The 47,622-nt window shown below is 37.7% G+C and carries 39 protein-coding genes; 16 read left to right on the forward strand and 23 right to left on the reverse strand.

Going from position 1 to position 47,622, the window contains the following annotated elements; translation table 11 throughout:
* The coding region (locus tag DB42_RS07815; RefSeq protein ID WP_044882487.1) for a DUF294 nucleotidyltransferase-like domain-containing protein at nucleotides 1-2,273 on the reverse strand (2,273 nt) is incomplete at its 3' end.
* A gap of 561 nt (nucleotides 2,274-2,834) precedes the next feature.
* On the opposite strand from DB42_RS07815, the gene DB42_RS11310 reads away from it, so the two are divergent.
* The 4 genes from DB42_RS11310 (at nucleotide 2,835) to gatB (ending at nucleotide 6,651) form a co-directional block, all read left to right on the forward strand.
* Nucleotides 2,835-2,981: a hypothetical protein gene (locus DB42_RS11310; protein WP_155117477.1), complete on the forward strand. Its 147-nt coding sequence runs from the start codon at nucleotides 2,835-2,837 to the stop codon at nucleotides 2,979-2,981.
* Nucleotides 2,982-3,404: 423 nt separating this feature from the next.
* Nucleotides 3,405-3,704 carry an Asp-tRNA(Asn)/Glu-tRNA(Gln) amidotransferase subunit GatC gene (gatC, locus tag DB42_RS07825; protein ID WP_044882489.1) on the forward strand — a complete coding sequence of 100 codons (300 nt, stop codon included), beginning with the start codon at nucleotides 3,405-3,407 and terminating at the stop codon, nucleotides 3,702-3,704.
* A gap of 18 nt (nucleotides 3,705-3,722) precedes the next feature.
* Nucleotides 3,723-5,180, forward strand: a complete 1,458-nt coding sequence (gatA, locus tag DB42_RS07830) for an Asp-tRNA(Asn)/Glu-tRNA(Gln) amidotransferase subunit GatA (RefSeq protein ID WP_202965082.1) — start codon at nucleotides 3,723-3,725, stop codon at nucleotides 5,178-5,180.
* Between the two features lie 10 nt (nucleotides 5,181-5,190).
* Entirely contained in the window at nucleotides 5,191-6,651 is a 1,461-nt protein-coding gene (gatB, locus tag DB42_RS07835; RefSeq protein WP_044882490.1) for an Asp-tRNA(Asn)/Glu-tRNA(Gln) amidotransferase subunit GatB, read from the forward strand.
* Nucleotides 6,652-7,061: 410 nt separating this feature from the next.
* Here gatB and DB42_RS07840 read toward each other — a convergent pair whose 3' ends face one another.
* Complete coding sequence (locus DB42_RS07840) at nucleotides 7,062-7,466, reverse strand: hypothetical protein (protein ID WP_044882491.1); 405 nt, start codon at nucleotides 7,464-7,466, stop codon at nucleotides 7,062-7,064.
* A 120-nt stretch (nucleotides 7,467-7,586) separates the two neighbouring features.
* Here DB42_RS07840 and DB42_RS07845 point away from each other — a divergent pair, with 120 nt between their 5' ends.
* Entirely contained in the window at nucleotides 7,587-8,093 is a 507-nt protein-coding gene (locus DB42_RS07845; RefSeq protein ID WP_042243667.1) for a SycD/LcrH family type III secretion system chaperone, read from the forward strand.
* A gap of 41 nt (nucleotides 8,094-8,134) precedes the next feature.
* Here DB42_RS07845 and xerD read toward each other — a convergent pair whose 3' ends face one another.
* From xerD to DB42_RS07870, 5 genes are all read right to left on the reverse strand, one after another.
* Complete coding sequence (gene xerD / locus DB42_RS07850; RefSeq protein WP_044882492.1) at nucleotides 8,135-9,037, reverse strand: site-specific tyrosine recombinase XerD; 903 nt, start codon at nucleotides 9,035-9,037, stop codon at nucleotides 8,135-8,137.
* A 3-nt stretch (nucleotides 9,038-9,040) separates the two neighbouring features.
* Complete coding sequence (locus tag DB42_RS07855; protein ID WP_044882493.1) at nucleotides 9,041-9,547, reverse strand: hypothetical protein; 507 nt, start codon at nucleotides 9,545-9,547, stop codon at nucleotides 9,041-9,043.
* A gap of 18 nt (nucleotides 9,548-9,565) precedes the next feature.
* A complete protein-coding gene (locus tag DB42_RS07860; RefSeq protein WP_193365288.1) occupies nucleotides 9,566-11,179 on the reverse strand; it encodes a glucose-6-phosphate isomerase in 1,614 nt (537 codons plus the stop codon).
* 182 nt (nucleotides 11,180-11,361) lie between these two features.
* Complete coding sequence (locus DB42_RS07865) at nucleotides 11,362-12,408, reverse strand: hypothetical protein (protein WP_044882495.1); 1,047 nt, start codon at nucleotides 12,406-12,408, stop codon at nucleotides 11,362-11,364.
* On the reverse strand, nucleotides 12,405-13,082 hold the full coding sequence (locus tag DB42_RS07870; protein ID WP_042243653.1) for a tRNA (guanine(46)-N(7))-methyltransferase TrmB: 678 nt from the start codon (nucleotides 13,080-13,082) through the stop codon (nucleotides 12,405-12,407). The genes DB42_RS07865 and DB42_RS07870 overlap by 4 nt, the downstream gene beginning before the upstream one ends.
* A 228-nt stretch (nucleotides 13,083-13,310) precedes the next feature.
* On the opposite strand from DB42_RS07870, the gene DB42_RS07875 reads away from it, so the two are divergent.
* Nucleotides 13,311-14,201 (forward strand): methionyl aminopeptidase, encoded by an 891-nt coding sequence (locus tag DB42_RS07875; RefSeq protein ID WP_044882514.1) that lies wholly within the window; start codon nucleotides 13,311-13,313, stop codon nucleotides 14,199-14,201.
* A 125-nt stretch (nucleotides 14,202-14,326) separates the two neighbouring features.
* On the opposite strand, the gene DB42_RS07880 is transcribed toward DB42_RS07875, so the two are convergent.
* The 3 genes from DB42_RS07880 to DB42_RS07890 all read right to left on the reverse strand — a co-directional run bounded on the left by DB42_RS07880 (nucleotide 14,327) and on the right by DB42_RS07890 (nucleotide 17,684).
* Nucleotides 14,327-16,381: a hypothetical protein gene (locus tag DB42_RS07880; protein ID WP_044882496.1), complete on the reverse strand. Its 2,055-nt coding sequence runs from the start codon at nucleotides 16,379-16,381 to the stop codon at nucleotides 14,327-14,329.
* Nucleotides 16,382-16,873: 492 nt separating this feature from the next.
* Entirely contained in the window at nucleotides 16,874-17,077 is a 204-nt protein-coding gene (locus tag DB42_RS07885) for a hypothetical protein (RefSeq protein ID WP_039384164.1), read from the reverse strand.
* 364 nt (nucleotides 17,078-17,441) lie between these two features.
* A complete protein-coding gene (locus DB42_RS07890) occupies nucleotides 17,442-17,684 on the reverse strand; it encodes a hypothetical protein (protein WP_044882497.1) in 243 nt (80 codons plus the stop codon).
* Between the two features lie 306 nt (nucleotides 17,685-17,990).
* Here DB42_RS07890 and DB42_RS07895 point away from each other — a divergent pair, with 306 nt between their 5' ends.
* From DB42_RS07895 to dapA, 4 genes are all read left to right on the forward strand, one after another.
* Nucleotides 17,991-20,174, forward strand: a complete 2,184-nt coding sequence (locus DB42_RS07895) for an ATP-dependent RecD-like DNA helicase (RefSeq protein ID WP_044882515.1) — start codon at nucleotides 17,991-17,993, stop codon at nucleotides 20,172-20,174.
* On the forward strand, nucleotides 20,174-21,223 hold the full coding sequence (locus tag DB42_RS07900; RefSeq protein WP_052436075.1) for a phosphatidylserine/phosphatidylglycerophosphate/cardiolipin synthase family protein: 1,050 nt from the start codon (nucleotides 20,174-20,176) through the stop codon (nucleotides 21,221-21,223). The genes DB42_RS07895 and DB42_RS07900 overlap by 1 nt, the downstream gene beginning before the upstream one ends.
* 158 nt (nucleotides 21,224-21,381) lie before the next feature.
* Complete coding sequence (gene dapB / locus DB42_RS07905; RefSeq protein ID WP_044882498.1) at nucleotides 21,382-22,164, forward strand: 4-hydroxy-tetrahydrodipicolinate reductase; 783 nt, start codon at nucleotides 21,382-21,384, stop codon at nucleotides 22,162-22,164.
* Nucleotides 22,154-23,038: a 4-hydroxy-tetrahydrodipicolinate synthase gene (dapA, locus tag DB42_RS07910; protein ID WP_044882499.1), complete on the forward strand. Its 885-nt coding sequence runs from the start codon at nucleotides 22,154-22,156 to the stop codon at nucleotides 23,036-23,038. The genes dapB and dapA overlap by 11 nt, the downstream gene beginning before the upstream one ends.
* Before the next feature lie 108 nt (nucleotides 23,039-23,146).
* On the opposite strand, the gene DB42_RS10595 is transcribed toward dapA, so the two are convergent.
* Both DB42_RS10595 and DB42_RS07920 read right to left on the reverse strand, forming a co-directional pair.
* A complete protein-coding gene (locus DB42_RS10595; RefSeq protein WP_052436076.1) occupies nucleotides 23,147-25,900 on the reverse strand; it encodes a leucine-rich repeat domain-containing protein in 2,754 nt (917 codons plus the stop codon).
* 468 nt (nucleotides 25,901-26,368) lie between these two features.
* On the reverse strand, nucleotides 26,369-27,055 hold the full coding sequence (locus tag DB42_RS07920) for a uracil-DNA glycosylase (protein ID WP_238579014.1): 687 nt from the start codon (nucleotides 27,053-27,055) through the stop codon (nucleotides 26,369-26,371).
* Nucleotides 27,056-27,646: 591 nt separating this feature from the next.
* Here DB42_RS07920 and DB42_RS07925 point away from each other — a divergent pair.
* From DB42_RS07925 to DB42_RS11890, 5 genes are all read left to right on the forward strand, one after another.
* Nucleotides 27,647-28,300 carry a type IV toxin-antitoxin system AbiEi family antitoxin domain-containing protein gene (locus tag DB42_RS07925; protein WP_052436079.1) on the forward strand — a complete coding sequence of 218 codons (654 nt, stop codon included), beginning with the start codon at nucleotides 27,647-27,649 and terminating at the stop codon, nucleotides 28,298-28,300.
* Nucleotides 28,301-28,302: 2 nt separating this feature from the next.
* Complete coding sequence (locus DB42_RS07930; protein WP_044882501.1) at nucleotides 28,303-29,151, forward strand: nucleotidyl transferase AbiEii/AbiGii toxin family protein; 849 nt, start codon at nucleotides 28,303-28,305, stop codon at nucleotides 29,149-29,151.
* Nucleotides 29,152-29,863: 712 nt separating this feature from the next.
* Nucleotides 29,864-31,714 (forward strand): serine protease, encoded by a 1,851-nt coding sequence (locus DB42_RS07935; RefSeq protein WP_044882502.1) that lies wholly within the window; start codon nucleotides 29,864-29,866, stop codon nucleotides 31,712-31,714.
* A 383-nt stretch (nucleotides 31,715-32,097) separates the two neighbouring features.
* Nucleotides 32,098-32,355 (forward strand): type II toxin-antitoxin system Phd/YefM family antitoxin, encoded by a 258-nt coding sequence (locus tag DB42_RS07940; RefSeq protein WP_044882503.1) that lies wholly within the window; start codon nucleotides 32,098-32,100, stop codon nucleotides 32,353-32,355.
* A 95-nt stretch (nucleotides 32,356-32,450) separates the two neighbouring features.
* Nucleotides 32,451-32,612, forward strand: coding sequence for a type II toxin-antitoxin system RelE/ParE family toxin (locus tag DB42_RS11890; RefSeq protein WP_080502792.1), 162 nt, complete (start codon nucleotides 32,451-32,453; stop codon nucleotides 32,610-32,612).
* 95 nt (nucleotides 32,613-32,707) lie between these two features.
* Here DB42_RS11890 and DB42_RS07945 read toward each other — a convergent pair whose 3' ends face one another.
* From DB42_RS07945 to murG, 11 genes are all read right to left on the reverse strand, one after another.
* Nucleotides 32,708-33,130, reverse strand: a complete 423-nt coding sequence (locus DB42_RS07945) for a bis(5'-nucleosyl)-tetraphosphatase (protein ID WP_044882504.1) — start codon at nucleotides 33,128-33,130, stop codon at nucleotides 32,708-32,710.
* The gene (gene fabF, locus DB42_RS07950) at nucleotides 33,130-34,377 is read right to left on the reverse strand and encodes a beta-ketoacyl-ACP synthase II (protein ID WP_044882505.1); all 1,248 of its coding nucleotides are present in this window, start codon (nucleotides 34,375-34,377) and stop codon (nucleotides 33,130-33,132) included. The genes DB42_RS07945 and fabF overlap by 1 nt, the downstream gene beginning before the upstream one ends.
* A 17-nt stretch (nucleotides 34,378-34,394) precedes the next feature.
* Nucleotides 34,395-34,760, reverse strand: coding sequence for a ribosome silencing factor (gene rsfS / locus DB42_RS07955; protein ID WP_044882506.1), 366 nt, complete (start codon nucleotides 34,758-34,760; stop codon nucleotides 34,395-34,397).
* A 14-nt stretch (nucleotides 34,761-34,774) separates the two neighbouring features.
* Entirely contained in the window at nucleotides 34,775-35,410 is a 636-nt protein-coding gene (gene nadD, locus DB42_RS07960; protein ID WP_044882507.1) for a nicotinate-nucleotide adenylyltransferase, read from the reverse strand.
* Between the two features lie 573 nt (nucleotides 35,411-35,983).
* Entirely contained in the window at nucleotides 35,984-36,658 is a 675-nt protein-coding gene (locus tag DB42_RS07965; protein ID WP_052436077.1) for an HAD family phosphatase, read from the reverse strand.
* On the reverse strand, nucleotides 36,621-38,342 hold the full coding sequence (locus DB42_RS07970; protein WP_044882508.1) for a hypothetical protein: 1,722 nt from the start codon (nucleotides 38,340-38,342) through the stop codon (nucleotides 36,621-36,623). The genes DB42_RS07965 and DB42_RS07970 overlap by 38 nt, the downstream gene beginning before the upstream one ends.
* Nucleotides 38,343-38,437: 95 nt before the next feature.
* Nucleotides 38,438-39,469, reverse strand: coding sequence for a tRNA (adenosine(37)-N6)-dimethylallyltransferase MiaA (miaA, locus tag DB42_RS07975; protein ID WP_238579015.1), 1,032 nt, complete (start codon nucleotides 39,467-39,469; stop codon nucleotides 38,438-38,440).
* An 878-nt stretch (nucleotides 39,470-40,347) separates the two neighbouring features.
* Nucleotides 40,348-40,578 (reverse strand): KH domain-containing protein, encoded by a 231-nt coding sequence (locus tag DB42_RS07980; protein WP_039384138.1) that lies wholly within the window; start codon nucleotides 40,576-40,578, stop codon nucleotides 40,348-40,350.
* 264 nt (nucleotides 40,579-40,842) lie between these two features.
* Nucleotides 40,843-41,745, reverse strand: coding sequence for a cell division protein FtsQ/DivIB (locus DB42_RS07985; RefSeq protein WP_044882509.1), 903 nt, complete (start codon nucleotides 41,743-41,745; stop codon nucleotides 40,843-40,845).
* A gap of 202 nt (nucleotides 41,746-41,947) precedes the next feature.
* Nucleotides 41,948-44,374 carry a UDP-N-acetylmuramate--L-alanine ligase gene (gene murC, locus DB42_RS07990; RefSeq protein WP_044882510.1) on the reverse strand — a complete coding sequence of 809 codons (2,427 nt, stop codon included), beginning with the start codon at nucleotides 44,372-44,374 and terminating at the stop codon, nucleotides 41,948-41,950.
* Nucleotides 44,371-45,474, reverse strand: a complete 1,104-nt coding sequence (murG, locus tag DB42_RS07995; protein ID WP_044882511.1) for an undecaprenyldiphospho-muramoylpentapeptide beta-N-acetylglucosaminyltransferase — start codon at nucleotides 45,472-45,474, stop codon at nucleotides 44,371-44,373. The genes murC and murG overlap by 4 nt, the downstream gene beginning before the upstream one ends.
* A 476-nt stretch (nucleotides 45,475-45,950) precedes the next feature.
* Here murG and DB42_RS08000 point away from each other — a divergent pair.
* On the forward strand, nucleotides 45,951-47,622 hold a 1,672-nt coding region (locus tag DB42_RS08000), incomplete at its 3' end, for a DUF294 nucleotidyltransferase-like domain-containing protein (RefSeq protein ID WP_044882512.1).

The following is a 47,622-nucleotide window of genomic DNA, read 5'->3' on the forward strand; positions in this document are numbered from 1 at the left end:
TTATTTAAATTACCTTGATTTTTATAAATGATTCCAAGTAAATACAAGATTGCAGCGTCTTTCGGACTTTCTTTTTTGGCTAATTTATAATATTTTTTTGCCTCTTCTTGTTGATGAAGTCTCCAAGCTATATCACCTAGAATCTGTGGTGAGTTATCCTCCAAATCGGAAGATTTAAGACTATCTTTATGACCTTCTAAAAATTTTTGCAGAGCATTATAAAAAGGAATAAAAATACGGTAAATCTTTTTTATCTTTTCTAATAATTCAGGATCTACAGCAAACTGTTTTTTGATAAGTTCAGGATCATCAAATTCAAAGGGTTTAATCAGTGGATTCATCCTCTCTTGTTGCCCTTGATAATGAGAGTAGGTCTTAAGGCGCATAAATAGCACTATATTCATCCATTCTCTTAATTTTTCAGTAGCGCCATTCGTTATAACTCCTAGCTCTTTTAATTTATCAATCCTAATAAAAGTATTGGAAGCCGATACTTTTTTAAGAAGTGCCAGCCGATCCAATGCCAAGTGAAGAAAGCGATAAAAATCATTTTTAACTTGGAAAAGCATACCTTCTCTATCTGGATCGCCGATTCCTGGATAAAAAGCTTTCATATCAGCTAGCACTAGATGTTGCTTGGCTAAGTATTTCCGAAGGTTGAGTCCTTCTTGATAAAATGTATTGAGCTTTTCTTGAATTTTTCCATCATACGTTTTAGTTAATTCCACATTGCCTAGCAAATGAGTAAAATTTAGAAGCTCCATGGGAAGATGGGGTTCTTTTTCATGCCACCATTTTCCATGTTCATCTTCAGCAATATATTGCGCCATTTGTTCAGGAGTTTGGATAAGCTCGAATGTTGTACCATTGCCAAAAGGAGTTTTACAACCTTTTCCTTCTACTCCTGCTCCATCGAAGGCAAAGCCCCTTGGTGTAATGCCATCAAAAAAACTTATGGCTTTTAAACAAGGAATATTTAAAGCAGGAAGGATAGTTTCTCCTAAATTGATGACTTTTAAGTGAATTAAAGTGGTCAAGCGCTTAAAGTAGTCTCTATTTTCTGGATTATCCGTTTGCATGAGAATGCCAAATTCTAGATCAGAATAAAGAGTCATCTCTTGTCTAGCGAGGGAACCAAATCCTATCATAGCATATTCACAAGATGCAGGGCCTAGAGTTTCAATCGACTGCTCGACAAGAAGTCCAAAAAAAGCCTTTATACCTTGAGCAATCTTACCGTAAAGATTTCTCACTTGTTGGAAAGAAGGAGTTTTTTGCAGGCGTTGAATTTTCTCCTCTATTTCCTCTCTAAACTCTTTCAATGCTTTGCGATTATCCTCAAATTGTTTCTCTATCATCACAGCGTCTAAGGGTTTGCCCTTACAAGCTCTAACAAGTAAATTGTGGACTATGACAAGCCTATTCCTGATAATTTTTTGTTGCTCCCGAGAAGCGAGGTGTAAGGCATAGTTGTAAAGCCCAGCGGCCTGCAAAAGAGCTTCGAATGTTCCTTTAACCACATAAACATCACCTAATTTTTCTATGCAAAAGCTTTCTTGAATATGTTCATTCTTTTGAATAGCTAGCTTTAAAGCTAGCATGTAAGCTTCTTCCATTTCTTCTAGGCGAGTTTCGGGCAAAGGATTATTATTTTCATCAATAGAATGAATGATTTTTTCTAGATACCTGGCAATTTTATCAAGATATCCTGGCAATTTATGAGGATGATAATGTGTCAACAACTGCGCCTTAGTAGGTAGGTGCTGCTTAAACACACGGGCACAACTTCTTGCCTCAAGTATCTTTCTTAATTCATCATCATTTAAACTACTAAAAGAAAGAAAAATTCGTTGAAAAATTTCTAAGGGTAGAGTAGCTAAAGGATTAGATGGATCAAATATTGCTCGTGTAGCATCCTCATTCAAATCCTGTTTAATTATTGAAAATCTTTTATTTTTAGTTGTTTTAACTCCTATCCTACCTTGTATATGAGGATGAAAAGAATCATTTCCTTCTGAAACAACATAATGTGTTAACAGGTGCATCTTACTAGGCAGATGTGGCCCAATCGCACGGGCACAGCTTCTAGCCATTTCTGTTAACTTATCATCATTTGAACTCCTAGCAGTACCTATCTTTACTCGCACAGCTCCGGTAATAGTAGTGGCAGGATCGTGCCACAAAAATTCAAATGTTTGACATTGATTCCATTGACTTGGGGAATAACTTAAAGAATTAGCTTGCAGGCTCTCTTTAGGGAAGTTAATGTTCATTTTTTGGCTCTTTGGAGGGTTGTTTGCGGTGGATTCGGTTGTTTAGACATTTTTTTGCAAAATCAAGTAAAAACTCTACCTTTTTAAGGTCTATTCGGTATAACATTAATTATCTTTGTTCACAATTTAATTCAAATTCTAGGTAGCTTAGAGTTTCAACGGCCATATTGGCTTTACGCCAGGGGGTTCTGATGAAAATTATTTAACAAACGCCTTGCCTAGCAATCCTCTCAAATAATCAGGTGCATAAGTGGCACTTCGTCTAGACTGAGCAATCCCTCGTTGTGAATCAATAGTTCTTTTTATGTTAACGGCTACGCGTCTGATCTGTAATAGATAAGACCTAATCTGACATTTGTGATAAAAATAAAGAAAACACGATTTATAAGTCACGAAGCTTGAAGCCCTGTCGCTCATTAAAAGTGATAGCAGGAAAGTTGAAGTGAGCGACTTAAACCAATAAGGAGTGTCAAAATGTCAAATTTAGCAACTCATCAAAAAGCTATAAAAATAAACTTGGTGTTTTAAAGCTAGCTGAAACATTAGGAAATGTACCTTAAGATGAATGAGTATAATAACGAGAGAACACATACAGGAAAGTATTGTTTTGGCAATACGCCTTTACAAACATTCTTAGATGCTAAATATCTTGCGCAAGAAAAGATGTTAGATAAGTTACAACTGATAGAAATAGTACCTGCCAGTTAACTCATGTTTGTCAGGTCAAGTACTGTCTAGAGCAAACCAACTGACTAGTCGCTCAAAATCCATCCAAGCATCTTTATTCTGCTTAAAAAGCTAATTTTCTTCTTTTAATGCTTTAAAACCCTATCTTGAAGGCTGCATCCTGGTCTAAAACTCTTAATTTTTAGTCAATTTTCATTCTCACTAAAAAAATGCTTAGATTTTCATTTTTTTAGGCTAGCAATAAAAGAAAATTCAAAATTTTCCTTTCGAGAATGGAGGTAATGAAGAGATTTTTTAAGTTAATTCAGGTCCAATCAGATAGATAGGAAGACGGGATCATAATTTTCTCGAGATGATCACTACTCACCTGCAAATTTTTTAGCTTCTGTTGCATAATAAGCAGACTCTCATTATTATAAAGCGATTCATTTCAGGAGCTATAAAATGGCACATATTGACAAAGATACTATTCAGAACCTAATGGCTTTAAGTCGCATCGAGTGTACTGAAGAACAAAAAGAAGTGCTGCTTAACAATTTAAAAAAAATTATTGGCTATTTCGAGCAATTGAATGAAATCAATACCGATGATGTGCCACCTTGTGATCATGTTCTTGCCGATACGCATAATGTGATGAGAGAAGATGTGCCTGGACCTACCTTGCCTCGTGAAAAGTTCTTATCCAATGCTCCTGCGCACATTGGAGGAATGATAAAAGTTCCTACCATCATTAAGCAAAACTGATTATCTGAAGGAAGGACAATGATACACACACTGACCGCATGTGAAATTAAAGATAAGTTTTTAAAAGGAGATCTTACAGCGCTAGCTGTTACGGAAGCTTTTTTAAAGCGTATCGATCAATATGACAGCCAGATTGGAGCTTTTCTTACTGTATTTAAAGAGCGTGCGATTGAAAAAGCTAAGCAGCTAGATAAGAAGAAAGCTTTAGGGGAAAAATTAGGAAAGCTTGCGGCTGTTCCCATGGCTATCAAAGACAACATTCATATTAAAGAAGAAATTTCTACCTGCGCCTCTAAATTCCTCGTTAATTATCGTGCTCCCTTTGATGCTACTGTTGTTCGCCTTTTGGAAGAAGAAGATGCGATTCTTTTAGGCAAGACTAACATGGATGAATTTGCGATGGGCTCTTCTAATGAAAGCTCTGCTTTGCAAAAAACTTATAACCCCTGGAACTTAAAATGCACACCCGGTGGCTCTTCAGGTGGATCTGCTGCAGCTGTTGCTGGACGCTTATGTCCCCTTGCGCTAGGTAGCGATACAGGAGGATCTATCCGCTTGCCCGCCTCCTTTTGTGGAGTCGTGGGCTTTAAACCTACCTACGGAAGAGTTTCTCGTTATGGATTAGTCGCTTATGCTTCTTCCCTGGATCAAATAGGCCCTTTTGCTACCAACACGCGAGATGCCGCTTTAGTGATGGAAGTGATTGGAAAGCACTGTGAAAAAGATTCTACCAGCTTACCCGCTGGAGCGGACGATTACCTTACGAAGATGAATAGTGACATTAAAGGAAAAAAGATTGGAGTGCCTTGGCATTTTCTAGACACTCTTGCTGCCGAGCCTAAAAAAGTCTTTAACAGTTCTTTAGAAGTTCTAAAAAGCTTAGGGGCTGAAATAGTAGAAATAGATCTAAGTATTTTAAAGTATTCTTTACCTGTCTATTACATTCTGGCCACAGCCGAAGCTTCTACCAATTTAGCACGCTTTGATGGAGTGCGCTATGGCCACCGTTCTAGCCGCGCTCAAACCTTAGAGGAAATCTACGATTTTTCAAAAAGTGAGGGCTTTGGAGAAGAAGTGAAGCAAAGAATTCTTTTAGGCACCTTCGTACTTTCCTCTGGTTATCAACAGGCCTACTATAAAAAAGCACAAAAAATTCGCACATTAATTATACAAAGTTATCAAGAAGCTTTTAAAAGATGTGACTTGGTGGCTAGCCCCGTTAGCCCTTTTGCGGCATTTGAAATAGGATCGATTAAAGATCCTATACAAATGTATCTAGAAGACATCTACACCATAGGTATTAACTTAGCAGGCCTTCCTGCCATCAGCATTCCTGCCGGTTTTTCTACTGAGGGAAAACCTATGGGCTTGCAATTAATAGGCCCTCAAAAAGATGAGGTAGGTGTTTTCCAAGTCTCCCACGCCTTCGAAAAGGCTACCGCCTATCATATGCACATGCCTGAACTAGTGAAATAGGAGAAATTCAATGACGCAGCATACTAACTGGGAAGCCGTAATTGGTCTTGAAATACATGCCGAGCTTAACACCAAAACTAAACTGTTTAGCGTAGCTCCCAATCATTTTGGCGATGAACCTAACACAAACATTACAGAAGTCTGCACAGGCCAGCCAGGAGCTCTACCCGTACTTAATAAGGAGGCCGTTCGAAAAGCCGTGCAATTTGGATGTGCCATCAATTCTACTATCGCTAAATTTAGCAAATTTGATCGCAAATCCTACTTTTATCCTGATAGCCCTCGCAATTTTCAGATCACGCAATTTGAGCAGCCTATTGTATTGGGAGGAACCGTTATCGCCGAAGTTAACGGGATAGAAAAAACTTTTGCTGTCAACCGGGTACACTTAGAAGACGATGCAGGCATGCTTAAACATTTTACCAATTTCGCTGGTGTGGATTATAATCGCGCGGGTGTTCCTTTGATTGAAATTGTTTCTGAACCCTGCATTCATTCGGCCGATGAAGCTGTAGCTTATGCATCAGCTATAAAAGCCATTTTACAATATATTGATGTTTCGGATTGCAACATGGAAGAGGGCTCGTTACGCGTAGATGCAAATATTTCCGTACGCCTGAAAGGAGAAACGGAGCTTCGTAATAAGATTGAAATCAAAAACATGAATTCTTTCAGCAATATGCATGTAGCTATTGAATGCGAAATTAAACGCCAAATCTCTGCCTACATGAAGCACCCTAACACCCCTTACCACCAAATTATCCAACAGTCCACTTATCGATGGGATCCGGAAAAAAAAGAGACGGTCATTATGCGCCGCAAAGAGCGAGCCGATGACTATCGCTATTTTCCTGAACCTGATCTTGTGCCTATTGTTTTGACCGATAGCTATATCGAGGAAGTACGCCAGTCATTACCGGAATTGCCTTTACAAAGAGAAAGGCGCTATGTAGCTGAGCTGGGTCTTTCTCCTCATCACGCCTTTGTTTTAACGCAAGATAAGCCGATAGCTGATTACTTTGAGAAAGCTCTTAAAAATTGCTCAAATGCACGCAACCTTTGTAATTGGATCATTGTAGAATTTGCAGGAAGACTTAAAGATTCGGGTAAAAATCTTTTAACTCTTGGTATTCCTCCCATTCAGCTAGCCAAGTTAGTAAACATGATTGACAAAGGAACGATCACTGGAAGAATAGCTAAAACTGTGGCTGATCAAATGGTGGCTCAGCCCCAAATGGATTGTGAAAAAATCGTAGCTGATAATCCTGATTTTAAACCGGTGAGCGATCAAGGGGAAATTGCAGCTATTGTGGATAGAGTATTAGCGCAAAACCCCCAATCTATTGCTGATTTTAAAGCAGGTAGAGAAAAAGCATTTGCTTTTTTAGTGGGCCAAGTGATGAAAGAGACTAGAGGTAAAGCGGCACCCACGGTAGTAAACGAGATGCTCAAGCAGCGTATAAATTCCTAGATAATAAGCTAATAGGCTTGTCAAAACCTTCTATTTTCTGGCTTTATTCTTTTAAATTTATTTTTAAATGTTTAAGGGAGAAAAGCTTAAAAACTAGGCACTCTTCTTATAGAGCTTGTAGGTGAGAAAATTAAATAAAAACGCTCGAAAAATTATAAGCTCTACTTAAGATATAGGTATTCACTTAAAATCCATTCAAACAAACTCTTCCTTTTTCGTTGGAGTTCAAGCCCGCTAAGGAAATAAGTAATAGACAACCTCTTCGCTCGTTTTAATTATTTCCAGCATTAAAAAATTTGTGCAAAAATTTTTATCTTGTAGCAATCTTTTTTCTAAAGCTACTCCAATTAAAAGGGAGTGGATAAAAAGAAAAGCAGGACTCTTAGAATCCACCTTTAAGCTTTAGATATTTAAGCTTTATAAAGCATTTTTTCATTAGCTTTTTTAGAAAGATAACTTCCTAATGAAGCTTGCCAAATGACTGCAGCAGTAGCAAGAAAGACAGGCAGCACCAACATGCCTATCCCCCAACAGCCGATAATTACAGGCACGGAATAAGCGGATAGAAATACTTTAATCCTGTTTACAGCCTTGTCTATCGATTTACTAAAAGCTATCCCTATTACTAATGAAATAAAGCACATTCCAGGATTGGTAGCAAAAAGAGCTATGGTTAATAAGCTAATAAACACAACGTTAGCCACTTCTTTCACTTTGGAAAAAGTCTGAGAAGCTTTCTCTCGCCATGCAGAATTAACGGGCAGATGAATAGATCCTCTATCACTCTTCAAGTCGACAGATGCTAACGTCGTCATATAAACCTCTTTTTTATTGAGGAAGTATTATGCTAAATCAGAAGATAAGAAACAAGCGTGAAATGTTTTATTGACAAAGTGAAGAAGAAATTCATAATATCAGCCCCAACGGGGTTAAAAATGGAAAGCGACGACATTGGTGAATTTAAAATAACTAAAAAAGTTAAAATGAAGCTTAAAAATAAAAAGCTTCTTAAAAAGCAACTTGCCCAAGGTAAAACTGCTCAGCAAATTTTAGAATTTAGCGATGAAACCATGGCTAAATTCTATGGCGCTGCCTATCGCCTATTCGACCATCGCCGCTATGTGGAAGCTGCTCAAGCTTTCTTATTCCTAGTCACTCTTAATCCTTATAACCATGAGTATTGGGTGGGGCTAGGGATGTGCTCACAACTCAATAAAGATTACGAAGCTGCTATCGATGCTTATGAAATGGCAGCTATATGCCGTATTGATAACCCTGTGCCCTATTTTTATTTAGCTAAATGCCTCTTTGCTCTGCATGATAGAGAAAGTGCCCTGCAAGCACTAGATTTGGCAATAGAATATGCCTCCAACCATCCTGAATTTTTAGAACTTCAGCATCATGCCGAAAATGCTAAACGGCTTTTACTTAAAGATATATAAATATTATTTTTTTTATATTCTCTTACGCTTTTAATATTTAATTAAGCCCGAGGGTGAAATTCATCAAAGCTTTTTTGTAAGCGAGAGTTGCTTATCTGCGTATATCTATCCGTACTACTGATACTTGCATGCCCAAGCATTTCTTGGATAACGCGTAAGTCAGCACCATTTTCTAATAGATGAGTGGCAAATGAATGTCGAAGAGAATGAGGGGATATATTTTTAAGGATGCCTGCCTTTTTCATATATGTTTTGATCATCCTCCATACACTCACCCGATCGATAGGTTTTCCCCGATTAGAAACAAATAATTCTTTAGATTTTTCGCTCTCTGCTAATGAGCGATAATGATGAAGATAATGATCGACAGCTTGGATAGCTTTAAATCCTATAGGAACTAAACGTTCTTTCTTTCCTTTACCCATCACACGTACATATTCATCATCCACATCATAAATTTTCAAACTACAAACTTCAGAGACTCGCAGTCCGCATGCATACATAATTTCTAGCATAGCTTTATCTCGTGAGCCTTGTAAAGTCTCTACATCTGGAGCTTCTAATAATCTTTCAATTTCTTCGTAGGAAAGCACTGTAGGGATAAGCTGCCAAGCTTTAGGTGTAGCAAAATATAAGGAGAAATTGGTTGGCAAATTCCCTTCTCTTTTTAAAAATCGACATAATACTTTAATGGCGATGAGATTGCGTACAATACTTGAACTAGCATATCCTGCAGCTTGTAGAGAGGCCACAAAATCCATCAAATGTTCTTCATCGACCTGTTGTATAGCAGTCAAGCCTTTCTTTCTTATAAAAGCAAAGAATGCAGCTATATCTCGCTGATAAGCTTCTATAGTATTTACAGCTAACCCTTTTTCCGATCCTATGTAGCTTAGAAAATCTTCAAAAATAGTATCCAAGAGACTAAAAGAGGATTTCTGCATGGCTTAACGCGATAACTTTTCGGCAATTTTTACTTGAAGAGCTTCGATGTCGCTAGAGCTCAACGGCTTTCGTTTAACAGCCCACATCTCTTCTGTAGCTGCCACCTCATAAATAGCGACAACAGATCCATCCTCTTGCGGCAGCTCTTGCCTTAAATAAATAATTTTTCGTCGCGCTAGATAAAGTGCCAATATGAATGCTTCTGCCCATTCTTCTTCAGAAGGAGATTGTAATAAGTTTTTCAATAAATAAAAGGCTTTTTCATCACGTGTTTTAAAAGATATTTCTTCCTTTTCTTTTTTCGAAACGACCTTAGCTTTCCAAGCCGTTTTAGCCCTAGTGCTAAAATCTTCTTTAGCAAATTTTTCCCAACAAGCTAAGCAAAAGTCTTTCCTCTGGTATCCTTCTTCTTGAAAAAGCAAGATCGAATAAAATTCCATCTCTGGAATCAGAGGTTCGTTGCCATGCATACAATGCGCCGCACGTTTGGGAATCTCTATTTTCAACATATTTTTCTCCCTAGGACACTACAAAGTCTCTAAATGGCGGATCATTGCCTCGCCTAAAGCAAACTCAGATTTTTCGCCTATTCCTCTTTTAAAAGAAAATTGATCAATAATTTTATTAGCTAAAATTTTACCCAATTGCACTCCCTCCTGATCAAAGGAATTAATCCCCCAGATAAATCCTTCAAAGGCCACTTTATGCTCGAAGTAGGCAAGTAATGAGCCTAAAATGTGGGGTGTTAACTGACGGGCTAAAAGAATATGAGAAGGCCTATTGCCAAAAAAGCTTTTATTCATATTGTCAGGATTTTTTTGGCCGGCTGCTAAAGCTATGGCTTGCGCAAAAAGATTAGCTAGCAGCTTCTCTTGAGAATAAGTGCCTTTATACAAAAAATCTTTTTTATGCTGAGATTCTTTAAAACCAATAAATTCCACAGGAATGGGAGCTGTTCCTTGATGAATAAGCTGAAAAAACGAATGTTGGGCATTGGTACCTGGCTCCCCCCATATGATAGGCCCTGTCTGGAAGCTAACTTGATTGCCTCTTCGATCGGTATGTTTCCCGTTAGATTCCATGTCAAGCTGTTGAATATGAGCAGGAAAACGTGATAAAGCTTGAGAGTAAGGAATAAGCGCCACGGTAGGATGCCCTAAAAAATTTCGATTCCAAATGCCTAATAAGGCTCCTAATAAAGGCAGATTATGCTTGATACTTGGATTTAAAGCCACCTTATCCATCGCATTGGCGCCTCTGAGTAGCTCCCAAAACACTTCAAATCCAAAGGCAAAAGAAAGCATCACCCCCCCTACCATTGAGGTAGTAGAATAACGTCCTCCAATCCAATCCCAAATGTAAAAGCTTTCTAGATATTGATGGGGATTATCCATAGGGCTGCCACGACCTGTGACAGCGATAAAATGATTACGAGGATGAAGGGAAGCTTTTTGGAAGTGTGAGCGAACAATTTCTTCATTCGTTAATGTTTCAAGGGTGGTCCCAGATTTTGACACGCAAACCACTAACGTAGTAGACAGATCTACATTTTTAAGAACCATGGCTGCATCATCGGGATCTACATTAGAAATAAAATGCACTTTTCGGCCCTTTTTCTGCAAAGGCTGCAAAGCTATATAATGAGCTTTAGGTCCTAAATCTGAACCTCCAATACCAATCATGATTAAATCTGTAAAGCGCTGGTCTTTATCAATTTTATTGATAAAATGCTGCAGCTTATCGATCTCTTTTTTAGCCTCTTTTGTTGCTTCACAGGCCTCTTTCGCTTGATTAGGAGCCTCAAAAAAATCTCTTACCGCGGTATGCAAAACCTTTCTATTTTCACTGGGAAAGCCTTCGATTTTATTAACAACTTCACCCGCCTGCATCTTTTTCATTTCTTGTAGTACGCCTGCTTCGCGTGATAGCTCCACCAAAGCCTGCATAACCTCTTCTGTCACCTGCTCTGTACCATACAAAAATTTTATGCCACAAGCTTCAGCACTAAGCTGCTGCAAGCGAGCTGGAGTTAAGAGATGTGGATCCGTTAAGTCGCAAGGATGCTTGGCCAGTTCCTTTAACTTGGCAGTAGCAAGAAAGCGATCAAATGACCGACTGTTCACACAACATTTTTCTACCATAGACATAAAAAACCTCATCTGAATAGGATAGCCTTGTTATAACCGATGAACAATAAATGATGAAGGGCAAACTTAAGATTTATCAACAAAATTTTATTACATTTTGTGACATGAAAAGGAAAACTAAAATTCTAAGCTTTTCCCTTATCCAAAACCTTAATATAAAAGGGTGTTAGGCTGTCTTACTGGCCATCTTTATTATTCATCATGCTAAAAAATCCTTTTTCACTTTTTACATAAGGGATTTCTTTTGCTAACCCTAGGGAAGGGCCCACCGTAATGACTGTCCCCCCGGCAGCACAAAAGCCTTGCAGGTTGCGCTTCCCTTGCCTTGTTAAGCTGGGGGAAATGACGACTAAATAGTCTAGCCCTTCCCATTCATGAAGGAGATAATTTTCAGGGATAATATTAAAAGCAACTTCTTTATTTAATAAATCGTGTAAGATGTCTTCTAGCTCTTGATAAGTTTGTTGATCTCTCCACTGATAGTGAGGAAGGCAAACACCTATAGGTGCAGGCTTAAAATTAAATAAGTGAGGAAGCTTACTATTTTCAATGATCAGATGTAATCTACCCCATCGTTCTCGATGGGTAAGCTGAACTTCTAAACTTAAACTTAGCGATAGATCTTTATTTAAAATAGCAAAGATAGGCATCTCATCGGGCATTCGATTGGCTAAAAGTGTTAAATATTCTACTCCCACCTCGCGTGCAAATAAGGCTTGAGAGGTAGAAAAGGGTAATTGATCATTCTCATTACCCCTCGTAGTTTTCCACTCTCTATAATTAGATTGCAGCTCATCATCCCAGCTCATTTGAGATTTAAAGTTTACGGGCCCTCGGTAGATGTTTACCCCCAAGGTTTGATCTTTAAATTTATTCCATAAATTATCCCGAAAGTGCTCAAGAGAAAGAAGCAGAGATAAAAACTGGGTTTGATTAGATAAGGGAAACTCTAAACGATCAAATAAACCTAAGTCTAGGTCCCAAAAAAGTAGAAAGCCTTCCTTCGAATAATTTTCTGCCACCTTTTCTATTTTTTTCCAGTCAAGGCTTGCTGTCACTTTACCATCTAATTTAAGGGAAATGACATTATAGCCAGCAGGAATTTCTTCATCCTCTGCTTGCCATTCATAAAGATTAGGATTAAAAATTTTTCCTTGGTAATAAAAGTAAGGTTTATCCCAAACTAGCCTTTCTGTATCTTCAGAAATATCCTCGGTATTCATTTCTTGATAAACCTATGATAGCGAATCATTTTACCTTTTGAACGCCAAAGTTCCTCAAAATAAGAAGTGCCATAATCGACTTCTTCTGTAGAAAAGTAGGGAGAGGGATAGTAAGATTTAAAATCTGAGGCTGACAAGAAGACTTGAATCGCCTCTTGCGAGTAGCTTATATCATCCGTAACAAAAGTGAGAGCTTTATCTGTTTGCATCACCCGAGCTAATTCATGGACAAATTGAGGCTGTATTAAACGGTGCTTAGCATGTCGCAATTTAGGCCAAGGATCCGGAAAGTTGATGAACACGTTAGCAATACTAGCTGAAGGAAAATAATTGCTAGTGGCCATTAACCCTTCTCCACAAACCACAATCAGATTTTTGAGTGAGCAATTTTTAATTTTAGACCAGATTTTTCGCACACGGGTAAATTTTCTTTCAATGGCTACCCAATTAAGATGAGGATGAGCCCCTGCTTGTGCTACTATCCAAGCTCCATTTCCACTGCAATATTCTAAATTGACGGGTTGCTCATTACCAAACAGCAAAGGATGGGACCATCCGGGAAACTCAAAATGATTTTGAGCAAGATGCCTATCGGGTAAGTACCAAACGCCATCATGGATGGTAACCTTTCTATCATTTTTAGGAAAGGGTGGTATCAAATCAGCAGGTTTCATAATTCCAATATTTTTTGAAACACGTTAATATAATCTGCCATCAAAGTATGCAGCCAGGGTTACATCATTTCAAGCCGCGTAAATAGAAAACGGCTTTAAGTCAATCGATCCTTCATCTATAATGCTTAAGAGGGAAAAAGAAAGCCCTTTTAAATTTTACTTAAAATAAGATATATCAAATCTGCCAAAAAGTCTACTGCTTATCTTTGTGGATTAAGGAACTCTATGATCGGTCGAAATAATGAATGTTGGTGTAAAAGTGGTAAAAAATGGAAAAAATGCCATTTTCCTCATCTCGATCCTAAGTTAAAAGAAACCGAACATTCCCAATTTTTAAGGAAAGAATATTTAAAAAGGTACAATATTATCCTTAAAAACGAGCAGGAAATTAAGGGAATACGTAAAGCATGTCATCTAGCTTCCTATATTCTAGAAGAAACCTGTAAAATAGCTAAAGCGGGCATTACCACCCTGGAAATCAATGATTTTGCGCATCAGTTGCATTTAGAGATGGGAGCCATCCCTGCTCCTCTTCACTATGGACATCCACCTTTCCCTAAAAGTATTTGTACTTCTCTTAATGAGGTCATTTGTCATGGAATTCCTAATAAAATCCCTTTAATGGAGGGAGATATATTAAATATTGACGTCACCTGCATTTTTGAAGGCTACTATGGCGACTGCAGCAAGATGGTTAGCATAGGTAAAATCTCAGAAGAAAAACAGTTAGTCATGGAAGTAGCGTATGAATGTTTAAAACGCTCTCTTGCTATTTGTAAACCTGGGGTGGAAATCAAAGAAATTGGTAATGTAATAGAAGCTTATGCGCGCTCACATCACTGTTCTGTTGTCCATCAATTTGTAGGACATGGGGTAGGAATAAACTTTCATGAAAACCCCCAAATTCCTCATGCCTATAATGGAAGCCAGATCCCTTTGGCACCGGGGATGATATTTACCATCGAGCCTATGATTAATGCAGGGGTTCAAGAGGCGATAATCGACCAAGAGGATGAGTGGACAGCTCGCACTAAAGATGGTAAAGCGAGTGCTCAATTTGAGCATACTTTACTTATTACTCATGAGGGGCATGAAATTTTAACTAACTGGCAAAGGTAACTGTTTTTAATTTTCCTCTAACATTCCCTTTTCCTTTATATACCTAATCTCGTTTGCGCCTATGGAGACTCAGCAGCTAGAGCAAGTGGAGCTAGTTTTACCTTTTTCTATAAGCACAAAAAAATTTATAAGCTAAGCTTAGTAATAATCTCGTTTAAACTCTCTACCTCTAGATAATAAGTTTTTTCTAAACTATCCAATTGGTTTTGCATTTTAATGATATGTTGCGTTAAGTGTTGCGCATAAGGGTCTACATTAAACTGCTCTTTTTCTTGAATAAGCAGTTGTAGTTGAGAAATTTTTTCTTCCGCATAAAAAAGCTTTTGCCTGGTGTGCTCTAAAACAGTAGATTTATCATTAAATTGCTCTTTCAGCTGTAAGTACATTCCCTCAGCACGGCGTCTTAAAGCATACTCCTCATGAGGTGTGGGTGTAGGCTGAAGGATCAGCTTTTGTTCTTTATCCTTGCTGGCATGCTGCTTAGCATCTTCCTCTGCCTTTTCTATCGCCAGGCGGACTGCCTTAAGCTCCTGCATGTTTTCCTTTAAAGCTTCTTCTAACCGCGCTTTTTCCTGCTCAAGACCCTTAAACTGTTGGACCTCATCTTGAAGCTTTGTAAGAGCAGATTTTAAGCTTATCTTTTCCTGGTGCAAGTCTTCTATTTGGTTGGCCCATTTTTCTTGTAGATCTTGATAGGCTATTTTCTCTTCCTGAAGCTGAGTTAGTTCTTTTTCATGCGTTTGTAAATCTTCTAAAGCACTCTGTAGGCTAAATTGTATATTAAATATCTCTTGATCTTTGGCGTTAATTAGCTCGCTAAGGCTTTGAGTTTCACTCTTATGGTAAAGCATACAATCTTTAAGCTCATTTTGCGCTTGCTGCAGCAGCTTTTTTACTTCAAGAGAAGCTTTTTTTTCTTCTTCCAGTTCTTTACAAGCTTCCTTTTCATTAAAACTTTTAAGCTCTAGCTCTTTTTGTAGGAAGTGTACTGTATCCTTAGAACGCTCAATTTCTTGCTTGGCAAGTTCTATCTCTTGGGTAGCTTGTTCAGATCGCTTTTCTAGCCAAGAGCTTTTCTCTTCAAAATCTTTTAGTGCCTGAGAAAGAGCCTCAATCTGCTCTTCAAAATGTTGAATTTCTAGCTGATGTTGGCTTTTTAACTTTTCTATATTTTCTGCAGAATGACTATCGAGGATGCCCGCACCCTTTTCCAGCTCTTCATGGGCTTCTTGAAGCTGATCTTTTATATAGAGAATTTCTTTACGTTTTTCCAAAAGCTCATCTAGCATACGCTCATTTCTAACCGCTTGATTATTCAGCTCTGCAGTGAGTAAATGCACCTCTTTCTTAAAAGCTTGAGCCTCTTGCTTAGAATTTGTTAACTCCTCTGTAAGCATTTCTAATTGTTTATTTGCGCTTTGCATGTCCGCTTGATATTGCAGCCTAAGCTTTTCTAAGGGAGGTTCATCCTGCATAAGCTTGAGTGCTTCTGTTCGCGTAGCTAGCTCTTTATTAACTTCAACAAGTTGATCGCTAAGCTGCAGCACTTCCCCACGCTTTTCCAGCAGCTCTTGTAATAGCTGCTCCTCTTTAAAAGATCTTATTTCAAGTTCATGTTTAATAGCTTGGGCATCAACCTTATATTTTTCACTTTCTAGCTTAACCTGCTCAATCTCCGCTTGAGAGCTTTTTAAAAGAGCGTCTAGATGATTATTTTTCTGCTGTGAGTGGTAGAGTTCTTGAGAGATTTTCTCTATCTTTTCTTGAGCATTTTCTTTTACATGCTGGCTTTCTAACGTCCCCGTTTCAAGCCTAAAGACGCCTTCTTCTGTAGCAGAATAGGGAGATTGAATCCCTTGTATAAGAACTAAAGCAGTATCATAGCTGTAACTGGTGATAAAAAAAGTAAGTAAAATGGAAAGAGTAATCCCCCCATACCACAACGGAGAATTAACTATTATCGGATGATAGAAAGAGAGCAAAAATGCTAATGAAAAACCCGCTAAAAGGAGGCCGCCTCTTTTTAAATACCAGCAAACAGGTAACCCTAAAAGAAGAGTAAAGGCTAACAAGGGTGTGAGTGGAGTGGGACGTAAGAGCATGATGAAAAGGGTAGCTAGGGCTAAGAGTGGACCTACCACGCTCCATAGAAAAAACTGACGTTCACGCGTTAAGTTCATTACTATTACAAAAATGCTCTAAAATCAATTAATAGGGTCAACCTTATAACAAACTCATCAAAATGTAAAGTAGTAAGTGTGAGAGTCTGCTTAATAAAAGGGAGCTTGACTGCTGTAACCTGAATTTAATCAGTAAAGGCAATAGGGAAACTAGATATTTTTATTGGCGATGAAAAATTCTGCAGACTTAAAGTAGAAATCTGTTGGTAGAATATTAAACAAGGATATTACTTTTCCTTTCACTAAAAAGAGCCCTCACTCCATAAAAATATATGCTACAGGATAAAAAAATGCTTTTAGGTACGCTTATTCCTTCCCATCATTTGTTCAAAAATAAAGGTGGGTCCGCCTACATTTTCTGCGCAATAAATATTTTCTTCTAATTAAGCAAGATAAAAAGTCAAGGTTAATTTTATTAGTCTCTATTCCTTAGAATTAACGACCCCTGCTTTTTTCTTAGGAAAGAAGCCTTTTTAAGTAAGGCTTAATTCTTTATAAGAAAGCTTCTTCTTCTTTTTCATCGATAAAAGATTGAGCTCCTTGTAATAGATAAGCAACTAGGGAAGCGTCCCCTTCATAAGTCATCTGCACCTGCATGTTACCATCTTCAACAGGCTTATCGCAGGTGATAAGAACATAACAAGCATGATTTTTAGCTAACGTATCGTATAATTGCTTTTGCTTATTAGACTTCATCTACTCTCCTTAGCATTTGCCTCCACCTCTGATTACTTTTTGGCTTAAAGCCTCTTTATAGATTCTATTTATCAATTAAAAGCTCACTCTACCATCTATGCTTTTAACCTAATATTTGTCACCTTATACGATGAGGGTAATTATGAAAAGTTAATTTGATAAGATTTTTTATTGAATGTGTAAGCTAATGTAAATAGGCACTCTACAAAAAAGTTTTTCTAAATTAATGGGTCCTTTACCCTTTAAGTAGAGAAAAAAAGTCAAAAAAACCTCCTCTAAAGCTGAAGTGAAAAAAAATCTAAGCTTATTTTTATCTTCTTGCTTGGCGTTTACCTCAAAGAAAACATAAACATCTACTATTCTTTTATTTAGTAAAATAGTCGTAGAAGGAGTCTGCCCTCATGCCTGGCCATTCATAATTTTTTTCATTTAAATCACCGATAGGGCTATCTATCGCTCTTCCATATAGTAATCTGGCCTGCGTCTTCGGACCATAACAATCTTCTTTTATTTGACTCTCTTGCTCACCAACATTCTGTTCCTCTCCTCCCTCTAAAGGCATATATCCTATCACCACTATTCCCATTAAAAAAGCTAATCTATACATTTTTTTCTCCTTTGCCACCATAAATAGTATTATTTATTTTTTGAATAATTTTTCAATCTTTTAATCACTTAAAGAGGATAAAGAAGCTGAAAGCACCAGATATTTCTCTCCTTTAACATTTGTTAGTAGGCCAGGTGTCATCATGGATAGGGATAGCTAATTTTAGACTTTAAGGCAGAAATAGTTAATATTTAAAAAAGATCTTTTCAAAAGTAGCTGACCTACCTATACTACAAGATGAATAGATGTAAATTTTTTAACTCTTCACCTGATTATCCATTTTTAAATAGCTCAATCAAAATGCTTATGGAAATTGTTGTTGGCTACATTGAGAGAATTACCTTTCAAAATGCAGAGACAGGCTATACGGTTGCACAGCTAAAAACAGCTCAATTAAAAGAGCTTGTATGTGTGGTCGGAGTCATGCCTACTGCTCTTCCTGGAGTTACGGCGCGCTGTAAAGGACATTGGAAGCAACATTTGGTCCACGGCCGGCAATTCATCTGTCAAGAATATCAAGTAGAAGCCCCTGCTGATCTTTTAGGAATCAAGAAATACTTAGGCTCAGGGCTGATCAAAGGAATTGGCCCTAAATATGCTGAGCGCATTGTGGAAAAATTTGGGATAGAAACCCTCAATGTAATTGATCAAGCTTCTCATAAATTATTAGAAATTGAAGGACTGGGAGAAAAAAGAATTGAAAAAATTAGATCCTGTTGGGATGAGCAAAAATCTGTACGAGAGGTCATGATATTTCTGCAGTCTAAAGGTGTAAGCCCTGTCTATGCTCAAAAAATCTATAAAAATTATGGTAATCATAGCATTGAGAAAGTTCAGCAAAACCCTTACATTCTTGCCCAAGAAATTACAGGCATTGGATTCAAAACAGCGGATGCTATTGCCAAAAAAATGGGAATGGAACACGATGCCCCTTCAAGAATTGATGCAGGCATTGAATTTATCTTATCCGAATTGGCTAAGGATGGACATGTCTGTTTTCCTTTAGAAGAGTTTGTTGCCGAAGCTTCAGAAAAGCTGGAGGTGGAGAGCCTCAAAGTGAATGCCCGTATTTCCTCTTTAAAAGATGAACGGCGCATCGAACTATTCGATCTGGTTAACAACCAAAAGATTCAAACTTTTATCTGGAATATGTCCTTGTTTGTAGCAGAATCGGGCATTGCCCGTGAAATTAAACGGTTAAATAGCTGTGCATGTAATTTAAGGGCTGTAGATATTCCAAAAGCTCTTGAGTGGGTGCAGTTAAAGTTAAATATTAAATTAGCTAATAATCAAAGCATTGCTATAAAAAATTGCCTTTATCAAAAGCTTCATATTATCACAGGCGGCCCGGGTACGGGGAAAAGTACCATCACGAATGCTATTTTGGCTATTACAGAAAAATTGAGTGATAAGATTCTCTTGATGGCGCCTACTGGGCGTGCCGCTAAGCGTATGAGTGAAATTACAGGTAAAAAAGCCTCCACTATTCATAGTATATTGGAATACAATTTTAAAAATGGGGGTTTTAAACGTAATCGCGAAAATCCTTTGGATTGCGATCTACTGATAGTGGATGAAGCCAGTATGATTGATACCTTTCTCATGTATAGCTTATTAAAAGCTATTCCCAATACATGCAGGCTTATCTTTGTGGGAGACATTAATCAGCTACCAAGTGTAGGCCCTGGCAATGTCTTAAGCGATATGATTAACTCACAGACAATCTCAGTCACCCTGCTAACAGAAATTTATCGTCAAGCGGCAGGCTCGCGTATTATTACTAATGCTCATAAAATTAATAGTGGGGTCTTTCCAGATATTCATAACCATAGTGAAAGCGATTTTTTCTTCCTTGAAGCTGTAACCCCCGAAGAAGTATTAAAAAATATTATCGCCCTTATTGCCCAAAGACTTCCCCAAAGGTATGGCTACGATCCTCTCCATGATATCCAAGTGCTGACACCCATGCGTAAAGGAATCATTGGTGCCGACAACTTAAACACTGTTTTACAAGAGACTCTTAATAAAAACAGCAATCCCTTATTTAGAGCAGGGAGAAAGTTATTAGTCGGAGATAAAGTTATGCAAATCCGCAATAATTATAAAAAAGAGGTTTATAATGGAGAAATAGGAGTAATCAAAGAGATAGACATTATTGAACAACAAGTTCTTATACAAATAGAAGATCGTAACATTATTTATGAATTTACTGATCTTGATGAAATTGTCCTTGCCTATGCTGTTTCCGTGCATAAGTATCAAGGTAGTCAATGTCCTTGTATTATTATGCCTGTGCATACTACCCATTTTGCTTTGTTATATCGCAACTTACTCTACACGGGGGTAACACGTGGGCAAAAGCATGTAATCCTTGTCGGAAGCAAAAAAGCGATTGCTATCGCTATTAAAAATGATGAAGTAAAAAAACGTCATACCGGACTTTATCATGCTCTTATAGGAATTAATAATATTAGCGTAAGCATGCCGTAATGAGAAAAAGCAAAGCCCCCTTATTTTCTGAGAAATTTCTCATCCAGTCTGCCTTAACGCTTATCTCTAGTCTACTTTTAATTGGTACAGCTTTATTCCACGATGCTTTATGGATAAAACCTACTCCTGTAGCCGAAGAAACACCTAAGTTTTTATCCAATCAAACAGGTGATCAGCTGGAAAACGCTTACATTTCGGCTATAAGCAATGCTAAAAAATCTGTTCTCCTCCTTATTTTTTCTATGACGAGTGAGGAAGTCATCGACGCCCTACGCCAAAAAAGCCAAGAGGGTGTGCCTGTCAAAGTTATCTGTGATGCTAAAGCGTGCCCCTATATTAGCAAAAAATTGGGTCCTCAGGTGGAGCTCATTCGTCGTTTAGGTAAGGGGCTTATGCACATAAAGATCTTAGTGATTGATGATATAGAATGTTGGATTGGCTCTGCCAACTTCACTAGCGAATCTTTAAATATGCATGGTAACCTTGTCGTAGCCTTAAAAAACGAAGCTCTTGCTGCTACTATTAAAGAAAAGGCTTCTACTTTGCATGAGTATGATAGAAAGGGCGAGGTCACTCACCACACCTACTTGGCTGGTGACCAAGAGTTACAGATCTCTTTTCTTCCTGATGATAAAAAAGCAAGCGTGCGTATTAAGCAACTGATTCGAGAAGCTAAAAAAAGTATACGCATCGCTATGTTTACCTGGACACGCTTTGATATGGCTAAGGAAGTGGTGGAGGCCCAAAAGCGAGGTGTTAATGTAGAAGTAGTGTTGGATAGAAGTTCCTCTAACGGGGCTAGCGCTAAAATAGCAGAAATGCTTAAAAGCCACCGTGTTAAATTATTTTACAGTGCAGGCACAGCATTACTTCACCATAAATTCATGTGGCTAGATGATCATACATTAGAAGTAGGTTCTGCCAATTGGACTAAAGCTGCTTTCACACAAAATGACGATTGTTTTTTAGTTCTCCATCCTTTAACTCATGAGCAACGCCAACATATGCAAAACTTATGGCAAGCCATTAAAGCAGACTCCATTCGTTAATAAGCTAGCCGTAGGATGTTAACTTGGATTCAATTCTTTAAAACGCTTCCTTCACTTATTAGAGACATAAAAATAAACCAGCTAAAAAATTACAGAAAAATGGTTTAAATTTATTTACATTTTTTGTATCTATTGTTAGCTCAATCGAGGAATTTGTCATGAAAATTGCGCTTATTGGATATGGTAAAATGGGACATCTGATCGAAGAGATCGCCTTACAGCAAGGCCATACCATTATAGCTATACTCCCCTCCAGCGAGGCTGTCTCTTCTCTTAAAGAAAATTTAATTCAGCAAGTGGACATTTGCATAGATTTTAGTGCTCCTCAAGCCGTTTTAAGTAATCTTCAAAGGCTTGCTCCATTTAAAAAAAATATAGTCATGGGAACAACAGGCTGGGAGGAACATTTAGATGAAGTGAAAAAACTTATTCATGAACACCAAATAGGTTTTCTATTTTCTCCTAATTTCTCTGTTGGAGTCCACCTTTTTAAAAATATTGTGGAAGCTGCTGCCCAATTAATGAATGAATTTGAAGATTACGATGTGGCTGGGCAAGAACTTCACCATTATCAAAAGAAAGATAGCCCTTCAGGAACAGCTAAAAGCTTGGTTTCCATATTGCTTGAAAAAATTCAGCGTAAAAAAAACCCTCTTTATGATAGGGTTGATCGTCCTATAGCCCCTCATGAACTTAATTTCTCAAGTGTGCGCTGTGGCTCTATACCTGGCACCCACACGATAATCTTTGACTCCCCTGCTGATACTCTTACAATTACCCATCAGGCAAGGAACAGAGAAGGCTTTGCGCGCGGGGCCTTGGCAGCAGCCGAGTGGTTAATAGGAAAAAAAGGAATTTTTACTCTAGAGGATATGATTTGCTCCTCAAAAAACATTTCCAACACCTGTCATTTACCAGGAAATAATTATAATGAAACCTAAAATTTGCGGTGCCTATACCGTGCTTATTACCCCCTTTGATAAAGAAGGACAATTAGATGAAGAAGGCTTAAGAAAAAATATTCGTTTTCAGCTATCTTATCACATTCAAGGATTAGTGGTCTTAGGTACCACAGGTGAAGCCCCTACTTTAAGTCAAAAAGAAAAAGAGAAAATTATTAGTATCGCCCGAGAGGAAACAGAAGGTAAGTGCCTTCTTATGGTTGGTACTGGTAGCTATGCTACCCATGCGACTATCGAAAACACTTTAGCCGCCCAAGATGCTAGCGCTGATGCTGCGTTGGTGGTTACGCCTTACTATAACAAGCCTACTCAGGAAGGTTTATATCAACATTTCTCTACTCTTGCTAAAGCGGTCAAGCTGCCCCTTGTCATTTATAATATTCCCGGTAGGACGGGTCAAAACCTGCAGATCGAGACATTAAAACGTTTAGCTGCCATAGAAAATATAGTAGGAGTAAAAGAAGCATCTGGAAATATTTTACAGATGATGGATGTAATTGAAAGTATAAGGCTTATTAGATCTGACTTTAGCATTATGTCCGGCGATGATGCTTTAACTTATCCTTTGATGGCTCTAGGGGGACATGGCATCTATTCTGTTTTAAGCAATTTACTTCCCCAAGAGGTTAAAAAATTATGCGATCTAATGGTAGAAGGAGATTATCCTACCGCGCGTGCTTTGCATTATGAATTGCTTCCTTATATGAAAAGTATGTTTATCGAAACCAATCCTATTCCAGTGAAAACAGCAATGAATCTAACAGGCCATGCCGCAGGCCCTTGTAGGCTACCCTTATGTGCGATGAGCGACGAAAATCTAGAGAAAATAAAAAAGTGTCTAAAAGTTTTATAGCTAGGAAAACGGTAAACAAGATAGATCGTTAATGAGGTGCTATAATAAGTTTATATTTTTTTACAAGTTAAGGCCTAACCTTTATTTAAAGTATAGAATTGGATTTATTCATTCATTCATAGCATCTAAGAAGAAGGGAAGCCTGGCAGATAGCTGGCTTATCTCCTCAGTAAGATTGCTTATTGGGTTATTTTCTAAGGCAAGCATTTGCAGCATAGATAACTCTCCTAGGCAGGAAGGCAATGAGCTAAGCTGATTATGCTCTAAAATAAGCTCTTGCAAATTAGATAATTTTCCTATCTCGCTAGGAACAGAAGTAAGCAGATTGTTGCTTACATAAAGCTTTTGGAGTGCAGAGAGTTGCCCTATTTCACTAGGCAGAGCAGTAAGCTGATTATGCTCTAAAATAAGCTCTTGCAAATTAGACAATCTTCCTATCTCGCTAGGAATAGAACTAAGCAAGTTATTGCTTATGTAAAGCTTTTGGAGTGCAGAAAGTTGCCCTATTTCACTAGGAAGAGATGCAAGTTGGTTATCTTCTAGGATAAGCTCTTGCAGTTGGGACATCTGCCCTGTTTCAGCAGGAAGATGGGTAAGTCGATTGTGATTTAAGGTAAGTATTTTGAGCTTAGCTAGTTTTCCTATCTCGACAGGGAGATGAATGAGTTGATTATGATCTAAAGTAAGTTCTTCCAGCTGAAATATCCGATCGATCTCATCAAAAAGAGAAGTAAGTTGATTATACTCTAAGGTAAGTTTTTGCAAGTAAAAAAGCCATTGCATAGCTGCAGGGAGATGGGTAAGTTGATTATGATCTAAGGTGAGAACTTGCAAATTAAACAGTTTTCCTATTTGTTCGGGAAGAGAGGTAAGTTGATTATATTCTAAAGCGAGATCTTCTAAGTGGAATAAATTCTCTATTTCACAGGGAAGAGTTGTTAATAGATTATAATCTAAGTTGAGAACTTGCAAATTAAACAGTTTTCCTATTTGTTCGGGAAGAGAGGCAAGTTGATTATGATCTATATTAAGCTTTTGCAACTCAGATAAAAGCCCTATTTCGCCAGGAAGTGTGATTAATAAATTGTTGCTTAGGTTAAACTTTCGTAGTTTAGAGAGCTGCCCTATCTCAGCAGGAAGAGAACTAAGTTGGTTATGCTCTAAAATAAGCGCTTGCAATTGAAATAGACCCCCTATTTCTTTAGGAAGGCAAGTAAGTAAGTTACTGCTTGCATAAAGTCTTTGGAGTTCAGCTAGATGGCCTATCTCAGCAGGGAGAGAGCTAAGTTGGTTATGCTCTAAAACAAGCTCCTGCAATTGAAATAGATATCCTATTTCTTTAGGAAGGCAAGTAAGTAGATTATTGCTTGCATAAAGTCTTTGTAGTTCAGTTAGCTGGCCTATCTCAGCAGGGAGAGAGCTAAGTTGGTTATGGTGTAAAACAAGTTCTTGCAGCTGGGATAAGCCTTCTATTTCTTTAGGAAGGAAAGTAAGTAAGTTGCCACTTACGTAGAGTTTTTGTAGTTGAGACAACTGGCCTATCTCAGCAGGGAGAGAGTTAAGTTGGTTATGGTCTAAAACAAGTTCTTGCAGCTGGGATAAGCCTCCTATTTCTTTAGGAAGAGAAGTAAGGAGATTATTACTTACGTAAAGCTTTTCTAGATTCAATAACTGCCCTATCACAGTAGGAAGAGAGTTAAGCTGGTTATGGCTTAAAACAAGTCTTTGCAGCTGGGATAAATCTCCTATCTCTTGAGGAAGGGAGGTAAGTAGATTATTATCTACAAGAAGATTTTCTAGATCCAACAATCCGCCTATCCCGGTAGGGAGAGAGCTAAGTTGGTTGTGTTCTAGATTAAGGTATTTCAGCTTGTGCAGCTGATTTATTTCTTGCGGAAGAATTGTAAGCTGATTGTGTTCTAAAGCAAGCACTTTAAGCTGGCTTAGCTGGCCTATTCCAGCAGGAAGGATAGTAAGCTGATTGTATTCTACAGTGAAACCTTGTAGCCGAGATAGCTGACCTATTTCAGCAGGAAGGGAGATGAGTTGGTTGTATTCTAGATAAAGACCATCTAGCTGGGACAATTGCCCTATTTCAGTAGGAAGAGTGGTTAGTTGGTTATGATCCAAGTAGAGAATTTCTAAGAGAGATAACTCTCCTATCTCCTTAGGAAGGGCTGTGAGCTGATTGTGATTTAAATATAGCTTCTGCAGCTTGAATAGCTGGCCTATCTCAGGCGGAAGAATAGTCAAATTGTTTTTGGTTAAAGAAAGTGTTTGTAGGCAAGACAATAATCCTATCTCGGATGGTAAATAAGTCAAACCAATTTTTTTTAGGTTTAGATCTACGATATTTGCACCATATCTTTCCAGCCAAGGCCTAAGAAGAGCTCCTTTTTTTTCTACGGTCAAATTTATAATTTTTTCATTCTCTAAATATTCTTTTCCACCCTCCAAAGCTTTCCATAATAAAAGGCGATTAATATTGACTAGGTAAGAGTAATAGTTAGCTAATGTCAAGTACCTCTTTTCCTCAGTCTTCCATTTAAATTCTGAAGGAGAAAATGATTTAGCTAATTTAAAAAGACGTCTGAAAATTTTATTTATCTTTTTCATATATGAAAGCTGAGCATCTATTTGATAGATTTTATCTATAATGAGTGCTTGCCCAGTAACATTTCCTTTAGGAAAATGAATACGACCTATCTTTTTGTAAAGGCTCACCATTACTTCATTCGCTAGAATATGTTGCCATTCCGTGCAAACACTGAGCAAAGACGGGTGGGCACAACACTCCAAGATAGGAGCTAGAACTTCATTAGGCAATTGCTCGATGGTAATAGAAGAAGTGAAAGGATGCATGTGGTTATCTCCTTAATTTTTGGGTCAAAACCTCTGCAAGATAAATTCAGCATAGGGTGAAAAGATAAAACTAGCAAGATAATCTTTGCTACAAATCGTTAACACTGAAGCGTGAAGATATGAATATTGCCAGAGAGGCTATAAAACCCTCTATCAGACAAAGTTGATGATGAGTTCGTCTCCCGCTTGATCCTGCCCAGCGATTATCACATAGGCCTTTGCTGAAATATTTAAAAGGCCCTCCAGGTACATTCTCTTAATTCTAGATATCACTTAAATAGGCTATTGAGAAATCCACTCATCTACAATTTTTTCAGATAAAATCTTTAGACTTAATTTTTAAAGGAATAAGGTTTCATTGGCTAATTTATCATAGCCACATTCTCCTCTATGGAAGGAAGAAAGCTTAAAAGAAAAAGTTAATTTTAAATTCAGATTTCGAAATATTTTATCAGCATAAGCAAACAATCATTGGGCTTTTTTAATTTCTTCAAGCAGATCGTAAAACATTTTCTCCGTCAATGTGCCTGTATTGACATTACGTGGCGTAGGATGATAACTACAGTAAAGCTTAAGGCCATTTTCTAGCCTATAAAAAGCGCCGTGCTTAAATTTTATTCCTTTTGTAGATAGGCCCTGCTTTTTTAATGCTAATAAAAAGGCATCGAATGCTAATTTTCCCAGCACTAAGATTACACGTAATTTAAAGAGCATTTCTATTTCTTGCATATAATAGGGGTGGCAATTCACACATTCTTGACGAGTAGGCTTATGTTTAGGGGGAAAACATTTGACCGCTGCCGTTAGATAACAATCCTTTAATATTAAGCCGTCATCTAAAGACTCGGATATAGGTTGATTTGCCCACCCCTGCGCATAAAGCGCTTTGACTAAAAAACGTGCAGTTGCGTCGCCTGTAAAAACGCGTCCCGTCCTATTTCCTCCATCTCCCGCAGGGGCAAGCCCCGTGATCAATAACCAGGCTTGCTGATCACCAAAGCCTGGCAAAGGCCTTCTCCAATATTTTTGATGCTGATAGAGAGGCCTAGCAGGCACTGTCTCGCGATGAGCTACAAGGCGCGGACACTTTCGGCAATTGATGACCACTGCTTGAAAATTTTTCCACATCGATAAATTATTTGTTTTAGTAGCCATAACTCAACTTCTCCTTTCCCTTATTTTATCCTCACTAAAATTATTAAAGAGCTATCAAGTTTCAAAAGGAGCCTAACCATATAATTTCTTTATAAAGCAGGGACCAAAAACCCTTAAAGCCTAAAAAGGTAACAGCCTTTCTTTTAGTTAGCCGGCTCTTACATAACATTCATTTTCTGGAATTTTTTATGCAATGTGCCATGCATTTCTGGCAGCATATAGGACTAGCCTAGTTAATGAATCCATTTTATAGTTAAAAAGTATTTTATTGTTTAGGTTACTTTTTTAGAATTTTTTTGTTTTTTTTAAGATCTTAGGACTCATTTTTGTTTTAGATATAACCAAAAGCTTTCGGTAGGGGTTATAACGCTCCTTCCCTTAATAAGGTTTAATAAAGTATCCTAAATTTAAACCTACGCCCCGCTGAGAGGCAGAACTTTTGTTACATTTCCCCTTTATCTTTCGCAACTACCCCATAACATTTTTTTAATTACTTACTAGTTACCAAGCCTCTATCGGAATATAAAATAATATTTTATCATCAATTTGCTAAGAATTCATTTTAAAAAATCTTTTGACTGTGAATCTTTAATGGATAAAAATGTAGTGAAAAGTCAACTTTTACCATCATTACTATCCATGAATGCAAAACAGAAAGCCCTTGATCTTTTTAAGAAAAACCACGGGCTGCTTAGGACTGCAGAAGCGATCCGTTTAGACATTCATCCTCGCACATTATATCAAATGCGAGATGAAGGGCTTTTAGAGCAATTAGCTAAGGGAGTCTATCGTTTAACAGAGATGCCTGATTTTTCTGAGCCTGACTTGGTACTGGTATCTAAGAAAATCCCTCAAGGTATTATTTGCCTGATTTCAGCTTTGGCCTACCATGAAATTACTACCCAAATCCCTCACTTTGTCTACGTTGCCCTCCCCTCTAAGTCTAGAAAGTCCCGTTTGGACTATCCCCCCATTCGTTACTTTTACTATTCGGAAAAAGCCTATGTTCAGGGCCTTGAAACAATACTAATAGGAGGATACCCAATCAAAATTTATAATATTGAAAAGACCTTAGCTGACTGTATTAAATTTCGTAATAAAATTGGCAAAGGGGTGGTTATTGAAGCCTTAAAAATGTACTGGCAACGCAAGAATACCCAAATCGATAGATTATATGAATATGCAAAGTTAAACCGCGTGGAAAAAATTCTTCATCCCATGATGGAAACAATAGTCAGTCATTAGAAATGGAAAAGCTTAAAAAAAACCTAGATGAATCTATCTATAGCCGTCTAAAGAATGTGGCTAAGCAAAGAAAAAGACCTGTTCAAGAAATTCTAAAATATTATGCAATTGAACGCTTTTTATTTCGTTTAAGTGCCTCATCTCATCAAATTTTTTTTTATTTGAAAGGAGGTTTGATGTTGATGGTCTGGAATCCTATGAACCATCGACCGACGGTAGACATTGATCTGCTTGCTAAAACCTCTAATACAGTTTCCCATTTACAAAAGATCATCCATGAGATCTGTTCTACTGAAGTAATTCCTGATGGCCTGTTATTTGACGTAGAATCGTTAAGATTATCGGAAGCCCAGTTGGAGGCAGAATATCATGGAATAAGTGCTTCATTTTCAGCTAAGCTATTTACAGCAAAGCTTCCCATGCGGATAGATTTTGGATTTAGTGATACTATCTTGCCTCAGCCTGCTATCGTAAAATATCCTACCCTTTTGGATTTACCTGCACCAACACTGGAAGGCTATACCCCGCAAACCTCAATCGTCGAAAAGTTTGAATCCATCATTCGTTTAGGATTTGCTAATACCCGCATGAAAGACTTTTATGACATCTGGCTATTGATTCAACAATTCGATTTTGATCGCGACGAACTGCAGGCTATCATTCAGCAAATTATCAAGAACCGTGGCACGATTGTTAAAAGCTCTCCCATAGCATTTGAGGAAACCTGTTATAACCATCCACTAAAGCAAGATCAATGGAAGGCCTTTCTGAAAGATATTTCTCATGAAGTTATACCTTTAAAACAAGTTATGCTTGATTTAAGAAACTTTTTCAGCAAACTTATTTTTTAGAATAGAAATACTATAAATATACATTACATGCAATTGAGCTAAGATGTTAAATCTCCTCTTAGTGACCTTCAAAAGCTGTTGTTAAAGCATATCTTAAAATTGCGAGAAAAGGGTGAGAACTTCTTAAATCAGCTTAAGAAACCTACTCAAAGCCAACCACACGCTGGGTGTTTTTCTGTTTCCTAGGCCTGCATATGGTCTTTATTGACCATAAAAAATTGCAAATTACCAATTTGAAAGAACGTCATAAAACTATCCTTAGATGCTTAGGGCCTCCTTACCAAAAATTCTATTATTCTGAAATGTGGTGAGAAATCATGGATAAAGGTAGAAGTAGCTTTACAGTATATAGATTTAACAGCTATTAAAAGGTCTAAGATAGAAGCATTAACTTTGTATGCAAAAAGATGGATTGTAGAAAGAATATCTGTTTGATTTGGTAAGGGTCGCAAATTAATTAAAGATTATGAGGCTTTGCCAGACGCCAATCCAGCATTCCTTTACTCAGCTATGATACGCCGCATGGTAAGAAGAATAATTGTAACAAATTAATTTATAGAATGTTTTTACACCTCTATAAATTGCAGTTTATCTTTTAACAAAAAATTCATTTATGGATTTTAATTGTTTTGATTAATAGCCTATTGCTTTGCATGGAGAAAATTTAATTTTTTAAAGATGAAGAAAAATATTATATAAAGGTAGAGCATTGATGGAGCCAGGTTTAAAAGCATTATACCATGATATAGATACCCGAATGAATATCTATGAATTGGATAGCCTACAGGAGGATGAAAAAAAAGCCTTATATCCCGATTTAGCTAATATAAAGGCAAATGCATTAGCTGTCGCCTGTTTAATGACCTCAAATGAGATATTGGAAACCCGATGGGGCTATAAGCTACATCCTGGGCTGATAAATCTTTCTGAATTAGTTTCAGACAAGCCTATTGAGAGAAGCAAACCCTATGAAACATTTAATGCATCACTCGCTCCTACAGAAAAATTCCGTACTGAGCTGGTTGCCGGTTTCGGCTCTGGATTTTTAGTTAGAGAAGATGAAATCTTGACAGCAGGGCATTGTGTTTGTGTGAATGATGCCTCGTCTCAATTAAAACCAAAGTCCGCGATGGATAACATCAGAGTTGTATTTAGGTATCACAAGCCAGATCAGCATGCAGAAAAAAAAATTTTTAATGAGAATGACGTCTATAAGATCAAAAAAGTCTTATTTTATAGTTTCTCATATGGAGATCCTACAGTGGCTGATTGGGCCTGGGTTAAGCTAGATAGACCTGTTTCAGGAGGAATCAAACCTATTGAAGTTGATTTTTCTGCAACTATGGGGCAATCCATTTACGCCATAGGATGTCCAAATGGAACAGCGGTTAAATGTGCTGGTGTAGGTTATTCAACGATAAAAAATGTTACTACAGATCAAATTGAGAGTGATCTCGATGTTATGGCAGGAAATTCAGGTGGCCCCATCATTGATAGAGTGGCTAATAAAGCTATTGCTATTCTAATTAGAGGGAATGAGGATTACGAAATTGACAAAAAGCACGAGAAAAAAACAGGAGAAAGAAGAGTTATTAATTTTTGTGTACCTTCAGCAACCGGTAAATATGAGATAGGTCAACGAATACCGTCTCGAATTCTTAATTTGCCCCAAGATATTGCTTGCGAGATTCCAGAAATGAATGGTCCTTATACCCCGCCCTCCCCAGAAAAGCTTTATAGTCATCCGATGGTTAAAATTCATGCATTAAGTGTAGGTTGCATGATGCCTGAAAATTGTCTAAATCAAATAGAAGATGATTATATCTTAAATGAAAACATACCTACTTTTGCGGAACGTGTTAACAGCAGCATGCATCAAGTATCATTACCATTAGTTGGTAATGAAGATTTTCACCAAGATCCTGCAGCAGGACTTAGTACCGCTTTTCTCGTGGGCCCGGACATGGTTTTAACTGCAGGTCAAGCGGTAAGTGATCGACATTATAAGGTAAAAAATCTTGAATTGTTAAATCGTATGTGGATTGTATTTGGGTTTAAAAAAGAGGAAACAAATACATGTAGAAAAGCTTTTCCTAAAAAGGATGTTTATAAACTGAGTAATGTTGTAAGCCTAAAATGCGATAAGCTTTCCAATTGGGCATTACTTAAATTAGATAGGCCAGTAGAAGGTAGAGATCCTTTGCCAATAGACTTTTCTCCTGTTTCAGCTGGCACTGAAGTCTATATGTTAGGATATCCTTTTGGTACTTCTTTGAAGCTTGCCAGAAATGCTCAGATACAATTAGTAGAAGCAGTAATTTTAGAAGCAAACATCAATGGTTTTTCTGGAAATGCAGGCTCGCCCATATTTAATGGTAGCACTCATAAAGTAATAGGACTTCATATTGGCGGCCTTAGAGATCATCGAATTGATGAAGCTCATGAAAAAGCCACTGGTGAAAAAAGAATCATACTACACAAAATAACTAAAAAAGAAAATGACCGAATGGGATACGAAAAATTTCAGCGCATAAGCGTAATTAAGGTTCTTAAGAAAATATAATTAAATATATTTACCTGTGCAGGATGCTAATAGAGACACCTTCACCACAACTCCTCAGCCTTTGAAAACAGTATTTAATTTTTTCAACGAAGAAGCTTGCTGAGAAAACTGAAAAGGTAAATAGCTACCCTATAAACAAGAATATCAACGGGAAATGCACACTCCTAATAGACTTACGAGATAATTTGCCAAGCTTGACGACAAATATTCTCTCTTTTGTCACAGTTGATAGCTCGGCTTATCAGTACCGATTGTACGTCTTTAATTTTTCTTCTCTTTACCCTGCAAAATATGCCAATATAGCTTCTTGCATGTTTAAGCTTTCCACTGATTAATAAGTGTACAAATGCTAGCATTTTAAATAGACATTTAGGGGTAAAAATATGAATACTAGAAAAGCTTTTTCTCAAGCCCGGAGCGAGCTAACTACAATCGTCAATCATGTAGCATTTTGCCATGATCGATATGTTTTAACTCGTAACGGTAAAGATGTGGCCGCTATAGTGCCTATCGACGATCTAGAAATGCTAGAGACACTAGAAGATGAGCGTGATATCGAGGTAGCACAACGTGTAGACAAAGATATCAAAAAGCATGGTACAGTTAAATGGAAAGAGATTAAAAGAGATTTCGGATTGTGATTTCCGAGATTAATTGGGTCGTATTGCGCTTAAAAGCATAGTTAAGATTCCAAAAAAGAGCTTAAGCGCATTCAAAGTAAGCTTGAGCTCTCTCATTGGATCCCCCTCCCGAAGATCTGAAAAAGATTCGAGGGGACGATAATTTATATAGAATTCGGAACGGAAATTATCGCATTCTCTATAAAATATTTGATACCAAGCATTACGTTTTAATAGTAGACATAGATCATAGGAAAGACATCTATAAAAAATTTTAAATATCTATTAATTTGTGGATGATCTGCTATCGCTTGTAAAACTACTTTTTTACTAACTATTATTCAAGGGATAATTGCCCCTTGGATGAATGCATCTAAATTTCCGAGACAATTTGCAAAGCCTGGCGACAAATATTTTTTCCTTGATCAAAGGTAATGCAATCAGCTGCTTGGCTTAGCGGCAACCATTGTACAGCTTTAATCTCTTCTTCCATTCTCTTTACTTCTCCTGCTACCTGAGCAATATAGTAAATAACAGTCTTATGAATGAGTACACCTTCAAATTTGAAGTAAAAGCTTTCCTCAAAAGTTTGATCAGATAGAAGCTTGCAAACCTTTAAACCGGTTTCTTCAAACAACTCTCTTTGAGCTGCTTCCCAAGCAGTTTCGTGGGGATCAGGATGACCTTTAGGAAAACCCCAATGTCCCGCGTGTGATTGGACAAGCAGGACATGCCAGCCATCTTCAAGCTGAGCTAGGGGAACAATGCCGTAGGAATATTCTTTCTTCGTAGCCATTAGGGATGGTAAGCTCCTAGCACAATAGTAGCGTTATGACCGCCAAAGCCAAATGTATTGGAAATAGCAATGTTAATATCCTTTTTTTCCGCTACGGTCGGTATATGGAATTCTAGATCAGGTTCAGGATCTTCCAAGTTTATACTCGGATGAACCCATCCTGACTCAATCGCTTTGGCTGTAACGACGGCTTCCATCGCTCCTGCAGCTCCTAAGCAATGTCCAATCATCGATTTGGTCGAATTCATAATAATTGAGCTAGGTTCTTTGAAAACTTTTTTTAAAGCTCGCACTTCCGCCATATCGCCTGCAGGCGTCGAAGTCCCATGCGCATTAATATAATCTACTTCCTCAGCTTTTATGTCTGCATCGGCTAAAGCATTGCGTACGCATAAAGCTACGCCTTCACTATCAGCGCGAGGCTCGGTAATGTGATAGGCATCACATGACATACCCCCTCCTAAATACTCCGCTATGATTGGAGCTCCTCGGGCTAAAGCATGCTCCAAACTTTCAATAATAAAAGTCCCTGCGCCCTCTCCCATTAAGAAACCATCACGGCCTAGATCCCAGGGACGAGAGGCTTTTTCTGGTTCATCATTACGCTGAGACAAGGCTTTGCATGAGCAAAAACCCGATAAACCCATGGGGATAATAGGAGCTTCAGAACCGCCGCAGATCATTAAATCTGCCTCACCTTTGCGAATATGGTTAGCTGCTGCAATGATCGCATTATTTCCCGTAGCACAGGCTGTCGAAACAGAATAATTAGGTCCCATAAAGCCTATATCCATGGCAAGCATAGCTCCACCCATGTTGGTAAGAATATAGGGCACAAAGAAAGGACTGACCCATCGCTGGCCTTTTTGTATGAGCGTCTGAACGCCTTGACAGTAGACATCCATCCCCCCCATACCAGAGCCAATAACCACACCACAACGCTCTTTATTAAGCTTTGCTATAGCCTCAGGATTAAGCTGGCTTGCTTCTAAAGCTTTTTTTCCTGCCACTAGCGCATAAGCGATATTTTTATCAATGCGACGTGCTTGCTTTTTATCAATATAATCACCAGATTCAAAATTCTTAATCGAAGCAGCTATGCGAGTAGGATAGTCTTCACAAGGAAAACTTGTAATCAAGGAAGCTCCACTTTTGCCGTCCAATAAAGATTGGTAATAATCATCTACCTCGTTACCAAAACAAGAGACGATACCCATACCGGTGATAACAATGCGTTTTTTCTTCATGAAATAACTTAAACCTTTTAATTTTCCTTCACATCAATGTGAAGATCTACAATTTTTGCCTGTTGCCACAGCTGCTCCAGCGCATATTTTTCTCGTAATTCTGGAATAAAAAGATGAATGATGATTTCCCCATAATCCATCACTAGCCAATCAGGAGCTTTAATCCCCTCAATATGGAGAAGCTCATCCCCCCCTTGGGTCATCACCTCTTCGATTGTTTTTGCTATAGATCTAACATGACGATCAATATTCCCTTCAGCGATCACATAGAAATCGGTCATCGTAGAAAGATCACGAACATCTAAAGCGAGTATGTTAAAACCCTTTTTATCATAAATAGTTTGAGCGATTAAATCTAAGTTTTTTAAAACAGTTTTTGACATATTCTTTTAAGTTTTTATTTTTGTCCTGGCCTAGAAGAATATAAATGATTTTGATATATGTAGTCTATCACTTTTGCAGGGACTAAATGGCCAATATACAATCCTTGTGAAACTCTTTCACGTATGCGGCTCGCGCTGATTTCCATCACGTAAGTAGAAGTCATTCCCGTTTGGAGCGCTGCGCAAATCTCTGGATCTCCTTCCCAAATAATAGGTTGTTCTGAAGCATAGCGACGGCAGATAAGAGGTGTAGCTAGCGTAAGAATCTCTTTAGCCTCCTTCCAATGAACAAAGCTGAAGGCAGTATCTTCACCCATAATTAAGTAAAATTTACTTGGATATGCTTCTTTTTTTTCCTCCTTAATAATTTCACGTAAAGTATCAATAGTATAAGAGGGTCCGGGACGATCCAATTCATAAGGAATGATGCCAAAATAGGGAAGTTCCTGCAGAGCAATTTCTAGCATTTTAAGACGGTGATAAGCCAAAGTAGGTTCTGCACCTAACTTGTCAGGATTGACTAACGCTGGGCAAAACCATATTTCATCGAGTTGATGAGCTTCCATGATTTCTATAGCAGTATTTAAATGTCCTAAATGAATAGGATCAAAAGTACCACCATATATTCCTACATGCTTATGAATACGCATTTAAAGCTTACATCCCATGGTTAATTTTGTAATATTAAAAGAGTTAAGGGTTTCCCTTTATCAGCATTTTATTCCTATTTTATCTGGCCAAATGCCCACACGCTCTAAAAAAGTATAAAAGTATGCCTTTTCCCATCAAGCTTTTTTAATAAAACTATTAACATACGACTTCAAATTTTAAAATTATTTTATTTTTCATAGCAAAAAACGTTTTATTTTACCCTCTTGCCTGGGTATTAAAGTGCTAAACCATTTTGATGTTGCTAAAAGTCACCAAAGCCTGTTGGCTATTGACGGAAACACATCGGCGCAACTGTTAAGATCTCTTATCGCTATTAAAAAATTTGTATACTTGTACAAGGCAATTCGTTGTAGGCTTTTTACTCTTTTTCCTTACTCTTATCAGGCCAATCGTTGTATTCTTACATTAAAAAAGATAATGATAGGCTTTTGAGCTGCTCTTTATGCAATCGCCTGCTATATAAAAACCCCTTCTTAAGTAGTAGCTTTTAGAGGGTTGGGTATGGAAGCTTATTTTTTTTTAAAGCGTATGATAAGGTGAACAAACGTTAGTTAAATAATTGGCCATTGATTTTGACGACACATAGCCTTTAAGCGTCGGTCTGGGTTGACGCCCACGGGATTTCCAACTGCGTAAAGAAGGGGTAAATCTAAATAGCTATCGGTATAAGCTGTCACATTAGCTTTAACGATTTGCAATTCTTTTAAGAGCAGCTTGAGAGCTTGAGCTTTTTGAGGACCTTCCATTACCTGGGTAATATGAGTAAAATCGCCCTGTTCGTTTTTTTGATAAATCGTAGAACTCCATCTATCAACGCCTAGCCTCAACGCCACTTTTTCCACTAAAAAATTTGGTGAACTAGAAAATATGGCAGTATATGATCCTTCATTTTTAGCTTCTAATAGTTTTGAAAAGACGGGATGATAGATAAGCTTCTCCAGTTGCTGTGACAAAAATTTGGTGGCATGCTCATTAACAAGGGCTACGGAAAGGCCATAAAAAAAGCATTGAAAAGTAGATTCATGCAAGCTTTTTAGACTAATGAGTCCAAGCTTAAACCTTAAATATAGGGAAGATAAGCGGATCATTCGGTAAAAAGAAAGGACCTTTTTACGAAAAAGATAGATGCCAAAAGAGAGACTGCAATTTTTGCGAAGAAGTGTATGGTCGAGATCAAAAACAACTAAGCTATTTTTTCTTTTGGAATTGTACAATTTTGTTTTCAATTTCCTGAATGCCTTGGTTGATTTTTTCTAAGCGCTCTTTTTCAGACTTTATCAACTCGTTATTATTCATGGCTTTCTCAAAATCTAAACCTGAAACTCCTCCAGCTTTGCGCAGAGACTCTAGCTGTACTTTTATTGCTTGTCTACGTTCTTTTCTTTGTTTTAGAACCTCGCGAAGTTGCTCAATAGATTGACGATCATCCTCGGACAATGAAAGTAAAGCTTGTTCTTCTTTATCTGAAAGAACATCGGTGATTAAGCTACGTAAAGATTTATAAAGGCGCTCTACCTCTTGCTTTTCAAATTTATTAAAAGAAGAATTCTGTATTTTCTGAGCAAGCTCATCTCTAGCTGCTGCTAGCTCTTGAGCTTCTAAAGAACGAGCATTATTGCCAAGCTGTTCGATTTCATTTTTTACTTCTTCTATTTTAGCTTTACGTTGCCTTTCTTTTTCTTGCTCATGTTGAAGGCGCACTTGCTCGTGTGCTTTCTGTTTTTCTAAAATTTGATCTTTTACGCCAAACATTTCGCTTCTTAGAGCTTTGATTTCATCTCTTCCCAGTTCAACATTTCTCATGAACTTAGAAATCTCATCTAAATGCTTATAAGCTTGATCATCCGATAATTCAGAAGACTCATATTGCTTTTTAAGCTCATGTATTTTGGCTTGGACCAGATAAAAATTTTGCTTAAAAGTAGCTTTTAGCTGGGCGCGTTCTTTTTTGCGTTCTTTTTCGGCTAATTTGATTTTATCCCAACATTCGCTAAGACGCATTCTCGTCTGGGTAAAGGCATGTGTGTTAAGGGTTAAAACCTTAGCAATTCCTTGCAGGTCTTTAATTTCTTCTCTTAATGCAAACAAAGAATCATCAAAGTTACCTTTAAAGCTATCTTCAATAAATGCTTCCACATCATCGCTAAATGTTTGGCTTACCTCTTTGATAAGCTCTTTCCTTAAAGGAAAAACTTGATCGCCTATTTCAGAGAGCCTTTGGAAAAACTTATTTTTTTGTCTTACACGCATGTCCGTTTTAATAAGTTCTTTGCGTAAAGCATTCACGCGAGAAGCTTGCACATTAAGCAAATTAAGTCTTTTTTGAGTGTCTTGATAAAATAGCGCTTTTACAGAAAGCCTTGTGGGGATAGGACCTAAGTCGGGATTGGCAATTTTAGTCACTTGCTCTTCAAACAGCTTTATATCGTTTTCTAAAGCTACGATTGCTATTTCAATTTGTTCGGCTGCAAAAGAGCTTTGTTCATCCAACATCTCTTTTAGACGGCGGGCTTCTTTGGAAAGCTCGCTATATTTTGTCCACAACTGGGTACGTACAAGGGGAGAGAGGTTTTCTTTAAAGAGTTGCAAGCAAATATTGCGCACTTCCCAAAAGGCTTTAAAATGAGGGGCCCCGCTTTGTGCTAAAGAGCTTTCCATAAAATCTAAAGCATATTTAACCTTTGCGTCTACTTGAAGTAAATTTTCCATCTCTTGCATAAACTCATCGAGATGGGGATTATGCTTTTTTTCTACCACAGGCTCTTCACTAATTTCTTGCTCTGCCCCTTCTAAAGAAGGGGTTGGTAGGCATAGTTCTTCGCCTTCTGGATTAACCGAGGATAGGAATTTCTCATCTTGATGAGGTGTCGTTTCTTGTATATTTTGATTTTTACTTTCTAAGTCGCTCATGGAAATTCTTAAAGATATATGTTTAATGGAATTTTAGAGCAAAATCATAGCTGATTTACCCTTTTCGGTAAAGCTCTTTAAAAAAACAATAATAATTAGCAGCTTTCGAAATCTTTAGAAATAAGGTCAGCAATCATTTTCGTATCATAAAGATCCATATCAATCCAGTTAAACAAAGGTTCTTTGCCAAACCAGGTATGCTGACGTTTGGCATAGTTTCTAGAAGCTCGTTTAAAGGTCTCGACAAACTGAAGATAATCCTCGGGCCTTTTAGCGGTTGCTAAATAAGCAATCGCTTGCTTATAGCCTATCGCTTGGGCTGCAGAGGAGTTAGCTAAAAGACCTTTTTTTAACAAATCTTGCACTTCTTCCAGCAAGCCACCTTCAATCATTTGCTCGCAACGGTTTTCAATACGATGATATAAATGAGGCCTAGGCCGAAATAAAAACCAGCAACGAAAGTCATAATTTTGAAGCTTATGACGCCCCTTCCACGATAACTTGCTAACTTTTTCTCCAGTTAAAGTAATGATTTCCAAAGCACGCACAATCTTTTGCTTATCATTTTTTGTAATCCCACTGGCGTAATGCAGGTCTAGCTGTTGAAGGCGAGCATACAAGGCATCGGGACCTAATCTATCATAATCTTCTTCTAAAGCTTGTCTAATTTCAGGAATAGAGGGAGGCCCTAGTGGAGGACCATAGAGCAAAGAATGAATATAAAAGCCCGCACCGCCTACTACAATAGGTACTTTGTCTCTATTGTGGATGCGCTGAAAAGCTTGACGTGCTTCATAGCAAAAATCTACTACATTGAAAGAGTCTGTCAAATGACAAATATCAATAAGGTGATGAGAAATCTGCTGCCGCTCTTCAATGGTAGGCTTAGCTGTGCCAATATCCATTCCTTTGTAGACTTGCATGGAGTCCGCTGAAACGATTTCTCCCTGGATCTTTCTTGCCAGTTGGAGAGCGAAATGAGACTTGCCGCAGCCAGTAGGACCGGCAATGATGATTACGCGCTTTTTATTTTGAGGAAGAGCAGTAGGGAGCTGCTTCTGAGCTTCAATAGCAAAATTTATAAAAATCTGTTCTATTTCTTCTTTTTCTAATGTTCCACAGGCCACTATCAAACACCTAAACTTGGTCAAAGCATTGTTTTCATTGTTATTTAGATTTAACCCTTTTATCCAAAGCGTTAATTTTTAAACTATCTTTTAAATGGTAAAATTAAGCATATAAAAACACCTTTTAAATAATTTCTTCCTCTGGTAATAGAAGCTAAAAAGCTCTCATAGTGTGCGGAGAAGATAGCTGACCACTTCAAAGTCTCGCCATCTTGCTTATTATTTAATTAAAATTTTCTTATTTTCCCTAAGAAGTACTCACGCAGTACTTACGGCTCTCTTCAATTTTATACCTACCTATGTGAGTTATTTTCCAGCTTAAATTCACTCATCCATTCATCTTAAAAAACGTCAAAAGCTTTCTAAAATACAGTTTCTAGTCTTTTAAGATCATCATGCTTTTTTTATATAAGCAAAGGCTGAAGGGTCTAAATGATCTATACACCTTTCTTCTAGCTTCTTTTAGAACGATACCATCAACCGCAGGCACTTTACTTCCTTGCTAGCATAGCGGATTCAAGCGTTGAAGCCATAAGAACATCTGTTACAAGCCTGTTATCTGATATGCAATGAGACTTAATTAAGGAGTAAAGGTTAAAAGATTAAAAAGGAATCGCTTTATTTGAAGCTTGCATATGAAGCCTAAGCTTGGATCATTTTTTTAGATGTCCTTCATTGCAATGATCTTATACCGTTCAAAGAAACTACGTCTATAGAGTCTAAAGAAGGAAACACCTTTCTGAGGGCTCTTTTCCACTAAAAAGAGAATCTTATTAGGTTACGATCACATAAAAAGCTGCTTGAAAGCGTATGATTAAAAAAAAAGATTAAGTACGAGAAAAAGCAATATTTTCTAAATATTTAATCCTTAATAAAAATTACTCAATAATTTCAACCCTAACGCGACGTCCAAGCCGAGCACAAATCATCATGGATATAGTACGTAAGGCTTTAATAGTATTTCCTTTCCTTCCTACAACTTTACCAATATCGTGAGGATTAACCCTCACTTCCACAATCATTCCTCGTTCCCCTTCATAGCAATTAACGTTGACATCATTAGGGGCGTCTACTAAATTTTTTACAATATATTCAACAAATTCTTTCATAGCTCTACAAATGTTTTTTATAGTTTTACAAGCTAGCATTTTTAGCATCAGAAAGAATTTAACTCAAGAAGTATCCAATTAAAGCGCTTATTCTACTCGTCAAAACGTGACGATAAAATAAATCTAAAACGTTGCCTTTTTCCCTTAATCAAAAATCGACCAAGTAATTTTTTTTAATCCTACACTATTTTCTCCTAGAATTTTGTCGGTTGGCATAATAGAGCAATTTAACTTTTGAGCTCTCAATTACTTCTTCAGCAGTAATTAAAGAGCAGGGCTTTTTATGTAGGCGAGCGCGGGGATACGTAAATCTACAACTAGAGGTTTAAATTTTAATAATTTTTCTGCCTCCCCTCCTTCTGCATCTTCCACATGATATTTTAATAACGGGCGTAGTTGCAGATAATTGGCTAATTCTTGTCGATAATTGTCTACACTCAACCGCAATATATGCGGGGCTATCCCTTTGACAAGCTTTCCTGCCTGATCTGTTTTTTCCACCTGTTCATCAAGGATAGCCACAATTTGTCTTTTACCTTTGCTATCTGCAAAAGCCTGGGAGACATCAACACGAGATAGATAAGAATATTCCGAGCAACAATGGGTTGAAAGCAGATCAATTAGATAAAGGGCAAGCTTGCATTTAATTTCTTGGAGAGGTTTTCCCCAACTCAAAGGTGAAGCATCTGTTATTCCTAGGTATATTTCTGGTAGCTTTTTAGGAGTAAAAAAAGGCTTAAAGGGAAAAGTCACACCCTCACGATCAATCACAGTGTTATGATAATCTAACAGATAAGCAAAAGGCTTTCTTAACTCGTAATCCACATAAATAGTCCCTGGAAGAATTTTTTTTACATAGGCATGGGTAATCAAAGGAGAATTTAAAAGTTTTTGCTGAGCTGCTTGGGTATTAAAGCGAAAGATATTGGTTGGCTGATCAATCGATAGATTAAGAAGCTCTGCAAGATAAGCTGTTTTCAGAGGCTCTTTATCAGGAGTCGTTTGCGCAATAGCTACAATGTTATACTGCGAATTATATAAGCGCTGTCTTTTTATATATTTATAATAAATTAAACCCCCAGAAGCAGTTCCGGAGATGGCTAGAGTAAAAAGCATAATCCATAAGCAAGCTGTACGTATGGAAAGCTTCTCTTGTTTTTTTCTCATAAGGGTTTTTAACCTAAAGGAATGAAGAGGGTAGAAGCGTTCTGGTGGTGAGATTACACCCTCTTTTGACAAACATAAAATTCAGGACTATTTTTGCTAGCTCCTCGCTCAGCTAGATCATATCATTTTTTCTCACTTCCTGCAAAGATGCTCTTGCATAAGTAATTAAATGAAAAGATGTAATTAGGTATCCCTAAAAGCTTTAACGCTGCCTACATAAAATAGCATCTCTTCGTTTTCGTTCAAGCGCGAGTATAATTAAGCGATTGAATAGCTCCTCTCCCCCCACTCCATTTAGCTGGCATATCATAGGATAAAGACTAAGGGAAGTAAATCCTGGGATAGGGTTAATTTCGTTTAGCCAAAATTTTTCATTAGCATCAAGAAAAAAATCTACGCGTGCCATTCCTGTCCCTCCAACTGCTTGGTAAGCAGCTGAAGCTAGCTCTATCCCCTCTCTATTTTTTTCGGGTGATAAAAAAGCTTGAGGAATGGTTTTCATACTATTTGCCCCATATTTAGATTCAAAATCGTAAACATGGCCTTGAGAAAGCACTTCACCAGGAGGGAACACTTCTGCATTTTCGTTACCTAAAACTGCAAATTCTATTTCCCTAAAATCTGTAAGCCCTTCCTCTACTATTAATTTAAAGTCATATTGAAAAGCTTCCTGGATAGCAGAATATAAGCTATCAGCATGCGTGACTTTTTGTACGCCGATCGTTGATCCTAAATGCACAGGCTTTATAAAAAGCGGAAAATTTAATTTATTTTGAATCGACTGAATAATTGAGGTACTATCTGTTTTCCACTTTTTATAGGTGATTTCTACAAAAGGCAAGGTAGTTATCTGATGAGCTTGCATAAGATGTTTGGTATGAGCTTTGTCCATAGCGATAGCCGCATAGACATGATCAGGGCCTATATAAGCTTTATCGAGAATTTCAAAAAAACCCTGAATTGTCCCATCTTCTCCATAAGGGCCATGAAAGACAGGCACAAATAAATCGCAATCCATTAATTGGCTAAAAACGCTTGCATCTATACAGGGGGCAGTTTTTACAGCTGCTAGCTCCTGCATGCGCTCTTTAAGAGCCTGCATGTTATTATCTTCTGCAAGCCACTGTCCCTGCTTAGTGACACCAAAATACTGAATCTCATAAAGCTCTGGGGAAACGTATTTGCAAATATGGCTAGCCGATAAGAATGTGATCTCATGCTCTGCTGAGCGCCCTCCAAAAACTATTCCTAATTTAAGCTTACGTGGGGCTTGTTGCTCGAATAGGTCAAGCAACTCGTGAGAAAGCTTAGTAATATCGCCTGCTCCCATAGAAACAACAATATCATGGGGATGAACAAAATCAAAAAGTAGAGGGGCTAGATTTTGCCGCTGCACCGAATGAATTTTTTTTATTCCTTTAGCCTCTACTTCCTTAATAATTTCTGTCGAGGAAACACCCTCTATAGGTGTTTCACCTGCAGCATATATCTCAGTGATAAATATCTCATCCGCTTCATCAAAAACATCTTTGTATAACCCCAAGCAATCTTGAGTACGGGTATAACGATGCGGTTGGAATACAGCAATCAGGCGCCGTCCCCCTGCAGCTTGGCGTATACCTTCTAGGGTGGCTTTTATCTCTGTCGGATGGTGAGCATAGTCATCAAGCACTAAAATATGATGCTTCTCGCCCTTTTTTTCGCAGCGACGCTTAATACCACCGAATGAAAGAAAAGCTGTACGGATTCTATTTTCTGCAATTCCTAAGCTTAAAGCTAATCCTAGCACAGCCGCAGCATTAAGAGCATTATGACGTCCCACCATAGGCAACTGAATAGACGAACAATGACAATCCTTAAAATCCACATCAAAAGAGATGCTCCATCCTTTTTGAGAAAAGTTACTAATTTGTAGCTCACAATGGCTTCCAAATCCATAACTAACGCCCTTAGGCTTTAAAGCTAGAAGCTGTTTATCGTCCCCACACCAAAAAAGATGCTCCGATGTTTCCACTTTGCTTAAAAATTGGCTAAAAGCCTTAATTAAGTTCTCCATCTTGCCAAAGTAATTAAGATGATCGGCATCAATATTAGTGATAATGCCTCCATAAGAATGATACTTAAGAAAGGTGCCATCGCTTTCATCAGCTTCGGCTATAAAATACTTCCCTTCCCCATGCCCAGCATTTGAATTAAAAGAAGAGAGCATTCCTCCCACCGCATAGGAAGGATCCAAGCCTGCTTGCATGATTACCCATGCTAAAAGAGCTGAGGTTGTAGTTTTACCATGCGTTCCAGCAACAGTTAAAGCTTTCTGCTCCTGCATTAAGTATAAAAGTAGGTCAGAACGATGAAGCATTAAGCACCCCTGCTGTAAAGCAGCATAATATTCTGGATTATCAGCCTTAATATCTGAGCTATAGATGACAGCGGCATGAGCAGGAACTTGATGGGCCGCATGGCCGATAGATATTTTAGCTCCATTTTTCGACAATTCTTCCGTTACATAGTTGGCTTGCATGTCGCTGCCTGTTACAACCATCTTCTTTTTTAAAAGAATACGTGCTAAACCGCTCATGCCGATACCACCAATGCCAATAAAATGAAAGTGCTTTACCTCTGAAATCATAGGTGGAGCGCCTCCAAAATAAGCGTATAAAACTCTTTAGGCCGGTGGTCGATCTTGTAATTTTGCATCGCTTGGCTCATCTTTTTCCTTTTTTCGAGGTTAAGAGATTCTATTTCACCCGCTAAATGAAAAGCATTTAATTCCTTTTCTTGGCACCTTAAAGCTCCCCCTACTTTTTCTACTAGAAAAGCCGCATTTTTTTCCTGATGGTTATCGGTAGCATAAGGATAAGGAATTAATATCCCAGGCACTTCAAATTCCATCTGCTCAGCAATGCTACCTGCTCCTGCACGAGTAATGGAGATATCTGCCGCCTGCCATGCTAGCTCCATATGGGTCTCAAAAGGTTTGACACAAGCCTTAATGCCTGCTTTTTGATATTCTTCTCTTAAAAATTGAGAAGTAGAAGCATCGCCTGTTAAATGAATAATCTGCCATTGCTCTTTAGCATGCTTTAAGTGCTGAATCAAAGCTTTGCTAACCAAATTATTCAGATTTAAAGCGCCTTGTGAGCCTCCAAAAGCTAAAATAGTATCTCGCTCTTTCTCTAACCCAAAAAATTCACGTGCCTTAGAGAAAGAACTGCCTTCCTTATAATATTCAAGACGTAATGGCATGCCAACTTCATAGGTTTTCCCCACTAAAAGACTTGCCGTATCAGGAAAATGGATGCCTACAAAGGAAGCATACCTTGCCAAACACCGATTAACTTTTCCGGGAACACTATTAGCTTCATGAAGGATGAAAGGGATTTCTTTAGCTTTTGCAGCTAGAAGCATAGGTAAGGTATAATAGCTCCCAAATCCTACTACCATATCAGGACGGTATTCATTAATGATTTTGCAGCTTTGCTTTATACCCTTTAAAATCTTGTAAGAAGCTTTTAAAGTTTCCCAAGGAGATTTATTTATAAAAGTAGCACACGAGATCGCCTGGTAGCGGAAGAGATCTTTATCAAAATAGGGGTTAATATCAAGATTTCCGCCTACATACAAAAGTTCAAGAGAGCCATCTGCTGCCATAAGCTGCTTGCCTAAAGCAATAGCAGGATAAATATGGCCTCCCGTACCCCCTGCAGTAATAATAATTCTTTTACCCATCTTCCGCTCCTGCCATTAAAGGTGTCTACTATTACAAAACTGGGATTTCTAATTCCAGCGAATGATAAGAAATCTGTTCCAAGGAAGAAGAATGACTTTAAATAGACAAAAATAGAGGCGTTTTCATCTGTATGTTAACCGCTCAGTAATAAACTATATTTTAAAGCAATAAACATATTTTTTTTGTAGGCAAAGAATGACTAAACATTCTCTTACTTCCCTTAAATTAAAAAAATTCAATGAAAAGCAAGATTGCAAAAGATTTATGCCAAGAAATAAATCATTTATACTAAATAGCATCTGCTTAAAAATTATGCCAAAAAATTATAATAGTTGCTTTTTTAAGTTTATTTTTATATGAAAGGTAAAATTATTTTTTACAACCCTCTTGAAAATATATGGAATGGATGTAAAAGGTCATAACTAGCTCTTCCTACGCATTGAAATACAAGCCAACTTAAAAGAAGGATAAACAAATGAATGTAGAGAACGTACACAAGTCTACCCTCTTATCCATTGAAAACACCCCCATTCCTATAGCAAAGAAAAACACTTTTGACCCTTCTAGTCCCTTGGCTACTCTACCTTTAAAAATTTTCAGAAAAATTTTTATTTCTTTCAGCAGTTTAACTGAAGACGAATTAAGAAAAATCCTTGATGCAAGGAGCTGTGCCCGTGTGTTTAAACAACACATGCCTAATAATGTCAAATTTTTGCAGCTTTATCAGCCTAAGAAACTACAATCCTATCTTGACAAGCTTTCAAATTATTTAGATAAAAATCTTTTTTTGATTGATGGTAGTCATAATTTTTTATCGGCAGATAGACTGGAAGAGAACTACACCCACGCTTTAAAACTTGCTATTCATAAAGAAGATCCCGTTCAAACAAGATTATGTATAGAAAAACTAGGCGATATCTATTTAATAAAAGGAACGCAGCAAGCGCTCCTTCAAGCCGCAGGGCTTTATAATTATGCCTTACATGATTCATCTTTAGACAAGAAGAAAAGTATTAAAGAAAAGCTATCAAAAGTCGAAATTTTACTCAGTAAGGCTTGCCAAGGAAAAGCTTTAGAATTGTCCTTAATAGAAGAGCAATTTGAAAGCAATCGCGGAGAATTAAAAAAGTTTAGGCAGGGAATAGAAGAGAAAATTCAAGCTCTCGGCTCAGATCCTTCCTCAGAAGAAGTCAGAGAGCTTTACAGTAAGATTGCCTGGGAGATAAAAGCTTTCTTTAAGAGTCTTGTGGGTCAAGCTCAAGGAGTTTTAGGAGCTGCGCCCTGTGAATTTGCAATGATAGGGTTTGGCTCTTTAGCGAGGGAAGAGATGACCCCCTACTCAGATTTAGAGTTTGGCATTCTTATACAAGAAAATACTTTTGCAAATAAAGATTATTTCAAGCGTCTAACAAATCTTCTTCACTTAAAAGTGATTAACTTAGGCGAAACGATTCTACCTGCTTTAAATATTTCCTGCATAAAAGAGGCTAATTTTTTCGATAGCGTTACTCCTAGAGGTCTTGCCTTTGATGGCGAAGGAGTACAAGGTAAAGGCTGTAAAACCCCTTTTGGCAATCGCCAAACATTTGAGCTTATCCAAACTCCTGAAAAAATGGCACAATACATTTCTAAAAACAAAAAAGGCCAATGGTGGCATGAAAAAGAGCCTCATCTTCCTATGGAATTACTAAGCTTTACTCCTTTGTTAGGAAGTGAGGAGCTAACTAAGCAATATAGGAAAAATGTCCAGGACGAGCTTGAGAAGCCTTGCCAAGAAAGCCTTGCTCTGCGTCAGTATTTAGCCAAGCAGCATCTTGTGCTAGCTGATATGGAAGCTTTTAGTCCAGAAATGGGTGATTTAGACAGGGAGGGCATGCTTTTTAAGGTTAAAAATGATTTTTATCGTTTTCCTCACCTGGCTTTAGATAGATTAGCTCTTCTCAAAAAAGTAATGGCTTCCGATACTTTCACTAGGATTGAGCAGCTAAACAAGCTAGGAATTATAACGGCTGGCGCCGCTAACAAGTTAAAGGATTGGATGAGTATAGCATTATTTATGCGTCTTAAGACTTATTCTCATTATCAAGCTCAAAAAGAGATGATGAACCCTTTGATTAAGCCTTTTGGATTTGATGATTCAGCCCTTA

The organism is Neochlamydia sp. EPS4, assembly GCF_000813665.1.
In the GTDB taxonomy this organism is placed as follows: Bacteria; Chlamydiota; Chlamydiia; order Chlamydiales; family Parachlamydiaceae; genus Neochlamydia.

Coding starts and splice junctions, on each gene's coding strand:
- DB42_RS07930 (WP_044882501.1), top strand. CDS start 28,303: ATGGAAAAGCTTAAAAAAAACCTAGATGAATCTATCTATAGCCGTCTA.
- DB42_RS07900 (WP_052436075.1), top strand. CDS start 20,174: ATGAGAAAAAGCAAAGCCCCCTTATTTTCTGAGAAATTTCTCATCCAG.
- DB42_RS07945 (WP_044882504.1), bottom strand. CDS start 33,130: ATGGCTACGAAGAAAGAATATTCCTACGGCATTGTTCCCCTAGCTCAG.
- nadD (WP_044882507.1), bottom strand. CDS start 35,410: ATGCGTATTCATAAGCATGTAGGAATATATGGTGGTACTTTTGATCCT.
- DB42_RS11310 (WP_155117477.1), top strand. CDS start 2,835: ATGAATGAGTATAATAACGAGAGAACACATACAGGAAAGTATTGTTTT.
- DB42_RS07885 (WP_039384164.1), bottom strand. CDS start 17,077: ATGAAGTCTAATAAGCAAAAGCAATTATACGATACGTTAGCTAAAAAT.
- xerD (WP_044882492.1), bottom strand. CDS start 9,037: ATGCAGAAATCCTCTTTTAGTCTCTTGGATACTATTTTTGAAGATTTT.
- DB42_RS07860 (WP_193365288.1), bottom strand. CDS start 11,179: ATGGTAGAAAAATGTTGTGTGAACAGTCGGTCATTTGATCGCTTTCTT.
- dapB (WP_044882498.1), top strand. CDS start 21,382: ATGAAAATTGCGCTTATTGGATATGGTAAAATGGGACATCTGATCGAA.
- gatC (WP_044882489.1), top strand. CDS start 3,405: ATGGCACATATTGACAAAGATACTATTCAGAACCTAATGGCTTTAAGT.
- DB42_RS07970 (WP_044882508.1), bottom strand. CDS start 38,342: ATGAGCGACTTAGAAAGTAAAAATCAAAATATACAAGAAACGACACCT.
- DB42_RS10595 (WP_052436076.1), bottom strand. CDS start 25,900: ATGCATCCTTTCACTTCTTCTATTACCATCGAGCAATTGCCTAATGAA.
- DB42_RS07890 (WP_044882497.1), bottom strand. CDS start 17,684: ATGTATAGATTAGCTTTTTTAATGGGAATAGTGGTGATAGGATATATG.
- gatB (WP_044882490.1), top strand. CDS start 5,191: ATGACGCAGCATACTAACTGGGAAGCCGTAATTGGTCTTGAAATACAT.
- DB42_RS07925 (WP_052436079.1), top strand. CDS start 27,647: ATGGATAAAAATGTAGTGAAAAGTCAACTTTTACCATCATTACTATCC.
- DB42_RS07940 (WP_044882503.1), top strand. CDS start 32,098: ATGAATACTAGAAAAGCTTTTTCTCAAGCCCGGAGCGAGCTAACTACA.
- DB42_RS07985 (WP_044882509.1), bottom strand. CDS start 41,745: ATGAGAAAAAAACAAGAGAAGCTTTCCATACGTACAGCTTGCTTATGG.
- DB42_RS07855 (WP_044882493.1), bottom strand. CDS start 9,547: ATGTTGAAAATAGAGATTCCCAAACGTGCGGCGCATTGTATGCATGGC.
- murC (WP_044882510.1), bottom strand. CDS start 44,374: ATGATTTCAGAGGTAAAGCACTTTCATTTTATTGGCATTGGTGGTATC.
- DB42_RS07870 (WP_042243653.1), bottom strand. CDS start 13,082: ATGAAACCTGCTGATTTGATACCACCCTTTCCTAAAAATGATAGAAAG.
- murG (WP_044882511.1), bottom strand. CDS start 45,474: ATGGGTAAAAGAATTATTATTACTGCAGGGGGTACGGGAGGCCATATT.
- DB42_RS07840 (WP_044882491.1), bottom strand. CDS start 7,466: ATGACGACGTTAGCATCTGTCGACTTGAAGAGTGATAGAGGATCTATT.
- DB42_RS07895 (WP_044882515.1), top strand. CDS start 17,991: ATGGAAATTGTTGTTGGCTACATTGAGAGAATTACCTTTCAAAATGCA.
- rsfS (WP_044882506.1), bottom strand. CDS start 34,760: ATGTCAAAAACTGTTTTAAAAAACTTAGATTTAATCGCTCAAACTATT.
- gatA (WP_202965082.1), top strand. CDS start 3,723: ATGATACACACACTGACCGCATGTGAAATTAAAGATAAGTTTTTAAAA.
- dapA (WP_044882499.1), top strand. CDS start 22,154: ATGAAACCTAAAATTTGCGGTGCCTATACCGTGCTTATTACCCCCTTT.
- DB42_RS07865 (WP_044882495.1), bottom strand. CDS start 12,408: ATGAATACCGAGGATATTTCTGAAGATACAGAAAGGCTAGTTTGGGAT.
- fabF (WP_044882505.1), bottom strand. CDS start 34,377: ATGAAGAAAAAACGCATTGTTATCACCGGTATGGGTATCGTCTCTTGT.
- DB42_RS07980 (WP_039384138.1), bottom strand. CDS start 40,578: ATGAAAGAATTTGTTGAATATATTGTAAAAAATTTAGTAGACGCCCCT.
- DB42_RS07920 (WP_238579014.1), bottom strand. CDS start 27,055: ATGGCTACTAAAACAAATAATTTATCGATGTGGAAAAATTTTCAAGCA.
- DB42_RS07935 (WP_044882502.1), top strand. CDS start 29,864: ATGGAGCCAGGTTTAAAAGCATTATACCATGATATAGATACCCGAATG.
- DB42_RS07845 (WP_042243667.1), top strand. CDS start 7,587: ATGGAAAGCGACGACATTGGTGAATTTAAAATAACTAAAAAAGTTAAA.
- DB42_RS07880 (WP_044882496.1), bottom strand. CDS start 16,381: ATGAACTTAACGCGTGAACGTCAGTTTTTTCTATGGAGCGTGGTAGGT.